Raw genomic sequence first — 57,449 nt, 5'->3', positions numbered from 1 at the left:
CACGAGGCAGGCGACGAGCGCGGCGCGTTCCGGCTGCCAGTTCAGTGCGAACAAGCCATAGATCAGGACGGCGAAGCCGAGAATGAAATGCCCGCCGCCGCGCACGATCTTGCGTTCTGGAATCTCGGACTTGTCCACGCGGGAGATGCCGAGGCGGGCGGCGTCGAGATCAGCCTGGATGAACAGGGCGGCGTAGTAGAGCAGCGAAGGAACGATCGCGGCGATGACGACCTGCGCATAGGACATCTGCAGGAATTCGGCCATCAGAAAGGCAGCGGCGCCCATGACGGGCGGCATCATCTGGCCGCCGGTGGAGGCGACCGCCTCGATCGCGCCGGCCTTATGTGCCGGATAGCCATCGCGCTTGATCATCGGAATGGTGACGATGCCGGTGGCCACCACGTTGGCGACGGCCGAGCCCGAGATCGAGCCGAAAAGCGCTGAGGCGACGACGGCAATCTTCATCGATCCGCCGCGAAAGCGGCCCATGCCGAGAAGTGCGGCGTCGGTGAAGAATTTCGAGCCGCCGGTGGCGGCGAGCAGATTGCCGAACAGGATGAAGGTGACGACCACCGTTGCCGCAATCGATAGCGGCAGGCCCAGAATGCCGTTCGAATCGAGAGCCATGTAGCCCGCGAGCCGTTCCCAGTCCTGCGGACGGCCCGCGAGGCGGCCGGGGAAGAGGTCGCCGAAAAGCCCATAGAACAGGAAGACGGCGATGATGATGACGAGCGCCCAGCCGGCGGCGCGGCGCACGGCTTCGAGCAGAAGCAGGATGATGATGACGCCCGGCACATAGGCTTGCGGCGGGCCAGCGAAGATCAGGTTGACGATCGCCGAATAGTTCCAGGTGACATAGGCGAGCGCTGCGAAGGAGAGCACGGCCGCGATGCAATCATACCAGGGCACGACCGTTCGCTCGGCATCGCGTCTCGCCGGCAGCATCAGGAATGCAATCGGCAGCGCCAGCGCGAGGATCGCGCTCATGAACTGCTGCGGGTAGAAAGCGATGCCCAGCGTGCGCGGCAGGGCGAGCGCCCAGGCAATCGCGAGCACCGTCAGACACACGGCGAGGAGACCGCTCAGCGGCCGCCACACTGCTTCGGGCAGACCGCCCTGCGAACGGCTCTCATTGGCAGAATTCATCACGCATACTCTGGTCGGTGGATCGGTCGGTCGCGCCGCAACGGCAAGGGCTTCATGCCCGGGCGCCGCCTCGCGCAGCCCCGGGCCGTTGAAGGCTATTCCTTCCAGATGCCGACTTCCTTGTAGAAGCGGATCGCACCCGGATGGAACTCGGAGACGCCGGGGTCGCTCGCCATTTCGGCCGGATCGAACGCGTTGAAGGGCGGGAAGGTCTGGGCCATACGCTCCTTGCTCTCGTAGATCGCCTTGGTCATCTGATAGACCGTCTCCTCATCGACGCCGGCATGCGTGAAGATCACCTGCGGATAGGCGAAGAAGGTCGCGGTCTCTTCGACGCCCGGCGCGTTGGGGCCGGGCTCCATCGTGGCGAAGAAGCCCACCGGCCAGTGCTCGCGGATGGTCGCGAGATTTTCCTCGGTCTCCTCGATCGGCAGCGCGCGCAGCCCGCCGACCGCCGCATCCGCCTCGCGCACCTTGCCTGCGCCGTGGGCGAAGATGAAGCCGACAGCGTCGCCGGCGATGAAGGCGTCAGCCCCGCCGACCACGCTCGGCACCTGGACCGGCTGCATGTCGGCGCGGGTCATGCCCGCCGTCGCATACATCGCGTCAAGCTGCGGCAGGATGGTGTTTTGGGCCGTGTAGCCGTCCACCATGGGCCGGCCGCGCAGATCCTCGATCGAGCGGATGTCGCTGTCGGCACGCACGAAGATCGCCTCGACCAGAGGCATGACGTGGCCGACGATGCGCAGGTCGGAATTGACCGAACCTTCGAACCACTCCTTGCCCTCGAGGGCGTAATTCACTTCCTGAAGGTTGGCGGCGCCGAACTCGATACCGCCCGAGGCGACGAAGGGAATGTACTGGTTCGGGCTCGTAGCGGGCTGGATCGTCGCGTTGATGCCGGCCTGGTTGGCGGCGTTGGCGACCGCCGTGCCGATATTATGAAAGATCGAGCCCGGGTTCGACGTGGCGATGCCGACGGCCTGCGCCGAAGCCTGGCCGCCAGTGACGAGAGCGGCCGCAATGACGGCCGAGGCGAGAACAAATTTCATCGTTTTCCTCCGGTTTGTGCCTCCGTATCGTCACCTCGAGACGATACAAAATCCCATAAAGAGAGATTTTGTGCGATTATGCACTTGCGTTTGCGCGGATGACAAGGCCATTTTTACCGTGGGGCAGGACAGAGTGCGGCAACGACGGAGCATGAGCTCGTCGTTGCCCTTCAAGTTGCAGCAGATGAAAGGGTGGAGACGATGGATGGACAGAAGCGCGCTGTCGAGGCGAAAACGGGAGCCGAAAGCCTGCTTCTTGGGCTGAAGGCGAGCGGTATCGACTACCTGTTCGCCAATGCCGGCACCGACTTTCCGCCCATCATCGAGGCGTTCGCAACGCTCGATCCCCAGTCGGTCCCAGTCCCCGTCACGGTGCCGCACGAGACCGCAAGCGTCGGCATGGCGCATGGCTACTATCTCGTCACCGGCCGGATGCAGGCGACGATGGTCCACGTCAATGTCGGCCTTGCCAATTCCGTCATGGGCGTCATCAACGCGGCGAGCGACAACATCCCGGTCATGGTCATGTCCGGCCGCACGCCGATCACCGAGCGCGGCCGAAAGGGCGCGCGCATGACGCCGATCCAGTACGGCCAGGAGATGTACGACCAGTCGTCGCTCGTCGCCGACACCGTCAAGTTTCACTACGAGATGCGCTATCCCGAACAGGGTGAAATTCTCGCCCAGCGCGCCGCGGTGCTGGCGCGGTCGGAACCCTCGGGGCCGGTCTATGTCAGCCTGCCGCGCGAACCCTTGACCGAGCGCGTTCCCGAAACGGTCGGCCGCGCGACATCCGCGCAGGCCATTTCCACCCGCGCCTTTCCCGATCCGGAAGCGATCGCAAAGGCCGCCGACTGGCTCGCCGCGGCGAAGCATCCGGTCGTCCTTTGCCAGCGCGGCGATCCGCAAGGCCGTGTCGGCATCGCGCTTGCCCGCCTCGCCGCCGATTTCGCGGTCGGCGTGTGCGAGCCGTTCTCGATCCGCAATGTCATGGCCAGCGCCGACCCCATGTACCTCGGCAACGACCCGAAGGCGGCGCTCGAGGGCGCGGATTTCGTCCTCGTCGTCGATAGCGGGGTGCCGTGGATCGAGGCCGTCCACCGACCCGATGCGAACGTGAAGATCGTCCAGATGGGCGCCGACCCGCAGTTCGAACGCATGCCGGTCCGTGGTTACCAGGCGGATCTGGCCATCACCTCCGATCCTGCCGCCGGAATCGAGGCCTTGCATGCGGCCCTTGCCGGCCGGCAGCTTGAAACCGGTGCTCGCCGCGACGCGATCGCCGCTCGCTCTTCGGATCGCCGCCGCGCCATCGCGGATGCCATCGAGGCCGGAAAGGCTTCGCCGATGGGCGCGGAATGGCTGTCGAAATGCGTCTCCGACATTCTCGGCGACGATGGCGTCATCTTTTCCGAGCTCGGCATCGTGCCCGCAGCCATCGACGCCAAGGGCCCCAACCGGGTCTTCTGCAATCCGCATTCGGGCGGCCTCGGCTGGGCGCTGCCCGCCGCGCTCGGCGCGCAGCTTGCGAACCGCGAGCGGCTGGTCGTCGCCTGCGTCGGCGATGGTTCCTACATGTTCGCCAACCCGACTGCCTGCCACCAGATCGCCGAAGCGCTCGACCTGCCGCTTTTGACCATCGTCAAGAACAACGGCATGTGGAACGCGGTGCGCCGCTCCGTCGTCAACGCCTATCCGCAAGGCGCGGCCGCAAAGGCGAACCGGATGCCGCTGACCTCACTGGAGCCTGCGCCCGACTACACCATGCTCGCCGCCGCCAACCGCGCCCATGTCGAGCGCGTCGAGCACGGCTCGGACCTGCCCGCCGCGCTTCAGCGCGCGCTGAAAGTCATCCGTGAGGAAAAGCGGCAGGCCATGATCGAGGTGCGCGTGGCGATCTCGGATCGTTACTGACGAAGCCTGGAGCACTTTGTTGCCGCCGGGAAAAGGCTAAAGCGGCATGGTTGGCATTCGCCGTGCTACCTGCCGCTCTAGCTTCGCCGGCCAAACCCGCCGATCGGCAGCTCGGTCGTGTCCTTGACTGCTTCGAGCACAAAGCTCGACCGCGTGTCCTGAACGCCGGGCAGGCGCAGGAGTACGGTCTGCGTCAGATGCGAATAGTCGTCCAGATCGCGCGCGACGATGCGCAGCAGGAAATCGTACTGTCCGGCGATGACGAAGCAGCCCGTGATCGCCGGCTCGCGCGCCACCGCTGCCTTGAAGCGCTCGACGATGGCCTCGCCCGCCACCTGCGGCACCTTGACCTCGACATAGGCCGTCAGTCCGACGCCCAGCTTGCGCTCGTCGAGAAGCGCGACGTAGCGCCGGATCAGGCCGTCCGCTTCCAGCTGCTTCACCCGGCGCAGGCAGGGGCTGGGGGACATGCCGATCCGTTCGGCCAGCGCCACGTTGGACAGGCTGCCGTCGCGCTGCAACTCGGCCAGTATCCTGCGATCGGTCAACGAAAGTTCGGTCATTTCATATGCATTTTCCGGGCAACTTCGCCTGTTCGTGACCCACAACCTGCATTCGTCGATCGAACTAAACAGAAAATGTGCGTCGGCGCGTCCTATCCTGCTGCAAACAGGAGGCGTCGGCAATGACCATCATCATCAACGGGCAGGATCTGAGCATTTCGAACATCCGCGCGGTCGCGCTGGGCGCGAAAGTGGCGCTGACCGACGATCCCGCGATCCTCGCGCGCATCGACAAGTCGCGCCAGATCATCGCCGGCGGCGTCGAACGCGGCGAGCAGATCTATGGCGTGACCACACTCTTCGGCGGAATGGCCGACCAATATGTCGGGCCGGATCTTCTCGCCGACGTCCAGCGCATCGCGGTGTGGCAACACAAGAGCACGACCGGCCCACGCCTTCCCGCCGCAGACGTGCGCGCGGCGATGCTGCTGCGCGCCAATTCCTTCGTCAAGGGCGCATCGGGCGTGCGCCGCGAGATCATCGATCGCTATCTCGCCTTCCTCAACGCCGGTGCGCACCCGCATGTCCACCAGCGCGGGTCCATCGGCGCCTCGGGCGACCTCGTGCCGCTTTCCTATATTGGCGGGGCAGTGATCGGGCTCGATCCGGCCTTCCTTGTCGACCTCGACGGCGAGACGCTCGACGCCCATGCGGCGCTTTCGCGCCTCGGCCTCCAGCCGCTCGCGCTCCAGCCCAAGGAGGGGCTGGCTCTCAACAACGGCACCGGCGCATGCACGGGCGTTGCCGCCAATGCGACGGCCCGCGCACTCGACCTCGCCTCGCTGGCGCTTGGCATCCACGCGCTCTACGCGCAGGCAATGCTTTCCACCGACCAGAGCTTCGATCCGTTCGTCCACGCGATGAAGCCGCATCCCGGCCAGATCTGGGTGGCGCAGCAAATGAGCCGCCTCGTCGCCGGTTCGGAGGTCATCCGCTCGGAGGCGGCCGGCGGGCGCAGCCATCGCATGGGCAAGCTGATCCAGGACCGCTACTCGCTGCGCTGCCTGCCGCAATATCTGGGGCCTGTCGTCGACGGCATCGCCATCGCCGCCCGCCAGATCGAGACCGAGGCGAATTGCGCCAACGACAACCCGCTGATCGACCCGGACACCGGCGAGATCTTCCACACCGGCAATTTCCTTGCGCAATATACCGGCGTCGCCATGGACGCGCTGCGCTACCATGTGGGCCTCATCGCCAAGCATATCGACGCGCAGATCGCGCTCCTGATGACGCCCGAATTCTCTTACGGCCTCAATCCCTCGCTCGTCGGCAACATGGAGGCCGGGATCAATGTCGGGCTGAAATCGCTGCAGATCGGCGGCAATTCGATGATGCCGCTGATGAGCTTTTACGGCCAGTCGATCGTCGACCGCTTCCCGACCCATGCCGAGCAGTTCAACCAGAACATCAACAGCCAGGCGATGAACTCCGCCAATCTCGCCCGCGAGACCATCGATGTCCTGGAGCACTATCTGGCGGTGGCGCTGCTGATCGGCGTGCAGGCGGTCGAGCTTCGCGCCAAGCTCGTCGCCGACAGTTACGACGCGCGCGCGATCCTCTCCGACGCCACGCAGCCGCTTTACCTGGCAGCGCGAAAGGCGGCGGGCGGTGTTCCGGATTCGGCCCGTCCGCTGCACTGGGATGACCTCGACGGCTTCATCCAGCCCAAGGTCGAGGGCCTCCTTTCGGACATCGCGGCAGGCGGCGCAATCACGCGCGCGGTCGCTGATGTTCGCTCCGCCTGGGCGGATCTGTGATGTCCGTGTCACAGGAATCACCTGCCCGACGAAGGCATGGCGCGCGCGTCCGCATTGAAAGTTGACACCATCTCTCAACAATAATAGCTGGACGAAGATCGTCCTACCCAGCAACCCGGCAAGGCACGCGGCGTAATTTTGGCTCAAGTGTTTTTTCCGGGGGACGGAATGAAGGTGCGTTTGGTGGCGGCTGCCGGTGCGGCGGCTTTGGTATTGGGGTCGGGCGCGCAAGCGCAGGATTCGACGGTTCTCGAAAGGCTCGTCGTCGAGGGCGGCGAGACACAGGAAACCGGCGGTCCGAAGGGTGAGACGATCGCGCAGGAATCGTCTTCGGCGACGAAGACGGGCACGCCGATCATCGAGACGCCGCGCTCGGTCAGCGTCGTCACCGAACAGCGCATCGCCGACCAGGGCATGCAGTCCGTGCAGGACGCGTTGATGTATACGCCCGGCGTCTTCGGCGCGACCTTTGGCTACGACACGCGCGGCGACTGGTCCTATGTGCGCGGTGTATCGCCGGTCCAGTACCGCGACGGGCTGCAGGAGATTTTCGGTTTCTACAACAATGTGCGCCCGCATCCTTACGCGCTGGAGCGTGTCGACATCGTCAAGGGTCCCTCTTCCACCCTGTACGGCCAGAGCTCCATCGGTGGCATCGTCAACCTGACGAGCAAGATGCCCGAGGCCGAGGCGAGCCGTGAGGCCTTCGTCGAATACGGTACGCACAACCGCAAGCAGATCGGCGTGGACATGACCGGCGCGCTCGATGCCAATGGCGAGTTCCTCTATCGCTTCGTTGGCGCCTTCCGCGATTCCGACACGCAGGTCGACTTCGTCGACGACAACTCCTACCTCTTCGCGCCGTCCTTCACATGGGCGCCGAGCGAGGACACCACCCTGACCGTCCTCTTCAATGCGCAGCGCAACGGATCCGGCACCTCGACGCAGTTCCTGCCCTGGCAGGGCACGATCTTCCCGGCCCCGAACGGTCAGATCGACGACAGCGTGTTCCTGTCCGAACCCGGCTTCGATCGCTACGACACGGAACAGAAAGCCGTCACCGCGATCTTCGACCACCGCTTCAACGAGGTCTGGTCGATGAGCGCCCGCGCGCGCTATTCGGACAGCAATGCCGAATATTACACGATGTACCCGTCCTACCCGCCGACCATCAATCCGGACGGGCGCACCATCAACCGTGTCGTCTACGTCTCGGAAGCCGACGTCGAGGCCTTCACCGGCGACGTGCGTTTCAACGCCAACACGTTTACCGGCGCGCTGGAGCACAAGATTGCCTTCGGCGTCGACCAGCAATACGTGAATCTCGGCAATTCCAGCTATTACGGCGCCGCTTCCCCGATCGATCTCTACGAGCCAGTCTATGGAAATCTGCCGGTCGTGCCGGGGCTGTCTCCACGCTCCGTCACCAACACGCGCCAGACCGGCTTCTATCTCAGCGACCAGATCCGCTATGATCGCCTGTTCGTCTCCGGCGGCTTGCGCTACGACATCGCGCGCAACGGCGCCGGCAACACCGACAATGTCCTGTCGAAGGATGTCGGTCTGCTCTACGCCTTCGACAATGGCATCTCGCCCTATGTCAGCTACGCTGAATCCTTCCTGCCGACTGTCGGAACCGACGCGTCCGGCAACCCGTTCCGGCCCCGGCGCGGCGACCAGATCGAGGCCGGCATCAAGTATCAGCCGGTCGGTTCGGCTTCGATCTTCACCGCATCCGTGTTCCAGATCGAGGAAAACGGCCGCCTCGTCGGCGACCCGGTCAATCCCGGCTTCCAGGCCCAGCTCGGCGACGTGACGATCAAGGGCTTCGAGCTCGAAGCGCAGACGAAGATCAACGAGGAGTTCGAGCTTCTCGCCGGCTATTCCTATCTCGACACGAAGACGTCGGCCGGCTTCCGCCTCGCCAGCACGCCGACCCATCTGGCGAGCGCGTGGGGCACCTGGCGCCCCGGCGGCGACTGGGAAGGCTTCAAGGCCGGCGCCGGCGTGCGCTATGTCGGTTCGAGCTTCGACGGCGCCGACAATATCAAGACGCCGTCCTATGTGCTGGCCGACGCCATGATCGGGTTCGAGGCGGAGAACTGGGACGTCACACTCAACGCCCGCAACCTCTTCGACAAGAAGCACATCACAACCTGCCTTGCGCGCGGCGACTGCTTCTATGGCGAGCGGCGCACCGTCGCCCTCAAGCTCACCTCGAAGTTCTAGAGGCGGGCATGGGCGTCGCGCTCGACAGGGCTCAAGCCGAGACCGCGTTCGTCGACGCGGTCCGGACAGCCCTGCCGGGCATCGACGCCGCGTTCTCCGCTACGCCTGCAGACTGGCTCGGCGCCGAGGACGACCGTGCCGTCGTTGCCCGCCTGCATGGCGAGATCGCGTCCGCCTACGCGCTCGCCGGCCGCGCCTATCACGCGGTCCGAAGCTGGTCGATGCTGGTCTGGCAACCTGCCATGGCCGGCGTCATGGCCGTTCATGGCCAGAATCTTGCCCTGCCCGTCGACCGGATGGGCCAGTGCGTCGCCAATGGCGGCGTCTACGGCTTTCGCTTGCCGGCCGGCCAGAGCCTGTGCGGCGACCTTGCCGACATGATCGACCTGACGGCGACCCGCATCCGCGCGATCGCCGATCATCTCTTCGCCGAACTTTGCGCCATCGCGCCGGTCAAGGAGAAGATCGCCTACCGGCTTTTGGCCGATCGCATCCTGGGAACGCTCGTTCACATCCACGCACACAAGCCCCACCTCGAAGTATGCGCCCACGCGGATCGCTGGCTCGCGGCTGCGGGTCTTTCCGGCATGAGCGCGCTTGCCGACGTGCGGCTTGCCAGCGGCGCGCTTCATCCCGTCCTCGACCGCAAGCAGTGCTGCCTCCACTATCTGTGCGAGCCCGGCACGCTTTGCCAATCCTGCCCGAAACAGCCCCGCGCTCTCCGCATGGAGCGCATGCAGGCCTATTGGAGCGCCCATGCTTGACCTGACCGACATCGAGATGCGCCATGGCGCGCGCACGGTTCTCTCCGTGCCCGAACTTTCCATCTCCGGCAGCGCGTTCACCGCCATCATCGGCCAGAACGGTTCGGGCAAATCGACGCTGATGAGCCTGATGGCGCGTCAGCAGACGCCCACCACCGGCCGCATTTTCCTCGACGGCTGCGATCACGGCCTCTCGCAACGCGACCTCGCCCGCCGCCTCGCATTCCTGCCGCAGCAGTTCGCCGACGTGCCCGGCCTTGACGTGCGCGAACTCGTCGGCCTCGGGCGCTATGCCTGGCGCGGAGCGCTGGGCATCTGGAAGGACGAGGACCGCCAGGCCGTCGAGGAGGCGCTTGCCGCCACCGACCTCACCGGCTTCGCCACCCGCATGGTCGATCACCTGTCCGGCGGCGAGCGCCAGCGGGCATGGATCGCAATGCTGATCGCGCAGCAATCGCCGCTCCTCCTTCTCGACGAGCCGACCTCGGCACTCGATCTCGTCCACCAGTACAGCGTCATGTCGCTCCTGCGCGCGCTCAACCGCTCCGCCGGCCGCGGCGTTGTCGTCGTCCTTCATGACGTCAACCTCGCTGCCCGCTTTTCCGACCGCGTCATCGCGCTCAAGGATGGCCGCATTGCCTTCGACGGCACGCCGGCCCAACTCATGTCGGGCCGTCTCCTGACCGAACTCTACGGCATCGACATCCGGCTTCTCGCCCATCCCGACGATGCCCACCCGATCGCGATCGTGGCCTGAGATGAATCCGATATCCCGCCGCGCCGTACTCGCGGCCCTTCTTGCCATGGCAACGCCCGCCCTTGGGCAGACGACGATCACTGACAGCCGGGGCACCCAGACATTCGACGAGATTCCGCAGCGCGTGATCGCACTGTCCTGGGCAGTCGTCGAACAGCTCGTCGAGCTCGACGTTCCGCTCCTCGCCGTCGCCGACCCGGAAGGCTACCGCCTCTGGGTCGTTCAGCCTTCTCTCGGGCCGGACGTGAAAAATGTCGGCCAGCGTAACGAGCCGAATGTCGAGCGCATCGCCGAACTGAAGCCGGACCTCATCGTCATATCCGACGATCAAGCCGAACTGGCGCCCGTGCTGGAGCGCATCGCGCCGGTCGTCCATTTCAAGCTGTTCAGCCTCGACCACGACAATGCCGAGGCCACACGCACGAGCTATCTGGAACTTGCCCGCCTCTTCGACCGCGAGCAGCTTGCCCGCGAGCGCCTCGCCGGGCTCGACGCGCATCTCGCCGAGCTTCGGGGAAAGGCCGAGCGTCATTTTGGCGGCGACCTGCCGAAGGTCACGGCGATCAGCCTGCTCGACCAGGCGCGAGTCAGGGTCCATGGCGGCAATTCGACGTCGCAGGCCGCCCTCTTGGCGCTCGGGCTGGAGCCCGCCTTCCCGCAGCCTGCAACGACGTGGGGCTTTGTGCAAAAGCGCGTCGAGCAGCTCGGCGCGGTGGAAGACGGCATCATCCTCAACATCGAGCCCTTCCCCGGTGCGGACGCGCTCTTCCCCTCGCCGCTCTGGAAGGCGATGCCCTTCGTGCGGGCCGGCCGCTTCGCCCGCGTCAAGCCGAGCTGGACCTTCGGAGGCGCATTCTCCGTCGGCTATCTCGCCGAAGCCTTCACCGAAGCGCTTTTGACCATCGACCCATGACGATGCGCATCGTCCTTTGCCTGGCCGCGCTTGTCGCCGCCACACTCATTCATCTCGGCATCTCGAGCCCGCTGCCGCTGGCGACGAAATGGGTGCTGGCGACGAGCGTAGCGCCGGACCTGTTCGAGGAAGTTCGCTTCTACCACTCGGTGCTGCCGCGTCTTGCCATGGCGCTTCTCGCCGGCGCCGCGCTCGGTCTGTCCGGCGCGATCATGCAGGAGGCAACGCAAAACCGCCTCGCATCGCCCATGACCCTCGGCGTTTCGGCGGGCGCGCGCGTCGGGCTCTATGCCGCGACTGTCTTCCTGCCAGGTCTCGCCGCCGCCTATGGCGAATGGTTCGCGCTCGCCGGCGCATCGGCCACCATGCTGCTCGTGCTCGCCATCGCGGGTCGGCAGGGCATCGGCGGGCTGCCGATCGTGCTCGCTGGCATGGCGCTCAACCTTCTGCTGTCGGCCGTGGCAGTCGTGCTCATCATCATGAACGAGTTCTACGTCCGCCACCTCTTCGTCTGGGGCGCGGGCGACCTGACGCAGATCGACTGGCAGGGCGTGTCGTGGCTGTGGCCGCGCCTCCTCCTCGCCCTGCCTTTCGCGCTGCTCCTCGCGCGGCCGCTCACTCTCCTGCGGCTCGGCGAGCAGGGTGCGTCAGCGAGGGGCGTGCCGATTATGCAGGTGCTCGCCCTGGCGCTGCTTGTCGCGCTGTGGCTGACCGCAACGGTCGTCGCCATCGTAGGCGTCATCGGCTTCATCGGGCTCATCGCGCCGAACATCGCGCGGATGGCCGGGGCGCGCTCCACGCTCGACCGGCTCGTCACCAGCATCGCGCTGGGCGCAGCCCTCATGGTCGGCACCGACGCCGTCGCGCTTTACGGTTCAAACTTCACCTCCGACATGATCCCGAGCGGTGCCACCGCCGCGCTCGTCGGTGCGCCCGCGCTGGTCTGGCTCGCCGCCTCGCAAATGAAGGCGCGCGATCACTTGCGCTTCTTCCTGCCGAAGGGGCGCGATCGCATGTCCGTGCCCGCGCTCGGCCTCCTCGCGCTCGTCACGGCCGGTATCCTCGCCGCCTCCTTCGCCGTCGCCGTCACTGGTGAAGGCTGGCGCGTCGAATGGCCGAGCGAACTCGTCTTCGCGCTGCGCTGGCCGCGCATCGCCGCCTCCGCGGCTGCCGGCGTCGCCATGGCGATCGCGGGCGTCGTCCTTCAGCGGCTGATCCGCAACCCTCTCGCCAGCCCCGACATCATGGGCATGACCTCCGGCGCCACGCTCGCGCTGGTCGCCAGCGCCATCCTTGCCGGCGGTTCGATCCACGACGCCGGCACCGGCGTCGCCGTCCTCGGCAGCGCCACGGTGCTCGGCCTGCTCATCCTCTTTGGCCGGCGCGCCGACTATGCGCCGGGCATCATGGCGCTCGCCGGCATCTCGCTCGCCGCGCTTCTCGACGCCATCGTGCAGTTCGTCATCGCGCGCGGCGGCGAGGAGGCCTTCGCCATCGTCGGCTGGCTGTCCGGTTCGACCTACCGCGTCCAGGCCGACGAAGCGATCTTCCTCGCGATATGCGCCGCCGCATTCCTGGCGCTCGGCCTTCTTGCGCGCCGGCCGCTCACACTCATCATCGCCGGCGACACGCTCGCCGGCTCGCGCGGCCTGTCCGTCCCCGCCGCCCGGCTTGGCATGCTGGTCTTTTCCGCCACCGTCACGGCAGCGGTCACCTCCGTCATGGGCCCGATCGCCTTCGTCGGCCTGATCTCGCCGCATCTCGCCTCGCTTCTGGGCGCACGCCGCGCGGGCCACCAGCTGGTTGCCGCCGCGCTGATCGGCATGTCGCTTCTCACCGTTTCAGACTGGCTCGGGCGTTCGGTGCTCTATCCGGCGCAGCTTCCCGCCGGCACGATCGCTGCGATCATCGGCGGCAGCTACTTCATTCTGCTTCTGGCCCGCCGTCCCCGCTGAGCCGCGCGCAATCGCCGCAATAAAACAAGTGTGATCCTGCGCGGGGCAACATGCGCTGCTCCGCTTCGTTGAGTGGCAACCATGAAACCAAAGGGAGCACGCTCATGTCCATCCTAACGACCCGCCTTCTTGCCTCGACCGTTCTGGCCGTCGGCCTGATCACCGGCCCCGCCCTTGCGCAAGATGCCACCAATGCAAACACCGAAACAGGCCCGGTCGAAACCGCCGCACCAAATGCGCCGGATCAGGAACCTGCCTTCCCCGAGCAGACGCGTGCCGACCAGCCGGCTGACATGCCCGAGCTCGATGTCCAGACTGTCGCCGAGGACCTGCCTCACCTTTGGGCGATGGAATTCATGCCGGACGGGCGCATGCTCGTCACCGCCAAGGAAGGCGCGCTGCACATCGTAACGCCGGAAGGCGAGGTCGGGCCCGAAATCTCCGGCGTGCCCGAAGTCGCTGCGGCCGGCCAGGGCGGCCTGCTCGACGTGATCCTCGCGCCTGACTTTGACGAATCCAACCGCATCTTCTTCTCCTTCGCCGAACCGCGTGAAGACGGCAACGGTACGTCCGTCGCCTCCGCCACGCTCGTCACCGACGAGGAAAACGGCGGCGCGCTCGAGGATGTCGAGGTCATTTTCCAGCAGATGCCAAGCTATGACGGCGACAAGCATTTCGGCTCGCGCCTCGAAATCAGCGAGGACAATGCGCTCTATATCACCGTCGGCGAGCGCTCCGACGAGCCGATCCGCGATCAGGCACAAGAGCTGGAAAGCGGGCTTGGCAAGATTTTCCGCGTCACGCTCGACGGCGAGCCTTTCGAAGGCAATCCCTTCATCGACGAAGAAGGCGCCCAGCCCGAAATCTACAGCTACGGGCACCGCAACCTCCAGTCCGCCACGCTCGACGCCGAAGGACGCCTTTGGACGGTCGAACACGGGCCGAAGGGCGGCGACGAACTGAACATGCCGGAAGCCGGCCTCAATTACGGCTGGCCGATCATCACCTACGGCGTCGCATATAGCGGCCAGCCGGTCGGCGAAGGCATCACCCAGATGGATGGCATGGAACAGCCCGTCTACTATTGGGACCCCGTCATCGGCCCCTCGGGCATGGATGTCTACGAGGGCGAGGAATTCCCCGAATGGGAAGGCGCGATCCTCATCGGCGGTCTCGTCACCGAAGGTCTCGTCGTCCTCGAAATGGAAGGCGACCAGGTTGCGACCGAAGCGCGCATCCCGCTCGAAGCCCGCATCCGCGATGTCCGCGTCGGCCCCGACGGCGCCGTCTATGCGGTGACGGAGAACCGCAACACTGGCGCGTCGACCATCCTGCGCATTGCCCGCGCGGCGAACTGACATCCTCAGGCATGAGACTGGAAAGGCGGCTCCCTTGAGGCCGCCTTTTTCATGACTTGGAACAGGCAGCACTTCACTCGCGTTTTCTTGCGTAAAGGAGCCGAGCCATGTTTGAGTCCTTCGAATGGTCCTTCACGACCGTCCTCGCCCCGATCGTCCTGGCCGCGGCAATCGCCTATGCGCTCTTGACGCGCCGACGCCTTTCGCGCAGGGAGCGCGAGGAGCAAATCCGCGGCACGCACGAGCAGTACCGCGACGAGACCGACACGCGTCCTTAGAACGATTCCAACTTGATCAATTCAGTCAGGTTTGGATTGACAAGCAGTTCCTGAATGCTTTTGTAAGGGAAAGCGGCCCCGGTCGAGGGGGTCGCTAGGCGAAGTCCGGGCCTTGAACCCGGGTGGAGCGCTGCGATGTCCCGGAGAATCATCGGGCCGTCATGCCTCACCCGATCCGGACGAGCCAGTCATGGTCAGGGTCGCGCTCGCAATGCTTGTCTGTAGCTGCAACATCATCACGCTCAAGGAAATCGAGGCGGCGATCGTCTCGCTCCTGGATTCCGATCCGTGGCAGCTCATCGTGCCGGCCAAGGTCTATCATTCGCTCCAGCAGCGCGGTCGCTGCTGCGGCTGCTTCCCGAACGTCGTCGAGACGATCATCCGTGTCACCGAGGAATATCATCGGCGATCGGTAGACAGCGGCGACGAGGTCGTTACATATCTGGATCGCGTGCGCAGTCTGCGCGATCAATTCGGGAGCATGAGCCATGAAGGGCGAACCAAGGATCATCGAGCGGCTTAACGAAGCCCTATTTCTGGAACTCGGCGCGGTAAACCAGTACTGGCTGCACTATCGGCTCTTGGATGATTGGGGATATGGCAAGCTCGCCAAGAAAGAGCGTGCCGAATCGATCGAGGAGATGCATCACGCCGACAGGATCATCGAGCGTATCATCTTCCTCGAAGGTCATCCGAACTTGCAAAAGGTCGGCGCCCTGCGCATCGGGCAAAACGTCAAGGAAGTGCTCGAGGCTGACCTTGCCGGTGAATACGATGCCCGCACCTCCTATAAGAAGTCGCGCGAGATCTGCCAAGAGATGGGCGACTACGTGACGATGAAGCTGTTCGAGGAACTGCTGGCCGACGAGGAAGGTCATATCGACTTCCTCGAGACACAGCTCGAACTGCTCGAAAAGCTCGGTGACGAGAAGTACGGCCAGCTCAATGCCGAGCCGGCCAACGACGCCGAGTAATTCTCGACCAAATCTGTACAAAGGGCGGTCCTCGCGGCCGCCCTTTATCATTGTTTATAGAGCGCCTAGCCTCCATCGGCTAACTCCCCCGGGCACCTAAGACAGTCACGTCGCCATCCGGGCGGAGAATATTTATTGATCGACCTTTGCGACGCCGCTTTAACTTATCTTGCAAACCTGAACATCTTTCAGTGGCTTGGCCTCGCCGCCGCCGTGGCCGCCGTCGTCTGGTCGGTTTGGTGGGCTCGCCAGCCAGACAACTGACTCCCATCCGCCTCACGCCAAGGTGAGAAATCCCGCCGGCTTCGTGCGTTGACGCGCGACGCGGCCCCATGCTCAATCGGGAACGTCTCAACCCGGCCGATGATGGGAGTGCCCGGTGATCCATCGCCTTCTTGCTGCTGCGGCCTTGGTCGCGGTCGTTGTCGTTGCGCCGGCAGGTGCCGAACCCAACCTTGACGATTGGGATGAAGTGGTCGAGGCTGCGCGCGGCCAGACCGTCTACTTCAACGCCTGGGGCGGATCGCCGAACATCAATTCCTATATCGAGTGGACGGCCGGAGAACTGGAAAAGCGCTACGGCATCGAACTCGTCCACGTGAAGCTCGACGACACCGCCAATGCCGTCGCAACGGTTGTCGCCGAAAAGGCCGCCGGGCGGGACGAGGGCGGCACGATCGATCTCATCTGGATCAATGGCGAGAATTTCGCCTCGATGAAGGAGCAGTCGCTCCTGTTCGCGCCGGGCTGGGCCGAAGATCTGCCCAACTGGCGCTTCGTGGATTTCGAGAACCAGTCCACCATCCGAACCGATTTCACGGTGCCGGTTGAGGGGCTTGAAAGCCCTTGGGGCATGGCGAAACTCGTCTTCTTCCACGATACCGCCAAAACACCCTCCGATACCTTGCCGCAGTCCGCCGACGAGCTTCTAGAATGGGCGCGCGAGAACCCCGGCCGATTCTCCTATCCGCAACCGCCAGATTTCATCGGCTCTTCCTTCATCAAGCAGGTCCTTTCGGAAAAGGTCGAAGACCGGTCCGTCCTGCTGGAGCCGGTCGACGAAGTCAGCTTCGATGCCGTCACGGCGCCGGTGTTCGAATATCTCGACCAGCTTCATCCGCTGATGTGGCGGCAAGGACGCGCCTATCCGCAAAACTACCCGGCCATGAAGCAGCTTCTGGCCGACAATGAGGTCGACATCATCTTCGCGTTCAATCCGGCGGAAGCGTCTTCCGCCATTGCCAATGGCGAACTGCCGGACACAGTGCGGTCGTTCACCTTCCCCGGCGGCACGCTCGCGAACACGCATTTCGTGTCGATTCCGTATAATTCGTCGGCAAAGGAGGCAGCGCTCGTCACTGCCGATTTCCTGCTGTCGCCGGAAGCCCAGGCCCGGAAACAAGACCCGGCGGTCTGGGGCGACCCGACCGTTCTGGCAATGGACAAGCTTGAAGACGCCGACCGCGCACGGTTCGAAGCGCTCGACCTCGGCATCGCGACGCTGTCGCCCGACGAGCTTGGCCCGGCTATCGATGAGCCACATCCAAGCTGGATGGACCGGCTCGAGGACGAATGGCGCCGGCGCTACGGCGTCGCCAATTGATCCAGCCGCAGGACGGCGTCGCGCGCGTCGCGCGGCTCGGTCCCCCGCTCACGCTCGCGATCCTCGCCGGGCCCATCCTCGCGGGCCTTGCAGGCACCCTCTTGCCGGCCTTCGGCTATCTGCCGGCGCTGGGTGGCGCGCGCCTGACGACTGATGCCTTTGCGGCCCTCTTCGCCGCACCCGGCATCACCCGCTCGGCAACGCTCAGCCTTTCGACGGGTCTCGTTTCGGCGGGCCTGTCCCTTCTCATCGTCATGGTCTTCGTCGCTGGCTGGGCCGGGACGCGCTCTTTCGCCCGCGTCCAGGCGATGATCTCGCCGCTCCTGTCGGTGCCCCACGCGGCGGCCGCCTTTGGCTTCGCCTTCCTCATCGCGCCCTCCGGCCTTCTTGCACGGCTCATCTCGCCCGGCCTCACCGGCTGGACGCGCCCGCCCGACCTCCTCGTCCTCAACGATCCGGCCGGACTGGCCCTGATCGCCGGCCTCGTCGTCAAGGAAGTGCCATTTCTTCTCCTGGTAACGCTCGCGGCCCTGCCGCAGGTCCGGCTGAGAGAGACGCGCGCGCTGTCGGCCGCGCTCGGCTACGGGCGCATCGCCGGTTTTCTTTATCTCGCCTGGCCCGCGATCTACCGGCAGATCCGGCTCGCGGTGTTCGCCGTCATCGCCTTCGCCGCCTCTGTCGTCGATGTCGCCATCATCCTTGGCCCCGGAACGCCGGCGACGCTCGCCGTGCGGCTCGTGGGGTGGATGAACGATGCGGACCTGTCGATGCGCTTCGTCGCCGCTGCCGGTGCGCTGTTGCAACTGGCCGTGGTGCTGGCTGCACTCCTCATCTGGATCGTCATCGAGATTGCTTTTGCCCGACTGCGCGAAGTTCTCGCAGCGCGCGGGACGCGCCTGCGCCATGATGCCGGCCTTCGCCACGCCGCGCTCGGCCTGATGACGCTGTCGGGCGGCATCGTGCTGGCCGGCCTTGTCGCGCTCGGCCTTTGGTCCGTCGCGGGTCTTTGGCCATTTCCGCAGCCCCTGCCCTCGACCTTCATGCTCAAGCCATGGATGGAGGCGCTGCCGCGCGTCGCCGGGCCGCTGGCGACCACCCTTGCCGCCGCAGCGCTATCGACCCTGATCGCCATCCTGCTCACATTGCTCTGCCTCATGCGTGAGGGGGACACCGGCCGCTCGGGCGGACGCAAGGCTCTCGCTTTCATCTATTTGCCGCTGATCGTCCCGCAGGTCGCATTTCTGTTCGGGCTGCAATTCCTGTTCTTGTCGGTCGGCTTCGTCGCCAGCTTTTCGGCGCTGGTGCTGGCGCATCTCATCTTCGTCCTGCCTTACGTCTTCCTGTCGCTCTCCGATCCGTGGCGCGCTTTCGACCGGCGCTACGAAGCGGTCGCCGCAGGCCTCGGCAAGCGTCGCCTGCGCACGCTGCTCGCCATACGCCTGCCGATGCTGGCGCGCCCGATCCTGACCGCCGCCGCCGTCGGCTTCGCCGTGTCGGTGGGGCAATACCTGCCGACGCTCCTGATCGGCGCCGGGCGCCTGCCCACCATCACCACCGAAGCCGTCGCGCTCGCCTCGGGCGGTGCGCGACGCACGATCGGCATCTACGCTTTTCTGCAGATGCTCCTGCCCGCCATCGGCTTCGCCATTGCGATTTGCGTGCCGGCCCTGCTATTTCGCCATCGCCGCGCCATGCAGAGCTGAGAGACGCAAAATGAACAGGCTGATGCTCGACGCTATTACGATCGCGCTCGGCCAGCGTGCCCTGCTGGCGATCTCCGCGCGCGTCGAACCCGGCGAGACGCTGACCGTCATGGGTCCTTCCGGCTCCGGAAAATCAACCCTGCTTGCCTATATCGGCGGCTTTCTCGCGCCCGAGTTCGCCGCCTCCGGTCGCGTCTTCTCCGGTGATGTCGAGCTCACAAAGCTCCCCGCCGAGGACCGTCACGCCGGCCTCCTCTTCCAGGACCCGCTTCTCTTCCCGCACATGTCGGTGGCCGGCAACGTCGCTTTCGCCTTGCCGGCACGGATCAAGGGCCACGCCGTGCGCCTCGAACATGCCGAAGCGGCGCTCGCCGATGTCGGCCTCGCCAGCTATGGCGACCGCGATCCGGCGACCCTTTCGGGTGGACAGAAGGCGCGCGTCGCGCTCGCCCGCACCCTTGTGTCCGAGCCGCGCATGATGCTGCTCGACGAGCCCTTCTCCAAACTCGACGCCGACCTGCGCGCGCAGATCCGCGATCTCGTCTTCGCCAAGGCGCGCGCGGCGATGCTGCCGGTCATCCTCGTCACCCACGATGAGGCCGACGCGAACGCAGCGGGCGGCCAGGTCGTTACCGTCGGTGAGGAAGCATGAGCCTGCCCCACCTGCCCGTCAGCGAGGTTCTGGACGAATTGTCCGCCGCGCTGTCGACCGCCGGCAAGGCCGTGCTCGTCGCGCCGCCCGGCGCGGGCAAGACGACGCTCGTGCCGCTACATCTTCTGCAATCGGGCCTTGCCGGCAGCGGGCGCATCCTCCTCCTGGAGCCACGCCGCCTCGCCGCCCGCGCCGCCGCCCGCCGGATGGCGAGCCTCCTCGGTGAAGAAGTCGGCGGCACGGTGGGCTATGCGATGCGCATGGATTCGAAATCCGGTCCGAACACGCGCGTCCTCGTCGTTACCGAGGGCATCCTTGCCCGCATGATTCTCGATGACCCCGAGCTTGCGGGCATCTCGGCCATCCTCTTCGACGAATTCCACGAGCGCTCGCTCGACGGCGATTTCGGGCTCGCCCTGGCACTGGACGTCGCAGGCGCATTGCGCCCGGATCTCAAGCTCCTCGTCATGTCCGCCACGATCGACGGCGCGCGCGTCGCCTCGCTCCTCGGCGAGGCGCCCGTCATCACCAGCGAAGGCCGCAGCTTTCCCGTCGAGATCCGCCATCGCGACCGGCCTTCCTCGGTCAAGATCGAAGACGCCATGGCAGACGCGATCCGCTCGGTGCTCGCGGATGAAACCGGCAGCATCCTCGCCTTCCTCCCCGGCCAGCGCGAGATCGAACGCACCTGCGAGCGGCTGGAGGGCCGCATTGCGGCCGATTGCGACATCATCCCGCTTTTTGGCGGCCTCGTCGGCAAGGCGCAGGACGAGGCGATCCGCCCGCCCGCGCCCGGGCGGCGCAAGATCGTGCTCGCCACCTCCATCGCCGAGACCTCCATCACCATCGACGGCGTCCGGATCGTCATCGATTCCGGCCTTGCCCGCGTGCCGAAATTCGAACCGGCCACCGGGCTGACGCGGCTTGAAACCGTGCGCGCCTCTCGCGCCTCGGCCGACCAGCGCGCCGGCCGCGCCGGCCGCACCGAGCCCGGCATCGCGATCCGCCTTTGGCGTGCCGAGCAGACCGCGTCGCTCTGCGCCTTCTCCACGCCGGAAATCCTCGAAGCCGATCTTTCCGGCCTCCTGCTTGACGCCGCCGCCTTCGGCGTGACCGACCCGGCAACTCTCGCCTTCCTCGACCCGCCGCCGACGCCTGCCCTTGCCGAAGCACGCGCCCTTCTCGACAGTCTCGGCGCGCTCGATGCGCAGGGCAGGCTGACCGATGCAGGCGAACGCATGCGCCGGCTGGCACTTCCGGTGCGCCTCGCCCATATGGTCGCCGAAGCCCCCGACCCGCGCCTTGCCGCCCGCCTCGCCGTCCTCCTGACCGAGCGCGGCCTCGGCGGCACCGGCGTCGACCTCGACACGCGCCTGCGCCGCTTTGCCCACGAAAAAGGCCAGCGTGCCGACGCTGCGCGCGATCTCGCCAAACGGTTGGGGTCTTCCTCGACGAGACCCCCACCCCGCACCCCTTCCCGCAAGGGGGAGGGGGACACGAGCGCTTCGGCCTCTCCCGACAATGGGCCATCTGGGCCCAGCCCAACGCCGGGCACCATGCTGTCCAATCAAGAACCCACGCCGACGTCTCCCTCCCCCTTATGGGGAGGGGTGCGGGGTGGGGGGCTAACGGAGAAACCTTCCACCTCCCCCGGCGCCACCCTTCTCCTCGCCTATCCCGACCGCGTCGCAAGAGCCCGTGGAGCCCACGGCCACTTCGTCCTCGCCAACGGACGCGGCGGCACCATCGACGCGGCTGACTCTCTTGCAGCCGCGCCTTTCGTCGTCGTCGCAGACCTCCAGGGCCGCGCCCAGAACGCCCGCATCGCCTCGGCCGTCGCGATCTGCGAAAACGACATCCGCGAAGCCCTCGCCGACCGCATCGAAACCACCCGCGAGACCCAGTTCGACGCAGTCAAAGGTTCGGTTCGCGTTCGCGAGGTTGAGCGCCTGGGCGCCATCGTCCTCGCGGAACGCCAATTGCCCGCGCCGAAAGGGCCGGAGGCGGACCGCGCTATTCTCGATGCGGTCCGCCAGCACGGCATCGCCATCCTGCCTTGGGACAAGTCGAGCGAGACGCTGCGCGCGCGGCTCGGCTGGCTCCATCGTGGCCTTGGCGATCCGTGGCCGGACGTCAGCGACGATGCGCTTGCCGCCCGCCTCGACGACTGGCTCGCGCCCTTCCTCACCGGCGAAGCGAACCTTGCGCGCCTTCCCGGCTCCGCCTTGCACAACGGACTGATGTCGCTCGTTCCCTACGAGCTTCATCGCAAGCTCGAAACCCTCGCGCCCACCCACTACGACGCGCCGTCCGGCAGCCGCCTGCCGATCCGCTACGATGCCGACTGGCCGGTGCTGGCGATCCGCGTTCAGGAACTCTTCGGCCTCGACGCCCACCCGTCCATCGCGAACGGCACAGTGCCGATGACGCTGGAACTCTTGTCTCCTGCGCACCGGCCGATCCAGACAACCCGCGACCTGCCCGGCTTCTGGCGCGGCTCCTGGGCCGACGTGCGCGTCGAGATGCGCGGCCGCTATCCGAAGCATGTCTGGCCGGCAAATCCGCTCGAAGCGAAGCCGACCGCTCGCGCCAAACCGCGCGGCACGTAGACCTCGCGTCACTATGCCCCTTGGCGGCGAAGCCGCCGCGCCGCATAACACCCCAATGGTCGAAGAACTGCGCGCGCCGGACCCCCGGCACCTCCATCACATCCGCCTCAACACGCTGATCAGGCTGCGCTGGCTCGCCGTCGTCGGCCAGAGCGCGGCCGTTCTGGTCGTCGCCTTCTGGCTGCAATTCCCCGTCCAGGTCTCGCTCTGCTTCGCGCTGATCGGCTGTTCGGCCTGGCTCAACCTGCTGCTCGCCTTCCGCTATCCCGCCACCCACCGCCTGCCCCCGCTCGCCGCGCTGGCGATCCTCACCTTCGATGCGCTGCAGCTTGGCGGGCTTCTCTACATGACCGGCGGTCTGACCAACCCTTTCGCGCTTCTGATGACCGCGCCGGTTATCATCTCGGCGACCTCGCTGCCGCTGCGCTGGACGGCGATGCTGGGCCTCCTCGTCATCGCCATGGCGACGGCTCTCGTCTTCTTCCACCACCCGCTGCCCTGGTTTCCGGGCACCGAGCTTACCATGCCGATCACCTATGTGACCGGCATCTGGATGGCGATCGTCTCCTGCCTCGCCTTCACCGCCTTCTATGCCTATCGCGTGGCGGAGGAAGCGCGCCTTCTGGCTACCGCGCTCGCCGCGACCGAGCTTGTGCTTCAGCGCGAGCAGCATCTTTCCGCGCTGGACGGTCTCGCCGCCGCCGCCGCACACGAACTCGGCACGCCACTGGCCACCATCGCACTCGTCTCGAAAGAGATGGAACGCGCGCTCGGCGACGACCCGCGCTACGGCGAGGACGTGACGCTGCTGCGCTCGCAGAGCGAACGCTGCCGCGCGATCCTCAAGCAGCTCACCAGCCTTTCCTCGCAGGGCGAGGCGCACATGGCCCGGCTGCCCTTCACCTCGCTCATCGAGGAGGTAATTGCGCCGCATCGCGATTTTGGCATCGCCATCCAGCTCAAACCGCAGGACTGCAAGGGTCCCGAGCCGATCGGCCGGCGCAATCCCGGCGTCATCTACGGTCTTGGCAATCTCGTCGAGAACGCCGTCGACTTCGCCCGCGAAACCGTCTTGATCACCTGGAGCTGGGACATGCACGACGTATGGCTCGAAATCCTCGACGATGGAGAGGGTTACCCGGTCGAAGTGCTCGACCGCATCGGCGAGCCCTACATGTCGAAACGCTCCTCTGCGGTTTCGGCCGGCGGCGGGCTGGGCCTTGGCCTTTTCATCGCCAAGACACTTCTCGAACGCTCCGGGGGCACCGTGCGCTTCGGCAATGCGGCGACGCCCGGACAAGGCGCGATCGTCCGCGTCAACTGGCCGCGCGCGATCCTGGACACTAATGCGGCGAAAACAGCGTTTGACGAGCCGGAAACGTTGGAAAAGGCGGCACTTCTGCCTAAATAGACGCCGACAACGGGACAATTGGAAAAATGATCGAAGACGACGCCACCATCGACCATGACGATCTGGGTGCAGACCCGACTCTGCTCCTCGTCGACGACGACAAGCCCTTCCTGACGCGTCTGGCCCGCGCGATGGAAACCCGCGGCTTCACGGTCGATACGGCCGAAAGCGTCGAAGAGGCGGTTGCCAAGGTCCGCGCCGCGCCGCCCGCCTATGCGGTGGTCGACATGCGGCTTGGCGATGGCAACGGGCTCGATGTCGTCTCGGCGATCCGCGACAGGCGCGACGATTGCCGCACCATCATCCTCACCGGCTATGGCAACATCGCCACCGCGGTCAATGCGGTGAAGCTCGGCGCTGTCGACTATCTCTCGAAGCCCGCCGACGCCGACGACGTCTATGCCGCGCTCACCCGGCAGACGGGCGAGAAGGCCGCGCCGCCGGAAAATCCGATGTCCGCCGACCGCGTCCGCTGGGAACACATCCAGCGCGTCTATGAGATGTGCGACCGCAACGTTTCAGAAACCGCCCGCCGCCTCAACATGCACCGCCGCACGCTGCAGCGCATCCTGGCCAAGCGCGCGCCGCGCTGATCTCAGCACTCGTCCTTCGGATCGAGCAGCGGCACCGGCACGCCGGCGATCTCCGCCGCCGTGATCCGCGCGGCCGCCGCACGGGCGATTCTCAGCGTCAGCGATTTGCGCAGCGGCGCCGACAGCCGATGCTGGGGCGCTTCGCGCATGATCTCGGCTCCATAGCCGTCAGACAGGATGAAGCCGCACTCGTCGGGGAAAATCTGTGCGGGAACGCCTGGATGCGTCGCGAAGAAGAGGCGGTCCGAATGCAGTCGGTATTCAGGCCACTTGCGGTCCACCCGGAAATCCTCGACCGATGTCTTGATCTCCACGATCCAGATCTCGCCTTTCGCTGTCAGCGCGACGAGATCGGCCCGTCGGCCCGTCGGCAGGCAAAGTTCGGGCAGGACGGCTGCGCCCATCTGCGCAAAAAGGCGCTGGACGCCGCGCCGCACGAGCAGCGCCCGATCGGACTGGCGACCGTCGGCAAGCGGGTTGATTGGAACGGGCGAGACGATTGGCATGGGTCGATTTTCGCAGGATTCGACCGTTTCGCAAAGAGTTTCCCCGGCAAGGCGGCTTCGATTGTTGCGCTTTTGCCGCAGAGCGGCAGGGCAATTCAATCGGGCCCGAAGGTTGGACCATTTTGATCTTGGCAGATCGTGTCCGCCAAGAATAAATCGTGACCGAAGAAGGGCCGAACCGCGGCCTTGGGATCGGCACATCGATGAACTCGCTGAAATTTGCTGTCGCTCTGACCATTCTCGCCAGCCTCGGCCTTGCCGGCTGCTCCACCGATCTTGGCGGACGCGTCCTCGCCAACAATTATGCTTCGGTGCGCGACGCCGGCTACCAGCTTCCGGCCGTGCCGCTGTCGAAGCTGCCGCGGCAGTACCAGCGCCAGATCGTCAAGTACCAGACCGACGAGAAGCCGGGCACGATCATCGTCGACACCAACGCCAAGCATCTCCACCTCGTTCTCGAGGATGGCAAGGCAATGCGCTACGGCATCGGCGTCGGCCGCGAGGGCTTCGAGTGGAAGGGCACCGCGCGAATCGCGATGAAGCGCGAATGGCCGACCTGGACGCCGCCCGCCGCCATGATCAAGCGCCAGCCGGAACTCGCCAAATGGCGCGGCGGGCAGCCCGGCGGCCTCGGCAATCCGCTGGGCGCGCGCGCGCTGTACCTCTTCAATTCGGGTGGCGACACCGGCTACCGGCTGCACGGCACGCCCGAATGGGCATCGATCGGGCAAGCCATGTCGTCCGGCTGCATCCGCTTGATCAACCAGGACATTATCGATCTCTACGACCGCGCCGAAAACGGCGCCAAGGTCATCGTTCTTTAGGCGAACCGTCCAGGCAACAGGACACCGCCAGCAAAAAAGCCGGGCTTCGCAGCCCGGCTTTTTTCGTTTCCGTTCAGGACTGGCTTTACGTGACCTGTTCGACCTGCTGCACTTCCGGCACGAAGTGGCGCAGCAGATTCTGGATGCCGTGCTTCAGGGTGGCCGTCGAGGACGGGCAGCCTGCGCAGGCCCCCTTCATGTGCAGAAATACGGTGCCGTTCTCATAGCCGCGGAAGGTGATGTCGCCACCATCTTGCGCGACGGCCGGCCGCACGCGGGTGTCGAGCAGTTCCTTGATCGTGCCTACGATCTCTTCATCGGCCACGTCGTAGAATTCCTCACCCTCGGCCACCTCATCGGCGCGGGCCTGCGATCCCGTCGCCATGACCGGCTGGCCGGACATGAAGTGTTCCATGATCGTCCCGAGGATGGCGGGCTTCAGATGCTGCCAGTCCGCGCCGTCCTTGGAGACGGTGATGAAGTCATAGCCGAAGAAGATGCCGGTGACGCCCGGCACGTCGAACAGCCGACCGGCAAGCGGCGAGGCCTCGGCGGCGCTCGCCGCATCGCGGAAATCGGCGGTACCCTCTTCGAGCACGACCTTGCCCGGCAGGAATTTCAGGGTCGCCGGATTGGGGGTGGCTTCCGTCTGGATGAACATGACCGGGTCTCCGTGCTCGGCGTGAATTTGGAATTGTTCTAAAAATAGAGGCTTGCGCACTCTAATGCAAGGCACAAGAGGCGCGCAGCCAACGGGCCTCGAAGGCGCCAAGAACGCCCGCTTCGAGAACCGGCGCGGAGCGTACATCAACTGCGCGAGCACCGGAAGCGCAGAAAGCCGGCGTTTTGAGGCCGCTCCACCCGCGATGCCGGCCTGCCTCAGGCGATGGCCTCGATGTCTTCGTCGGACAGGCTGCTCGGAACGACCGTAACCGGGATCGGGAAGGCGGCGCCCTTGCCCGCGATCGAGGCGACCAGCGGGCCCGGCCCCTCCTTCGCGTTGGAAGCTGCCAGGACGAGGATCGCGATATCCTGGTCTTCCTCGATCAAGGCGTGGATTTCGTCGGCGGCCTTGCCCTCGCGGATGACGAGTTCGGGCTCGAGCCCGAGTTCGTGGCGCACCTTGTTGGCCTGCGTGTCGAGGGCCGAGCTCGCGGTCGCCTGCGCTTCCTCGCGCATGATCTGCTCGACGCCGAGCCAGTGCTGCACTTCGCCCGGCTCGATGACGAAGAGCAGAAGCAGCGCGCCACCGGTCGTCTGCGCGCGCCGCGCGGCATAGGCGATCGCCCGCTCGCATTCGGGCGTGTCGTCGACGATCGCCAGGAACTTGCGGCGGTGGCCGGCTTCGCGGCTGAGGCGTCTGGATACCATGTCGGCTCCCGATTGTGAGTCGCGCGCAATCTGCCAGCCGGTTGCGGAACCGGCAAGCGAGCAGATCAGTCGGCCAGGAAACCGATGATCCGGCGAACATCCTTCATCGTCGCCTCGGCGAGCGCGCCGGCCCGTTCGCCGCCATCGCGCAGGACGCCGTCGACATAGGTGCGATCGTCCGAAATGCGGCGCATCTCGGCCGATATCGGCGCCAGTTTTTCAACGGCCAGATCGGCCAGGGCCGGCTTGAAGGCCGAGAATTGCTGTCCGCCGAAATCCGCGATGACCTTCTCGCGCGTCGTGCCGGCGAGCGCCGCATAGATTCCGACGAGGTTCTCGGCTTCCGGCCTGCCTTTCAGCCCCTCCACTTCGCCCGGCAAGGCGTCCGGGTCGGTCTTGGCCTTGCGGATCTTCTTCGAGATCGTATCGGCATCGTCGGTCAGGTTGATGCGCGAGAGGTCCGAGGGGTCGGATTTCGACATTTTCTTGGCGCCGTCGCGCAGGCTCATGACGCGCGTCGCGGGCCCCTCGATCAGCGGCTCGGTCAACGGGAAAAAGCCGTTGACCGTCTCGTCGCCCATCTTCATCGGAATGCCGACGCCCAGATCGGCAATCCGGGCGGAAAAATCGTTGTTGAACTTGGTGGCAATGTCCCGCGTCAGTTCCAGATGCTGCTTCTGATCGTCGCCGACCGGCACATGGGTTGCGCGATAGACGAGAATGTCGGCCGCCATCAGGCTTGGATAGGCGAGGAGGCCCAGCGAGGCGTTCTCGCGGTCCTTGCCAGCCTTGTCCTTGAACTGCGTCATCCGGTTCATCCAGCCGATGCGCGCCACACAGTTGAACACCCAGGCGAGCTCGGCATGCTGCATCACCCGGCTCTGGTTGAAGACGATGTGCTTCTTGGGATCGATGCCCGAGGCGAGGAACGCGGCGGTGATGGAGCGGGTCTGTTCGGCAAGGTCGGCGTGGACGAGCTGCGCCGTGATCGAGTGCATGTCGACGACGCAATAGATACAGTCATGGCTCTCCTGCAGCGCGACGAACTTCGTCAGCGCGCCGAGATAGTTGCCTAGGTGGAGATTGCCGGTCGGCTGGACGCCGGAAAAGACGAGAGGCTTGAAGTCGGTCATGGATTTTCCAAGGCTGGTGGAGGGCCGATCTGGCAGGAAAGAACTCAGGCGCGCTGATAGCCCGGCCTCATTGCGGGTTCAAGGTGTCGGGCGTCTTCGGCCCGCGCCGCACCGCACGCTTCACCGTCGCGATGTCGGCGCCGCCGGTGGCAAACGCAAGCGCGAAATAGAGCGCCGCGCCGCTGGCGCACATGGCGACCAGCGCCAGCACCTGTTCGGCAAGCGCAGACGAGGGCTGCAGCCAGGGTGCCAGCCAGTCGGCGGCGAACCAGAGCGCGACGCCCATGAGAAACGCCGCCACCACCAGACGCGGCAGGCGCTTCAACAGCGTCCGGTCGGTGCCCCAATGGCCGCGCTTGACGAGCGTCCCGAAAAGCAGGGCCGCGTTGATCCAGGCCGACACGGCGGAGGCGACCGCGATCCCCGGCGCGCCCATGCGCGGCAGAAGATAAAGCGCCAGCGAGATGTTGGTCACCACCGAGATCGCGGCGAAGATCATCGGCGTGCGTGTGTCCTCGCGGGCAAAGAAGCCCGGCCGGAATGCCTGGATCAGCACATAGGCCGGCAGGCCGAGACCGAAGATGGCCAGGATCGCGGCAACCACCGGCGTCGCGTTCATCTCGGCGAACTGGCCGCGCTCGTAGAGGACGCGGATGATCGGCTCGGCAATGACGAAGAGCGCGACCGCCGCCGGCAGCGTCAGGAACAATGTGAACTCGACCGACCGGTTCTGCAGGTTCGCCGCCTCTCGGTCGTTGCCTGCCTTCAGCGCGCGGGCGAGTTCGGGCAGGAGCACGATCGCGACCGCGATGCCGACGACGCCCAGCGGCAACTGATAGACGCGGTCCGCCATGGCGAGCGAGGCGACGGCCGAGGCTTGCGTCGAGGCGATCGCCGTGCCGACCAGCGTGTTGATCTGCGTGATCCCGCCGGTGATCGCGGCCGGGAAGGCGAGCCAAAGCAGGCGCTTGACGTTTGGCGTCATGCGCGGCCGCTTGAAGCCGATCCGCACGCCCGCCGACCGCACCGCCGCCCAGACGATGGCAAGCTGAACGAGGCCCGACGCAAGCACGCCCCAGGCAAGTCCGTATCCAACCTCGCGCCCGTCATGCCCCTGCCACCACGCATAGGCGAGGACACCGATCAGGATGATATTGAGAAAGACCGGCGCGATTGCCGCAGCGAAATAGCGGCGCAGCGAATTCAGCATCCCCGCCATCATCGCGCCGAGCGACATGCACATCAGGTAGGGGAACATGACCCAGGCCAACTTCACCGTCAGGTCGAACTTTTCCGGATCGTCAGCGAAGCCCGGCGCGATGATCGTCGAAACCAGAAGCGGCATCGAAAGCTGCATCAGGATCGTCAGCACGATCAGCGCAGAAAAGAGGACACCGAAGACCTCCTCGGCAAAGCGCCGCGCGCCGTCCATCCCGTTCGCCTCGATCTCCTTGGCAAAGAGCGGCACGAAAGCGGCGTTGAACGCGCCTTCGGCGAAGAGCCGGCGGAACGTGTTCGGGAACTGGAAGGCTGCATAGAAGGCGTCCGCGATCGGCCCGGTGCCGAGCGCCGCCGCCATCAGCATCTCACGCGTGAAACCGAGCACCCGGCTCGCCATCGTACCGGACGCGACGGTCGCGAATTTGCGCACCAGGCTCATGCGGCTCTCACTATTCCGCCGCCTGCTTCGCGCTCTCGGCCTTCTCGCCGCCGAGCGTCTGGATCAGCCGCTTGCGGATCGTGGCGAGCCGTGTCGGATTCTCGATCTTCGCGCCGGTCAGGTCGGTGACGTAGAAAGTGTCGATCACCTTCTCGCCAAAGGTGGTGATGTGCGCCGAGGCGATGTCGAGGGACAGGTCCGAGATCGCACCGGTGATCTCCGACAGAAGGCCCGGCCGGTCGAGGCACTTCACCTCGACGACCGAAAAGCGGTTGGAGAGCGTGTTGCGCACATCGGCGCGCGGCTCCAGCCGGAAGGTCTTCGACCCGCGCTTGGGCTTGGCGCGCTTCTCGATGATTTCCGGCAGCCAGCTCTTGCCCGACAACACGTCCTCGATCAGCGCGCCGACACGTCGTGCGCGGCGCAGTTCGTCCTCGTCGCGGTCGAACTCGCGTGAGATCAAGATGGTATCGAGCGCGCGTCCGTCGGTCGTCGTGAATATCTGCGCATCGACGATGTTGGCCCCCGCCGCCGCGCAGGCGCCCGCGATCACCGAAAGCAGGCGCGGATGGTCGGGCGACAGAATGGTGATCTCCGTCACCGCCTCGAACTCGTGCGTCTTCACCGCCGTCGCCAGCTTGCGCCCGGCAATGTCGGTCTCGCGCAGGAAGGCGGCGTGGCGGAGCTGGTCCTTCAGATCGACGGTCAGGAGATAGTTGTCGTAGTGGAGCGCGACATAGCGGCGCCCTTCCTCCGGCGACCAGTCGGTGAGAGCATCGGCCAGTTGCCCACGCGCGATCTCGGCCCGCTTTGCGCGCGATACTTCCGAAAATCCGCCGGTCAGGAGCAGTTCGGTCTCATAGTAGAGCGTGCGCAGGAGCTGGCCCTTCCAGCCGTTCCACACACCCGGCCCGACGCCGCGGATGTCGCAGACGGTCAGGATCAACAGCAGCTTCAGCCGCTCGACCGACTGCACCACGTCACCGAAATCCTGGATCGTCTTGCGGTCGTTCAGGTCGCGCGTCTGCGCCGTCATCGACATGACGAGATGGTTCTCGACCAGCCAGGCTATGGTCTCTGTGTCGGCAGCGTTGAAGCCCATATGCGGGCAGAGCCGACGCGCGATGCGCGCGCCCGCCGTCGAGTGGTCCTCCGGCCGCCCCTTGGCGATGTCGTGCAACAGGACCGCGGCATAGAGCACTTTGCGCCGGCGCTTCAGTTCCGGCATCAGCGTGTGCGATAGGGGATGGATTTCCGCCCCGTCGCCGCACTCGATTTCCGACAGAACGCCGATGCAGCGGATCAGATGCTCGTCCACCGTGTAGTGGTGGTACATGTTGAACTGCATCATCGCCACGATCTTGCGGAATTCGGGGATGAGCTTGCCGAGGACGCCTGCCTCGTTCATCCGGCGCAGGTTCAGCTCCGGATTGCGGTTCGAGGTCAGGATGTCCATGAAGAGGCGGTTCGCCTCCTCGTCGCGGCGCAGGTTCCGGTCGATCAATTTCAAGGAGCGCGTGACGAGCTTCAACGCTTCGGGGTGATATTCGAGCCCGTGCCGGTCGCCCAACCAGAAAATCCGTATCAGATTGACCGGATCGCGCTTGAAGACGTCCTGATCGATGACGTTGATGCGGTGATTGTCGGTGACGAAATCGCTCGTCCCGGCAAGCTTGCGCCGCCGGCGCGAGAAGTTGAGGAAGATGCGGTTGAAGCCAGGAACGTGCTTGGCCTGCTCTTCCTCCAGCGCTGCGCAGAAGATGCGCGTCAGGTCGCCCACGGTCTTCGCCATCAGGAAATAGTGCTTCATGAAGCGCTCGACGGCCGAAAGGCCAGGATGGCTGGTGTAGCCGAGCCGTTCGGCGATCTCGCGCTGGATGTCGAAATGCAGCCGTTCCTCGGCCCGCCCGGTCAGGAAGTGCATGTGGCAGCGCACCGCCCACAGGAAATCTTCCGCCTTGCGGAACTCGAGATACTCGCGCCGGGTAAAGACGCCCTTGCCGACCAGTTCTTCTGCGGTGGGGACGCGGTAGAAATACTTGCCGATCCAGAACAGCGTGTGCAGGTCGCGCAAGCCGCCCTTGCCTTCCTTGACGTTGGGCTCGACAAGATAGCGCGTATCGCCACCCTTTGCGTGGCGCTGGTCGCGCTCGGCGAGCTTTGCCTGCACGTATTCGGCGCCCGTATCCTTGACGACTTCCTCGTCGAAGCGCTCGACCAGCCCGTCGAAAAGCGCCTCGTCGCCCCACACAAATCGCGCCTCGAGGATCGAGGTCCGGATCGTCACGTCGGTGCGCGACAGGCGCATGCATTCGTCGCTGTTGCGCGTTGCGTGGCCGACCTTAAGCCCCAGATCCCACAGCATGTAGAGAATGTATTCGGCCACCTTCTCGGCCCAGGCGGTGTGCTTTTCCGGCAGCAGGAAGAGAAGATCGATGTCCGATCCCGGCGCCAGCGTGCCGCGCCCATAGCCGCCGACGGCGATCACCGCCATGCGCTCGGCCGGGGTCTTGGGCCGGTGAACATGGGCGACCGCGAATTCGTAGAGCGCGCGGATGACTTCGTCCATCAGATGCGAAAGACGCTCGGCGCAGGCCGTGCCGCCGCCGTCCTCCATCAGCATCGTCTCAGCCTTTGCACGGCCTTCGGCCATGCGGTTCTTGAGCAGCTGGAGCGCGCCCCTGCGCACGTCGTCGCGCCCGCCCTCGCCGGCATGCGGCGCGGTCAGTTCGGACAGGTCCCGGCGCAGTTTCGCGCCGTCGACGATCTCGTCCAGTCTCAGGGGAATCTTGGCCATCGGGCAGGCTCGTTCATTTTGGGCCGCACTTCTACCCCGTTTCGAGCGAGCCCGCTACCGCCGCTTCGACGCTCTTTCCTTCAGCCGGTACAGCGCTTCCAGCGCCTCGCGCGGTGTCATGTCGTCGGGCCTAATCGCGGCAAGTTCCTCGGCCAGCCCGTCGCTGGCCGCCGGCTTCGGCTCGGCGCGCCGCGCCGCGACGGAAAAGAGCGGCAAGTCGTCGACGAGCTTGGCCGCCTTGCCGCTCGTCTCGCCCTCTTCAAGCTGTCCGAGCACCTGACGCGCGCGCGCCACGACCGAATCGGGCAGGCCAGCGAGCTTGGCCACCTGCACGCCATAGGAACGATCGGCCGCGCCCTTGCCGACCTCGTGCAGGAAGACGACGTCGCCTTCCCACTCCTTCACTTTCAAGGTGACGTTGGCGAGGCGCGCCAGCTTCTCCGACAGCGCCGTCATCTCGTGAAAATGGGTGGCGAAGATCGCACGGCAGCCATTCTTCTCGTGCAGATACTCGACCGCCGCCCAGGCGATCGACAGGCCGTCGAAGGTCGAGGTGCCGCGCCCGATCTCGTCCAGGATGACAAGCGCGCGCTCGCCAGCCTGGTTGAGGATCGCCGCCGTCTCGACCATCTCGACCATGAAGGTCGAGCGCCCACGCGCCAGATCGTCGGAAGCGCCGACGCGGGAGAACAGCCGGTCGACGACGCCGATATGGGCTTGTCGCGCCGGCACGAAGGAGCCCATCTGGGCGAGGATCGCAATCAGCGCATTCTGGCGCAGGAAAGTCGACTTGCCGCCCATGTTGGGGCCTGTCAGGAGCCAGATCGCACCGCGCTTGTCGCCGTCCGCAGGCGAAAGATCGCAGTCGTTCGCCACGAACGGATCGGCGAGCTGGCGGCGCAGCGCCTGCTCGACGACCGGATGCCGCCCGCCCTCGATCGCGAAGGCGAGGCCGTCATCGACCTGCGGGCGCGCGTAGTTCTCCTGCTCGGCCAGCACCGCGAGCGAAGTCGCGACGTCGATCGCCGCCAGCGCCGCCGCGCCCTTGCGCAGCGCGGCCGCATGGCCGACGATCTCGGCGAGCAGTCTGTCGAAGACGCCGAACTCGATCTGCAGCGCGCGGTCGGCGGCGTTCGCGATCTTTGTTTCGAGTTCCGCGAGTTCGGTCGTCGTGAAGCGCATCGCATTCGCCATGGTCTGGCGGTGGATGAAGCGCGCCTTGGCCGCGTCGCCCTCCGTCAGCGCACCGCTGTTCTGCGCCGTCACCTCGATATAGTAGCCGAGCACGTTGTTGTGCCGGATCTTGAGGGACCGAACGCCGGTCTCCTCGCAAAGGTCGCGCTCCATGCCGGCGATGACGCGGCGCGTGTCGTCGCGCAGCGCGCGCATCTGGTCGAGCTCGCCGTCATATCCCTTGGCGACGAAGCCCCCGTCCCGCTTCAAGAGCGGCAGTTCGTCCGAAAGAGCCGCGCCAAGATGCGAAGTCAGTGCCGTCGGCAGCGCCGAGAGCGCCTCGCAGGCCTCGACCAGTTCGGCTGGCAGCATGGCCGAGCGCAGCAGGTCGCTGGCCTGCCGCGCGGCGTCAAGCCCGGCGCGCAGCGCGCCCATGTCGCGCGGCCCTCCGCGATTGAGCGCGAGACGTGAAAGCGCACGCGGCATGTCCGGCGCGCCCTTCAAGATGGCGCGCAGGCTTTCGCACAGGCGCGGTTCGGAGATCAGGAAGGAGATCCCGTCGAGCCGCGCATTGATCGCGACCGGATCGGTCAGCGGCGACATCAGCCGGTCGGCCAGAAGCCGCGCGCCGCCGCCGGTTACCGTGCGGTCGATCGCCTTCAGGAGCGAGCCTTCGCGGCTGCCCGACAGCGTCTTCAGAAGTTCCAGGTTGGCCCGCGTCGCCGCGTCGATGAAGAGGCTCGTCCCCTCCTCCTCGCGCTCTGGAAAGCCCAGCGGCGGGCGTTCGGAAACCTGCGTCTTTTCCACATAGGCGATGGAGCCGGCGATGGCCGAGAGCTCGGCGCGGGAAAACTCGCCGAAACTGTCCGGCGTCGCCACGTCATAGAAGCGCGCGATGCGGCCCCTCGCCGCGGACGAATCGAACAGGATCGCCGGCTGCGGATTGGCGAGCCGTCCGATCACGTCGAATGTCGACCGCAATTCCGGCTCGTGGAACACCGCGTCCGCGAGGATCACCTCGCGCGGATCGACGCGCAGGATATCTGTCAGGAGCCGTCCGGCACTGGTTCGGCAGACACGGAAGGCGCCGGTCGAGATGTCGATCCAGGCCAGGGCAAGATTGCCGTCATTGCCTGCCGCGCCGTCACCCTCCCCGCCTCGTGCGTCGCCCTTCGTGCGACCCAGCGCCATCAGATAGTTGGCTTCGGACGGCGCAAGCAGCTTTTCCTCGGTGATCGTGCCCGGCGTGACGAGGCGCACCACGTCGCGCTTCACGACCGATTTCGAACCGCGCTTCTTCGCCTCGGCCGGATCCTCGACCTGCTCGCACACCGCAACGCGGTAGCCCTGCCCGATCAGCTTTTGCAGGTAGTCGTCGGCGGCGTGGACCGGCACGCCGCACATTGGAATGTCCTCGCCCTGATGCTTGCCGCGCTTGGTGAGCGTGATGCCGAGCGCGCGCGCAGCCACTTCCGCGTCGTGGAAAAACAGTTCGTAGAAGTCGCCCATCCGATAAAACAGGAGCGCGTCCGGGTTCGCCGCCTTGATCTCGATGAACTGCTCGATCATCGGCGTGCCACCGCCGGCCTGCGGGATCGGGACGCCGGCGAAGCCTTGCTGACCGGCCAAATGCTGGTTCATGTCGTCCCCGGATCGTGGCTGCAAAAAACTTGGCCTCCCTGCTTGGCGATTTACAGACCGGAAGTGTAGCCTTATTCGCGAGAGCTCGACAAAACTCCACAAAAACAATGCCGAGCCGGGAGGACAGCAGAACCCATGGCACCACGTGACAAATCCGAGCCCTCCACGCCCTCCGTCAGCCCGCAGGAGGCGCTCGACTTCCACGCGCAAGGCCGGCCCGGCAAGCTGGAGATAACTCCCACAAAGCCGATGGCGACGCAGCGCGACCTGTCTCTCGCGTACTCGCCGGGCGTGGCCGTTCCGGTCAAGGCCATCGCCGAGGACCCGAGCCGCGCCTTCGACTACACGGCGCGCGGGAACATGGTCGCGGTGATCTCCAACGGCACCGCCATCCTCGGCCTGGGCAATCTGGGCGCGCTTGCCTCAAAGCCCGTCATGGAAGGCAAGGCCGTTCTGTTCAAGCGCTTCGCCGATGTCGATTCCATCGACCTCGAGGTCGACACCGAGGACGCCGACGCCTTCATCAACTGCGTCAAGCTCCTCGGCCCGTCCTTCGGCGGAATCAATCTCGAAGACATCAAGGCGCCGGAATGCTTCATCATCGAGCAGCGCCTGCGCGAATTGATGGATATCCCCGTCTTTCACGACGACCAGCACGGCACCGCCATCATCGCGGTCGCCGGCCTCATCAACGCGCTGCACCTGACCGGGCGCGACATGGCCAACACCAAGCTCGTGTGCAACGGCGCGGGCGCGGCGGGCATCGCGTGTATCGAACTCGTCAAGTCGCTCGGCTTCGCACCGCAGAATGTCATCTTGTGCGACACCAAGGGCGTCGTCTACCAGGGCCGCGAAGAAGGCATGAACCAGTGGAAGTCGGCGCATGCCGTGCCGACCAAGGCGCGCACGCTCGCCGACGCGCTGGACGGCGCGGACGTCTTCTTCGGCCTGTCGGCCAAGGGCGCGCTGACGCCCGCCATGGTCCAGTCGATGGCGAAGAACCCGATCATCTTCGCCATGGCCAATCCCGACCCGGAGATCACGCCCGAAGAGGTCGCCGAAATCCGCACCGACGCCATCATGGCGACCGGGCGCTCGGACTATCCGAACCAGGTCAACAACGTCCTCGGCTTCCCCTACATCTTCCGAGGCGCCCTCGACGTGCGCGCAACCACGATCAATGACGACATGAAGGTCGCGGCCGCGCAGGCGCTGGCCGACCTCGCCCGGCAGGACGTTCCCGACGACGTCGCAGCCGCCTATCAGGGTATGCGCCCGAAATTCGGCCCCAACTACATCATCCCGGTGCCGTTCGACCCGCGCCTGATCTCGGCCATTCCGCTCGCCGTCGCCCGCGCGGCGATGGATTCGGGCGTCGCCCGCAAGCCGATCCTCGACCTCGAGAAGTACCAGCAGGAACTTTCGGCGCGGCGTGACCCGATCGCCTCAACGCTGCAGCGCATCTACGACCGCGTCCGCCGCCAGCCCAAGCGCATCGTCTTCGCCGAGGGCGAGGAAGAACAGGTCATGCGCGCCGCCGTCTCCTACGCCAGCCAGAAGCTCGGCACGGCGATCCTGCTGGGACGCGACGACGTCATCAAGGAGAACGCCCGCAATTCCGGCGTCGATCTCGACCGCCCCGGCATCGAGATCATCAATGCGCGCTTGTCGCGCCGCAACGGCATCTATGCGGACTATCTCTACGAGCGCCTGCAGCGCAAGGGTTACCTCTTCCGCGACGCGCAGCGCCTCATCAACAACGACCGCAACCATTTCGCCGCCGCCATGGTCGCGCTCGGCGATGCCGACGGCATGGTGACGGGCGTTACGCGCAACTATTCGACCGTGCTGGACGACGTGCGCAAGACAATTGAGGCACGTCCCGGCCACTGCGTCATCGGCGCGTCGATCGCGCTTTGCCGCGGCCGCACGGTCATCGTCGCAGACACCGCCGTTCACGACATGCCGAACGCCGTCGAGCTTGCGGACATCGCCGAGGAAGCAGCGGGCTTCGCGCGGCGCATGGGGTACGAACCGCGCGTCGCCATGCTCGCCTACTCCACCTTCGGCCACCCGCCTGGCGAGCGCTCGGAGCGTGTGCAGGAAGCGGTCAAGATCCTCGACAAACGCCGCGTCGACTTCGAGTATGACGGCGAGATGGCGGCCGACGTCGCGCTCAATCCAAAGCTCATGGCGCAGTATCCGTTCTGCCGCCTGTCGGGACCTGCAAACGTCCTCGTCATGCCGGCCTTCCACTCCGCCTCCATCTCAACCAAGATGCTGCAGGAGTTGGGCGGGTGCACCGTCATCGGGCCGTTGCTGGTCGGCCTCAACAAGCCAGTCCAGATCGTTTCGCTGAACGCCAAGGATTCCGACATCGTCAACATGGCGGCCATAGCCGCCTTCAGCGCAGGTAGCTGATCAAGGCGGGAACATGGCAGGCGGGAATGCATTGTCTTTTGCTCATTCCCGCCGCTGCTCCGGAGACGTGCCGTGTTCCTGATCTTTGCCGCCCTGGCGTCGTTTCTCGTCGTGGCGAGCGTCCTGCCCTTCCTTCCCTTCGCCCACGGCATCGTCAGGGTCGGTGACTTCCCGCGCCAGCAATTCCTGGCGCTCGCGGCAGCGTTGCTCGTCGCGTCGGTCTTCCTCGACGGCGAGGAGACCGGCTGGCGCGTCGTCCAGATGGCGCTTGCTGCCGTCATCGCCATCCAGACACCCCATATCCTTCGCTTCACTCCGGTCTGGCGCAAGCAGACGGCCGATGCACAGCCCGGGGAGGAGGGCGAGCGCATTCGGCTCGTCTCGTCGAACGTCAAGATGTCGAACACGCGCTATCGGGAACTCGCCGAAGAGATCGCCGCATGCGATCCCGACATCGTCGTCCTCATGGAGGTCGACGACCAATGGCGCGACGGCGTGGCCGATCTTCTCGCCCGCTACGAGCATGTCGCCAACGCGACGCGCGACAATTCCTACGGCATGATCGTCGCCTCGCGCTTCCCGTTCGAGACGTTCGAGATCGACGAGCTCCTGACCGAAGGCGTGCCCTCCGTCATCGCCACGATCCGCACGCCGAAGGGCAAGGCCTTCCGCGCCTATTTCATCCACCCCGAGCCGCCCGTCCTTCATCGCGGCACGGAAGGCCGCGACGGCGAGACGGCGCTGGTCGCGCTCAAGGTCAAGGATGAGAAACTGCCGGTCATGGTCACGGGCGACCTGAACGACGTCGCCTGGTCAGTGACGACCGAGCGCTTTCGCAAGATAAGTGGCCTGCTCGACCCGCGTATCGGGCGGCGCATCTTCTCCACTTTCGACGCGCGTTTCCCGTTTCTGCGCTGGCCGCTCGACCATCTTTTCCACTCGCCGGAATTCCGGCTCATCCGAATGAAGCGGCTCAGGCCCTGTGGCTCGGACCATTTCCCCGTCTTTTTCGAACTGCTGTTCTGCCGAACGGAAAAGTCGGAGTCGGAGCCTCAGTCGGCCGATCAGGACGACATCGCCGAAGCCCGCGAAGTGGTCGAAGAGGCCCGCGAGCGCGACGAGGAAGCGATCGGCACGGATTGGGAGAAGAAGTAAGGGCAGACCGGCTCGACACCGGGCAGATCGCGATCAAGACGCTTCAGGCGCTCGATCGCCGAAACGCCCGTGTCAGGCGGCAAACCTTTGCGCATCCGCGCCGTAATAGTTGATGTAGCGGGCCGAAATCTTCGCCACCGGCAGCACGACGAACACGTCGGTCGTGCCGAATTCGTGGTCGATGACGCAACCTTCGCCGATCATCGCGCCGAGCCGCAGATAGCCCTTGATGAGCGGCGGCATGGCGGCCAGCGCCTCGCGCGTGCGGATACCCTCCACCGGCATCAGGTCCATCGACGCGAAGCGCTCGTCCACCGCGCGCACGGCCCAGTCGCCGCTCGCGCGGCAATTGTGGTGCAGGAAGGAAAGCGCCTCGGCATGGCGCGCCGGCACGGTTCCCTCGAAGGAAGCGCAGCCCGCCATCACGTCGATGCCGTGGCGGCGCGTGTAGGCCCAGATGCCCTGCCACAACAGCTCGACCGTGCGCCGCGAGCGATAGGCCGGCAGCACACAGGAGCGGCCGAGTTCGAGGAGGTTGAGGCCAGGGTGGCGCGCCGTCAGGGCGTCGATGCCGAACTCCGCGCTCGAATAGAAGCCGCCCGTTGCAACAGCCTTTTCCTGCGGCAGGAGCCGGTAGGTGCCGACGATCCGCTCGCGATTGGGAACGGCCAGCGACGTGTCCACCACCAGGAGATGATCGCAGATATCGTCGAAACGGTCCGCATCGCGCGAGAGGTCGCACGGCGCGCCGGCGCCGCGCTCCTGATAGAAAACCTTGTAGCGCAGCCTTTGCGCGGCCTCCACTTCGCACGCGCTCGTCGCCAGATGCACCTCCAGCGCGCCGATGCGGCCAAGGCACGTGTCGGTGCCGGTCTGCAGCATGGGCGGGTGGGATACATCGGTCATGACAAGGCCGGTCGTCTCGTCGCGCGGAAGAGGGTTCGGGTGCATCGGCCAGTCTCCACATCACCGGATGCGCGATCCATAGCCACCTCGAGCAACATTATCATGACAGGCGCGAAAGTCACGCCAGTGCGCGTTCACCGCGACGCCGCGTCGTCCAGAACCGCGATCAGCCGCGCCGGATCGACAGGCTTGGCAATGAAGCCCGAGGCTCCGTGCGCAAGTATCGTTTGCCGGCTTTCTGCCCGGTCGTCGGCGCTCAGGACCAGGATCGGAACCCCCGGCAGCCCGTTCTGCGACTCATGCGAACGGATGGCGGCAATGGCTTCCATGCCGTCCATGACGGGCATCTGCAAGTCCATCAGGATGACGTCGAAACGCTGGCCCGGCCGCATGGTCGCCGCTTCCAGCGCCAGCCGGCCGTTGGCGACCGTCTCCACCCGGTGGCCGGCCCGCATGAGGGCAGATCGCGCGAGCAGCGCATTGATCTCGTTGTCTTCGGCGACGAGCACGTTGAGCGCCGTCTGGGCCTGCGCCATCGTCAACCGCTTTGCCGGCTTGGATTCCTCGATCCGCTCGAGCAAGACCTTCAGCAGCGTGTCGCGCCGCAAAGGCCGCGGCAGGAAGTGGGAGTAGCCGTGCGCGCGGAAGTGTCCGACGCGACCGCGCGATTTCGGATCGACGAAGGTAATGGCCGGCACATCGTGCCCGCACACCTGCCGCAGACGCCGCAACAGCGCCCCGTCATCGTTTTCGAGCGCAGCATCGACCACCAGAAGCGTGAACTCGCCGCCTTTGGCGATCCCTGCGGCCTCCTCCACCGTGCGTGCGATTGCGGCCATGCCGCCATGGTCGCGCACGCAAAGCGCCATTGCCTCGGCCTCCATGCGGTTTCGCGAGACGATCAGCACCCGTTTGCCGGCAAGCGGCGCGCCCGTGATCGCCTCTTCCAACACGCCGACGGGGATCTGAGCGGCGAAAATGCTGCCGCGCGCCGGCTTGCTCGCCGCCGTCAGACGGCCGCCCATCGCCTCGGCAATGCGCTGCGAGATCGCAAGGCCGAGGCCGGCGCCCGCCTGCCTCAGCGCCGCGTCGGAGCCCGCCTGCTCATACTCCATGAAGATGCGCGCCAGATCGGCGGGCGCCAGACCCGGTCCGGTGTCGCGAACGCTCACGCGCAGCATTTGGGCGCCATCCACCTGGCGGCGCAGCACCTTGACCAGCACACCGCCGCGATCGGTGAACTTGATCGCGTTGCCGACGAGGTTCAGCAGGATCTGGCGCAGCTTTCCGCCGTCCAGCAGGACGCGCTCCGGCACGTCGGCTGCGACATAAAGGCCAAGCCCGATGCCCTTGGCATGCGCCCGCGCCGCGAGAAGCTCGACGACATTCTCGCCCAACTCACGCACGTTCGTCGCACGCTGGTCGAGTTCGAGCCGGCCGCTCTCGATCTTGGAGTAGTCGAGCAGATCCTCGATCAGCGCCAGAAGCGCGCTCGACGACGTCGAGATCGCACCGACATAGGTCGATTGCTCCGGCGTCAGCACGGTCTGGCCCAGAAGCTGCGCCATGCCCATGATGCCGTTCATCGGCGTTCGGATTTCATGGCTCACCGTCGCCAGGAAGCGCGATTTCGCCCGGCTCGCCTCCACCGCCTGCCGGCGCGCGACCTCGCGGGCGGTTTCGGCCATCCTGCGCTCGGTGATGTCGCGCGCCACCGCATGATGGCGCACCGTCCCGTCCTCGCGCCGCTCCGACAGTTCGAGCCAGGACAGCCAGCGCTCCGTCGGCTGGCCGGGCAGTGCGATATCGATCGCGCTGATCGCGGGCTTTTTGGCGAAGGCCGCCTCCGGCGCGGTCGCCAGGTCGATGCCGAAGTCCTTCAGCGTCGCGCCGCGCAGCCTGTCTGGCGTCTGGCCGAGCATTCTCGCCATCTCGTCGCTGACGACGAGGATGCGTCCTTCGCCGTCCCGCGTCATCCGTGCAAGCCCAAGCGCCTCGATCAGGTCCGGCGTCGACCACGGATCGAGCGGCGGCGCCTTCCATGTCGGCAGGCGCAGTTGCACCGCGCGCACCGCACCGCGCTGGCCGCGCTGCGGAACGAAGAGCGAAAGTCCGGCGAGCGTCAGCGCGCCGGCAACGAGCGGAACGGAAACGACATAGGCGGCATCGGTCAGGAAAGCGACGACCGCGATCGCCATCAGGAAGCCGGCGACCGGCAGCCCGGCCGAATAGAGCCGTGCCGCCGGCTCTTCCGGCAAGTCCATCGCCATTGGCGGCGCAACCACCGGCCGGCGCAACGGGGAGACGTGCGCGCGCGGTGCGGCGTTCGGCTCCTCGTCAGGCGGGCGGATATGGAGGCCGGGCTTCATGGCAAGACCATGCCACGGCCCCGTTAGGGAAGGATCGGCGCAATCGTTATAATTTTAGCGATCGCGCCGAAAGCCCCTCAAACCGTTACATTTCGACGACCACGCGGCCCCTGATCTTGCCTTCGACAATGTCGCGCGCGGCCTGTTCGATGCCGTCGAATCCGATCGTCGTCGAGATGGAGGAGAGCTTGCCCGTATCGAGATCGGAGCCGATGCGCTTCCAGGCTTCTTCGCGAATTTCGCGCGGCGCCATCACCGAGTCGATGCCAAGCAGAGAGACACCGCGCAAGATGAAGGGCGCGACGCTCGTCGCCAGGTCCATGCCCCCGGCGAGGCCGCAGGCGGCGACCGCGCCGCCATACGACGTCATCGACAGGACGTTGGCCAGCGTGTGGCTGCCGACCGCGTCGATGCCGCCCGCCCAGCGCTCCTTGCCGAGCGCCTTGGCCGGCTGGGCCAGTTCCTCGCGGTCGATGATGTCGGCCGCGCCGAGCGATTTCAGGTATTCCGTTTCCGAAACGCGGCCCGTGGAGGCGATCACCCGATAGCCGAGCTTGGCGAGAATGGCGATGGCGACCGAGCCGACACCGCCGGCAGCGCCAGTCACGACGACCGGCCCGCGCGCGGGCACGATGCCGTGCCGCTCCAGCGCCATGACGCACAGCATCGCCGTGTAGCCGGCCGTGCCGACCGCCATCGCATCCTTCGCGCTCATGCCGTCGGGCAGGCGCACCAGCCAGTCGCCCTTGACGCGCGCGCGGCCCGCATAGGCGCCGTGATGGGTCTCGCCGACGCCCCAGCCATTCAGGACGACCTTGTCGCCGGCCTTCCAGTCCGGGTGGCTCGATTGCGTCACCGTGCCGGCGAAGTCGATGCCCGGGATCAGCGGCCACCGGCGCACGACCGGCGCCTTGCCGGTGATCGCGAGCCCGTCCTTGTAGTTGACCGTGGTGGCCTCGACAGCGACCGTCACGTCGCCTTCCATCAGGTCGGCTTCGGTCATGTCGACCAGGCCAACCGATTGCACCTTATTCTCGTCGCGCGAGACGAGAAGGGCTCTGAAACTGTCCGACATCGAGGCTCCCTGAAGTTGCTGTTTTAAGTTGCAGCGAATTTGGAGCGTCCAGGATGAGGCGTCAACTTTGCGCGCGCGACTTTCGCCATGCGATGAACTCTTCGAGAATAACGAGCATCGCGCCGACCGTGATGAAGGCGTCGGCGAGGTTGAAGACGGCAAACGACCAGTTGGGCAGATAGAACAGGAAGTAGTCGACGACGTAGCCCAGCCAGACGCGGTCGATCAGATTGCCGATCGCTCCGCCGATGATCAGGGCGAAGCCAAGTCGCGCCCAGCGTTGATGCGGCTCGGACTTGGAAGCGAGATAGAGCACGAAGAGCGTGACCGCCGCCGTCAGGAATACGAGGCCGACGGACCCGAAATCCGACAACATCGAAAAGGCGATGCCCGTATTGTGCGTGCGGTAGAGCGCGAAGGTGGGAAAGAGGTCGATGCGAACATGCATCGCCATATGCGTCTCGACCCAGAACTTGATCCACTGGTCGAGGCCGATCGCGGCGACGACCACCAGCACGTAAGCGGCCAGAACCTTCCAGTTGCGGGGGTGTGTCTCGCTCACGCCAGTCTGTCTCCGATGTCGAGTGCGGCGCGGCGCACCTCGTAAAGCATCACGCCCGTCGCGACGGAAAGATTGAGCGAATCCGCCTTTCCGACCTGCGGGATCCGCACGAGTTCGTCGCAGGCCCTTGCCAGTTCGTCCGGCAGGCCCTGCTGCTCGTTGCCCATCAGGATCACCAGGGGGCGGCCCTTGTAGTTCGGCGTGCGATAGTCAACCGAGCCTTTCAGATGCGTGCCGACGAGCATCGCTCCCGCCTTTGCCTTCCAGGCCAGGAACGCCTCGGGCGTCGCGCGCGCGACCGGCACGGAAAAGACCGAGCCCATCGTCGCCCGTACCGTTTCCAGAGAGAATGGGTCGGTCGTCTCGCCGACGAGGATCACGCCCCGGGCGCCCACTGCGTCGACCGTGCGAATGATTGTTCCCAGATTGCCCGGATCGCGGACCCTGTCGAGCGCCACCCAGACGTCGCCGGCTTCCAGTCTGATGTCGGCCAGCTTCGCCAGCTTCTGTTCGAAGACGCCGACCACCATCTGCGGGTTGTCGCGCCTCGTGATCGCGCCGAGAACCTTTTCGGAGACTTCGAGCACGAGCCCGCCCAGCGCCACCGTGCGCGAGGCGATTTTCTCGACCGACGCGTTTGCGCGCCCGGCCTTTGAATAGATCAGCGTGCGGATCGTCCAGCCCCCTTCGAGCGCGTCGATGACGAGCTTCAGCCCTTCGGCCATGAAGGCGTGCTGCTCGTCACGGAATTTCTTCAGCGCCAGCGCCTTGATGTCCTTGACGATCGGGTTGGCGAGGCTGGTGATTTCCTTCACCTGGCCGACGCGCGGCGTCCTCGTCTCGCTCATGCCGACACCCATCGCGAAAAGAGCGAGGTCGAGAGCGCCCGGCCGACCGATTGCTCGCGGATGATGAGTTCGCCCGATTCCACCCGTCCACCCATGCCGGCGAAGATGTCGCGCATCAGCGCATGGATCGCGAAGAAGGACGAGCGGATCGAATAGGCCGTCAGCACCACGCCGATCGGCCTGTCGGTCAGGATCGAGCGGCAGATGTCGGCCATCGCCGGCAGGTCGTCGAAGAGTTGCCAGACCTCGCCTTTCGGTCCGCGCCCATAGGCGGGCGGGTCGAAGAGGATGATGTCGTAGCGGCTCTCGCGGCGTTCCTCGCGCTCGACGAACTTCATCGCGTCCTCGCAGATCCAGCGGATCGGCTTGTCGCCGAGCCCTGCCATCTCCTGATTCTCGCGCGCCCAGCCGATCGCCTTCTTCGAGGCGTCGACATGGGTGACTTCGGCACCGGCGCGCGCGGCGACGAGCGAGGCGACGCCGGTATAACCGAAAAGGTTCAGCACCTTCACCGGTCGCTTCGCCGTTCTGATCCATTCCTCCATCTGCGACCAGTGCGAGGCCTGCTCGGGAAAGACACCGACATGGCGGAACGAGGTGAAGCGGCCGAGATAGTCGATGCCGTCGTGCTTCATCGGCCAGGTCTCGCGGAGCGGGCTTTTTGGAAAGCGCCAGCGGCCCATGCCTTCCTCGTCCGTGTCGCCGGTGAAGATCGCGTCGACATTCTCCCAGTCCCGGGCCCCGAGCGCTGGCTGCCAGATCGCCTGCCCCTCCGGCCGCACGATGCGATAGGGACCGTATTGCTCGAGCTTGCGGCTGGCGCCGGAATCGATCAGCGCATAGTCGTTGTTCGGCGCGACTTCGAGGATGAGCGGCAGCTTCTCGTCCGGCAGTGCGCCCTTGCGGCGCGTCAGGTCGCGCACGGCCTTGATGGCCGGCGCCAACTGGGGCGCACGGTCGGACTTGTCGGGCCGGTCGCGGCGCCTGTTGCGCTCCTTGGACTTCAAGCTCTTGATCTCGTTCGGGACAGACGGCCGCGCTTCTGCCATAGAGGCGCGGCATTCGCAAGGAAAGGCAGATGACACGCGCACTCACCACCATCGGCTTCGACGCCGACGACACGCTGTGGCAGAACGAGCAGTTCTTCCGCATGACCGAGGCGCATTTCGTCGAACTCCTCGCCGATCATGCGCACAAGGAGGTTCTGACCCAGCGCCTGCTCGATGCCGAGAAGCGCAATCTTGGGCATTACGGCTTTGGCATCAAGGGCTTCACCCTGTCGATGATCGAGACCGCGATCGAGGTAACCGAAGGCAAGGTGGACGCGCAGACCATCGCGAAGCTCCTCGCAGCCGGGCGTGAGATGCTGCGCCATCCGGTCGAGACGTTGCCGCATGCCACCGAAGCGCTGGAGGCGCTCGCCGGCCGCTACCGCCTCGTTCTCATAACCAAGGGCGACCTTTTCGACCAGGAGCGCAAACTGGCCGCTTCCGGGCTGGGCGAGCATTTCGACGCGGTCGAGATCGTCTCGGACAAGAGCGAGGCGACCTATGCGCGCATCTTCTCCGCTGGCGGACACGATCCGTCGGCCGCGATGATGATCGGCAGTTCGCTGAAATCGGACGTGCTGCCAGCTCTTGGCGCCGGAAGCTGGGGCGTCTACGTCCCGCACGAACTGACCTGGAGCTTCGAGCACGCCGACAAGCCGCAGGCCCATCCGCGCTTTCGCGAGATGCCCGATCTTTCGGGCCTCACCGCGCTGATCAACGAAATCTCAGGGTAACCGGCGCGCCCCAGGCTTGGGCGCTTGAGCAGCGGAAGCGCGAAAGCGCGAAAGCGTCCATTTGCAGGCTGCTCAGGCCTGCACATCAGCGCAGCTCAGGCGCGCGGGCGTGCCACGACCTTTCCGGTGGCGTCGGTGGATTCGGGCTGTTGGGCGCGGTGCTGGCGCGCCATCTTGCGATAGGGGGCCTGGCGCAGCCAGGTCGCGATCGACCCCAGGAACATGCCCACCACCAGCGTCAGGAACAAAAGCACGAAGAGCGGCGCTTCGAAGGTCAGCGCCGGATGGTCGGCGTTGAACGGGTCGAGCGAGAACGGCACCCAGCCGCGGTTCGCCACTGCAAGCGCGATCAGAATGATCGCAATCGGAAGATAGATGGCGAGACCGAGGAATTTGCGCATGCGTGCTCCGTTTGGCGGCTTGAGGCTCAGGCGTCGGTATTCAGGCGCTCGCGCAGTTCCTTGCCGGTCTTGAAGAAGGGGACCCATTTTTCCTCGACTTCAACGGCCTCGCCCGTGCGCGGGTTCCGCCCCACGCGGGCCGGCCGGTTCTTGACCGAAAATGCGCCGAATCCACGCAGTTCCACGCGGTTGCCCTGTGCCAAGGCCTCGGTGATCTCGTCGAAGATCGCGTTGACGATATTTTCCACGTCGCGCAGGAAAAGATGCGGATTGCGGTTGGCAATCGTCTGCACCAGTTCGGATTTGATCATTGTCCATCCCTCTCCAGGACCCGCCGCATTGGGATCGCCGGCCTCCTCGTCGAGGTTCGAGACGATCCGCATCACCGACCCGCCACCGGGCCGATCCGCAAAACCGGTTACCACTCTCTGGCCCGATCCTCTAGCCGAATGATTTCATTAAATTTTTAGTCGGCCGTCGATGAGGAGCGAGGTTGCCAGACCGATACAAGCCCGTCAAGAAACAAGGGTTCCAGTCCGGCGCGGACCAAAAGCTGATCGGCAAGGCGGTCGAGCCCGAAGAGCGAGACGATCGTCGCCTGCGACCCCACGCCCCACCAGCCGCCCTGGTTGCGCGGCTTCCACTCGACGACGTCGAGTTCGCCATCGACGCCGCGTGTCCCGAGCCAGCGCACCGCTTCCTCCTCGCCGCCAAGGCTGTCGACCAACCTGCTTTCGAGCGCCTGCCGGCCGGTGAAGATCGACCCGTCGGCCAGCGCCAGTACCTCGGCGCGGTCGAGCGGGCGGCGATCCTGAACGAGGCCGACGAACCAGTCGTAGCTGTCCATGACGAGGGCGCGGATCATCGCACGCTCCTCTTCGGTCGTCGGCGTGAAGGGCGAGGGCTCGGCCTTCAGCGGCGAGGATTTCACGCCATCGACCTTGATCCCGATATTGTCCATCAGCTCCGTGACGTCGGGATACTGGAACAAGACCCCGATCGAGCCGACGATCGAGGACTGGCGCGCGACGATGTGGTCTGCGGCGCTGGCGATCATGTATCCTGCAGAGGCGGCAAGCGTCCCGACCTGAGCGACGACGGGCTTTTCGACCGCCAGCCTGCGCACGGCCTCGAACACGGCCTCGCCGCCGGCGGTCGTGCCGCCGGGTGAGTTGATGTGCAAGATGACGCCCTTGACCGTGGCGGATTCCTGCACGCGCTCGAGACGCTCCAGCAGTTCCTCGTCCTCGGTGATCGTGCCTTCGATCTTGATGCGGGCGATGTGGTCCATGCCCGCCCCCGCGCCGTCACGCCAGAAATAGCTTGTGGTCGCGATCACGATCGCGGCGACGAGCAGGATCGCGGCGACGCGCCAGAATGAAAGCTTGCGCCGCAGGCGTCTGCGGTCGATCAGGTCGTCGGCTCGTGCGGCCATGCCACCTTGTCCTTCTTGCTTGCAAGCCCTTTCTACCCCAAGGCGGAGGGCGATAGAAGGGAGCACTGCTGGCGGTGCGACCCGATGCCCTTCACCTTGCGTGACGGGCACCCCTGTTCAATAGCCGGAAAATCACCATATTGGGTGCTTATTCAGGCTGCTGGAAGATTTCGTTCACCAATGCTTCAGTCAAATGGCGTCATGGGAACGAAGAATTCAGCCATCACCGGATGCCACAGGCATCGGGGATAGATATCGGGGTCGGATCGATTGCCCCGGCAGAGGTTTCGACATGAGTGACGTTTCAAGGCCGGACGACCTTTTCGCGCGCGCCCAGCGCCATTCCAGCCGGGTTCGGTTCCTCAAGATCGCACTGCCGGTTGGCGCCGCTGCGCTCGGCGTCGTCTTCGTTGCCGCTGCCTGGCTTTCGTCGCCGGGTTCCATCGGCTTCCAACTCGGCTCGACCTCGGTGGAGGACGGCCGCCTCGTCATGCAGAATCCAAAGCTCGACGGCTTCACTTCCGACAACCGCCCCTATTCGATGAGCGCGGCGCGAGCCTCGCAGGTGATCGGCCAGGGCGACCGGATCGACCTTGAGGAAATCAACGCACGGCTGCCGCTCGAAGGCGACGACTGGGTCACGGTCATCACCGAAACCGGTACGTTCGACCGCGCCGCCAACCGCCTCGACGTTACCAGCCCGATGACGGTCCGGACCGAGAAGGGCATCAACGCACAGTTCCAGTCGGCCATCGTCGACATCTCGACCGGAGCGCTGCAAACCAGCGATCCGGTCGAAATTGATCTTGACGGGACGCACGTTACCGCCGACTCCATGCAAATCGCCGATGACGGCGCGGTCCTGATTTTCGAGAACCGGGTGCGCATGCGCATCAATGGCGAAAAACTGCAATCCGCGTCCAACACCAAAGGGGTGACGCAATAATGAGGACGGGGATGAGGGGGATTTGCGGCCAGGCGCTTGCTGGATTTGCCGTCGTCGCGTTCGCGCTCGCCATGGCGCAGCCGGCATTTTCGCAGCAGGAGAGCCGGATGTCGGGCCTCCAGCTCGACGGCGACCAGCCAATCGAGATCGAGAGCGACCGGCTTGAGGTGCGCGACAATGACGGTACCGCGGTCTTCACCGGCAACGTCCAGGTCGTGCAGGGCGAGACGACGCTGCGCGCAGGCCGCATGGTCGTCCACTACGTCAGCGACGGCTCTACCGGCGCATCCACCCCGACGACCGGAGCCTCCGACATTGAGCGCATCGAGGTCGAGGACACCGTCTACATCCAGACCGCAAGCCAGGTCGCGACCGGCGACCGGGGCACGTTCGACATGGGCACAGAGCTCCTGACCCTTTCGGGCCGCGAGGTCGTGCTGACGGAGGGCGAGAATGTCATCGTCGGCTGCCAGCTCACCGTGCAGATGAACACCGGCGTTGCGAATCTCGATGGCTGCGGCAACGAGGGCGGCGGGCGCGTGCGCATGCTGCTGCAACCCGGCTCGCAAAGACAGTAAGCGAGAACCATGCTCAACCGTCCGGAAGCCGCGGCCACGACAGCCAGCACGATCGATCCGCGCCGCTTCAAGGGCACGCTGATCGCGCGCGGGCTGACGAAGAGCTACAAGGGCCGTCAGGTTGTCTCGGGCGTTTCCATCGGCGTTCGCGCCGGTGAGGCCGTCGGGTTGCTTGGACCAAACGGCGCCGGCAAGACCACCTGCTTCTACATGGTGACAGGCCTCGTCCCGGTCGATCAGGGGACGATCGAGATCGACGGAAACGACGTCACCTCGTTGCCGATGTACCGTCGCGCGCGGCTCGGCATCGGCTATCTGCCGCAGGAGGCCTCGATCTTCCGTGGGCTGACCGTCGAGCAGAACATTCGCGGCATCCTCGAGGTTACCGAGAAGAACCGCAAGGTGCGCGAGGAGCGGCTCGACGAACTGCTCGAGGAGTTCCACATCTCGCACCTGCGCAAGTCCGCCTCGATCGCGCTGTCGGGCGGGGAGCGGCGGCGCCTCGAGATCGCACGCGCGCTGGCCTCCAAGCCCAATTTCATGCTGCTAGACGAGCCCTTCGCCGGCGTGGACCCGATCGCCGTCTCCGACATCCAGCATCTCGTGCGTCAGTTGACCTCGCGCGGCATCGGCGTGCTCGTCACCGACCATAACGTGCGCGAGACCCTCGGCCTCATCGACCGCGCCTACATCATCCACGCCGGCCAGGTCCTCACCCATGGCCGCCCGGCCGAAATCGTCGCCAATCCCGACGTGCGCCGCCTTTATCTGGGTGAAGGCTTTACCCTTTAGCCGGATTTCGACTTCACCAAAGCCCAATCGGCTTGACAAGCAAGTCCCGGGCCAGTTTGTTATCGCTCAGACGAGAGGCCGAAAACGGCCCTTACGGGATCGGGGCGAGATGGGGCTTGGAGCCAGACTTCAGCTAAGGCAGTCGCAATCGCTGGTGATGACGCCGCAATTGCTGCAGTCGATCCGCCTTCTGCAATTCACCCAGCTCGAACTCGAAAAGTTCATCGATGAGGAAATCGAGCGCAATCCGCTGCTCGAACGGGCAGAAGCCGAGGACGCGCCCGATGAGGAGGCGCCGCACCACGAGCCCTCCTCCGAGGACGGCGTCGACGAATGGTTCGAGGCGAGCGACGGATCGAGTTCCCAGCGCATGGCCGATCAGCTCGACACATCGATCGAGAACGTCTTCCCCGACGAGCCCGGCCTTGCAGCCCTTTCGTCCTCCGCCAGTTCATCTTCGCCCGGCGCGGCCGACAGCGGGTTCGACAGCTTCGATTTCGCGCCCGGCAGGCCCGATCTTCGCCAGCATGTGCGCGAGCAGATCGCGCTCTCGATCCGCTCGCCGCAGGACCGCGTCATCGCCGCAGAACTCTGCGACGCGCTCGACGAGGACGGCTACATGCGCGCCGACCTCGACGACATCGCCGAACGGCTCGGTGTGCCGCACGCCGATGCCAGCCGCGTTCTGGGCCTTTGCCAGCGCTTCGATCCGGCAGGTCTCTTTGCCCGTGACCTTGCCGAGTGCCTTGCCCTGCAGCTTGCCGCGCGCGACCGGCTCGATCCCGCCATGGCGGCGATGGTCGCCCATCTCGAACTCGTCGCCCGGCGCGATTTCGCGACGCTGAAGAAGCTGTGCGGCGTCGACGAGGCAGACCTTCTGGACATGCTGGCCGAGCTGCGCGGCCTCGATCCCAAGCCCGGTCTCGCCTTTGTCGTGGACACGGCCGAAATCATCAAGCCAGACGTCGTCGTGCGGGCCGCACCCGACGGAAGCTGGGCCATCGATCTCAATCCCGACGCCCTGCCGCGCGTCCTCGTCAACCAATCCTATGCCGCGACGGTCACGCGCGGGGCGCGCCAGCGCGAGGACCGCGACTTCGTCTCCGAATGCCTGCAGAGCGCCAACTGGCTGGTCCGCTCGCTCGACCAGCGCGCGCGCACCATCTTGAAGGTCGCGACGGAGATCGTGCGCCAGCAGGACGCGTTCCTCGCCCACGGCGTACGCCGTCTTCGCCCCTTGAACCTCAAGACCGTCGCCGACGCGATCGGCATGCACGAATCCACCGTCAGCCGCGTGACGTCGAACAAGTTCATGATGACGCCGCGCGGCGTCTTCGAGTTCCGCTATTTCTTCACCGTCGCGATTGCGGCGTCCGGCGGTGGCGACGCGCATTCGTCGGAGGCGGTGCGCGACCGCATCCGCGCCCTGATCGAAGCCGAAAGCCCCGAGAATGTCCTGTCCGACGACGCGATCATGGACATTCTCAAGCAGGACGGAATCGACATCGCGCGGCGCACAGTGGCGAAATACCGCGAAGGCATGAACCTTGCCTCCTCCGTTCAGCGCCGGCGCGAGAAGCGCGCGAGAGCGGCACTTTCGGCCTGAATTCCCGGCCTTCATTGACAAGGTTTCGTTAAGGGACTAGAAGCCGCGCCGCAATGGACCGGGGCTGAAAATGCCGCCGGTCTTCGGCGCATGTTCGCCTCCGGCCCGGCCCCGACGTCGTGGGGAGACGGTGCCGGAAAACCTTGTGCAGGCTGGCGACGGGTATACACTCGCCTATGTACCCTAGTGGGTCACCAACGGCCCGGTCAGCATGAACAGAAGGTCAGATAGGTCATGAGTCTGCGCATTTCGGGAAAGCACATGGAGATCGGCGATGCGTTCCGCACGCGGATCGAAAGCCGTATCGGCGACGCGGTCGACAAGTATTTCGACGGCGGATTCTCGGGGCGGGTGACCGTCGAGAAGGCCGGCTCGCGCTTTACCGCGGACTGCTCGATCCATATCGACACCGGAATGGTGCTGCAGGCGACCGGTCAGGCGCAGGACCCGCAGCTCGCCTTCGACGGCGCGGCCGAGCGTATCGAAAAGCGCCTGCGCCGCTACAAGCGCCGGCTGAAGTCGCACAATACCGGCACCAACGGCGCGAACGCCATCGACATGGCCTATCGCATCATGTCGCCGGTCGCCGACGAGGATGACGAGGTGCCGGACGACTATGCACCGGCCGTCGTCGCCGAATCCACCGTGGCGCTGCAGACCATGTCGGTCGCGACAGCGGTCATCGAACTCGACACCAAGGACACGCCGGTCGTCGTCTTCCTCAATGCGGGAACCGATTCGGTCAACATCGTCTATCGACGCCCGGACGGGAATATAGGCTGGATCGACCCGTCTTCGGCTTTGGGCGCGAACACGAACTAGGCACCGGCGCCAAGCGTTCCGCCGGATGCGCGATCAAGAGGATTTCCAATGGATCTGAGCGATCTGATCGAGGCTTCGGCAGTGATGCCGGCCTTGAAGGCCAATTCGAAGAAGCAACTTTTGCAGCTTCTGGCCGAAAAGGCGGCATCGATCACCGGACTGCCCGAGCGGGAAATCTTCGACACGATCCTGCAGCGCGAACGCCTGGGCTCGACCGGCGTCGGCAACGGCATCGCGATCCCGCACGGCAAGTTACCGGGGATTAGCCGGATTACCGGCGTCTTCGCCCGGCTCGACCATCCGGTCGAGTTCGAGGCGCTGGACGATCAGCCGGTCGATCTGGTCTTCCTGCTGCTGGCGCCCGAAAGCGCCGGCGCCGATCACCTGAAGGCCCTGTCGCGAACGGCCCGCGTGCTGCGCGACAGCGAGACGGTCGCAAAGCTCAGGGGCACGACGGACGCTTCCGCGATCCACGCTTTGCTCTCTGAAAGCACCACCACGAACGCCGCCTGAACGCTTTCTTGCGGCACAAAAAAGGCGGCTCGAAGCCGCCTTTTTCGTTTCATGGGTTCAGCGCCGTTCGCAAAACTCAGCGGAGCGCATCTCGGCAACTTAGCCGCGGCAAGCGCAGAACGCATCGATTGCAGGCTGCTCGGCCGAACGTGATCAGTGGATGCTGACGGGAACGAGATCGTTCTGCATCGCGCCGGCGATCGCCGTCTCACGCTGGTCTGTCAGCAGGATCGGCCGGCCGTCTGCGGCGAACACGGCCCACAGGCGCAGCCCGGAGGCAATCTCCGGCATGCCGGGGAACTTGCCGCGCAGATCGTCCGAATCCATCTCGCGCAGGTAGGCCACAGTGCCTTCGCCCAGATGCGCGAGCTCGTCGTTCGTCAAAGGATTGTCGTGGTGTAGATTCTCAGTCATCGTCAGCCTCCTTGGCCTGCCGGGACGTCTCAAAGGACCAACCCGCAGCCGAGCCTTTCGGTTCCGATTGATCCCGTGATCAATCTTTCACTAAAATATTGATTTTCTTTACCAGCCGTTCCGGCTCGGGACGGTCGAGGTCGATCGCCAGAAGTCCGTTCGTTAGGGCGGCGCCAGTCACGCGCATGCCGTCCGCAAGAACGAAAATGCGCTGGAACTGCCGAGCCGCGATGCCGCGATGGAGAAAATCACGTTCACCGTCGTCGACCTGCTTGCCGCGAACGACGAGCTGGTTTTCTTCGATCGACACGTCGAGATCGCTTTCGGCAAAGCCTGCCACGGCAAGGGTGATGCGCAGGCGATGCCCGCCGTTCTCGCCCGATGCCAGTCGCTCGATGTTGTAGGGGGGGTAGCTGTCGCCGGATTTGGCGACCCGCTCGAGTGTCTTTTCCATCGTGTCGAATCCGAGCAGAAGCGGATTCGAGAAAGGTGTCATTCGCGTCATGTCGTGTCCTCGAAGAGCGACGTTCCTGGCAGGACCCCGAAGGCGTCCTGGCCGTTGACCCTGATATGGATTGTCGCCATACGCAGTTCAAGTCGAACGCGAGGGACCAAATCACATGTCGCAGGCCGCCAAGATCATCATCGACACCGATCCGGGACAGGACGATGCTGTCGCCATCCTTCTCGCGCTGGCGAGCCCGGAGCTGGCGGTGATCGGCATCACGGCGGTGGCCGGCAACGTGCCGCTCGCGCTCACCGAGAAGAACGCGCGCAAGATTTGCGAGCTTGCCGGCCGCCCGGACATCAAGGTCTATTCCGGCGCGATCCGCCCGCTTATGCGCCAGCTCGTCACCGCCGAGGAAGTCCACGGCAAGTCGGGTCTCGACGGCCCCGACCTGCCCGAGCCGACCATGCAGCTCCAGTCGCAACATGCCGTCGATTACCTGGTCGAGACGCTGATGGCCGAGCCGGAAGGCACGGTCACGCTGTGCCCGCTCGGGCCGTTGACCAACATCGCGCTTGCCCTTGTCAAGGAGCCGAAGATCGCCAGGCGCATCAGGCAGATCGTGCTGATGGGCGGCGGCTATTTCGAGCAGGGCAACGTCACCCCTTCCGCCGAGTTCAACATCTATGTCGATCCGCACGCGGCCGACATCGTGCTGAAATCGGGCGTGCCGATCGTCATGATGCCGCTCGACGTCACCCACAAGGCGCTCACGACCCGCGCCCGCGTGGAGGCGATCCGCGCGATAGGAACCCCGGTCGGCGAAGCCACCGCTGCGCTCCTCGATTTCTTCGAGCGTTATGACGAACAGAAATACGGCACCGATGGCGGCCCGCTGCACGACCCCTGTGTCATCGCCTGGCTCCTGAAGCCCGATCTCTTCTCCGGCCGCGAGTGCAACGTCGTCGTCGAGACCATGTCCGAACTCACCATGGGCGCCACGGTCGTCGACTGGTGGGGCACGACGGGCCGGCCGAAGAACGCCAAGGTCATGCGCGACATCGACGCCGACGGCTTTTTCGCGCTGCTGACGGAGCGGCTCGCGAGGATCTGAGCCTCGCTTCGAACCAGATTTTTTCTGGAGTTGACCCCCACCTTCTGTCCTCCCCACAAGGGGGAGGGCGTCTCCGATACGCTTGATCCTGCCGCTTGGCGCCAGGTGGAAAGCGAGCTTCGGCGCTCACGTCTCCCTCCCCCTTGTGGGGAGGATAGAGGGTGGGGGTCTCCTCTAGAAAAAACCTGCTGTCCCACCCACCAATCGGCTCCAACACAGTGGCAAGGCCGGGATCCCTTTTCGCTAGAACTACCCCCTGTCCCGCACCGAAACTGCCTTGTGCAGATGGACCATCAGCGCCGCAGCGAACAACGGCGTCGCCAGGTTGAGCACGGGGATCGCCAGCAACCCGGCGATCACGAACCCGGCCATCAGCACCGTTCCCGAATGGCGGCGGCGAAGCGCCTTCGCCTCGTCCTCCGACCGGAACCGCATGGCGGCGAACTCGAAGAATTCGCGGCCGAGCAGGTAGCCGTTGACGACGAAGAAGGCGACGAGGTTCACGCCCGGCACCAGAAGCAGCACCAGCGCCAGCAAGTTGCCGAGGATGACGATGCCGAAGAATTTCAGCGACAGCACCGCGGCCCGCACCAGCGGCACGGCGGTACCCGGTGGATCCTGCGGATAGTCCCGCGTTTCGACTATCTCGGCGACATCGTCGAGAAACATGCCGGCGATGATCGCCGTGACCGGCGCAATCAGCAGCGCCAGACCCGCCGCAAGCGCAATGCCGGCCGCGATTCCGGCAAAGACACCGAACCACGACGCCCATGCATCGGCCCAGCCAGGCAGGTCCGGGGCCATCATCACCATCCACGGCCAGAGCAGCCATTCGAACAGGTAGCGCAGCCCGAACCACAGCCCGACCAGGAAAAGGACCGTCAAGCCGATAGACTTCCAGAAGGCGGAGCGAAATTCCGGCTCGGTCAAATTGGCGGCGGCGCGCCGCACGGCGGTAAGGATCATGATGGCGTCGCCCCCGGTGTTGTTCACGGGCAAGTAGGTGCCGCGCGGGCACGGGGCAAGGCGGCAAGGCGTTTGCACTTTGCCGGCGATGCCGCTAAACGGAGCCCGTTCCCCCGACATGACGAGCGACCGGAGACCTCGATGACGCAGTATGACGTGCTTTGCATCGGCAATGCCATCGTTGACATCATTGCCCGCTGCGACGACGCCTTCCTGCGGGACAACCAGATCATCAAGGGCGCTATGAACCTGATCGACGCCGAGCGCGCCGAGCATCTTTATGCGCATATGGGCCCGGCCATCGAGGCCTCGGGCGGCAGCGCCGGCAACACGGCGGCGGGCATTGCCAGCTTCGGCGGCAGCGCGGCCTTTTTCGGCAAGGTCTCGTCAGACCATCTGGGTCTGATCTACACGCACGACATTCGCGCGCAGGGCGTCGCATTCGATACCCGGCCGCTCGCCGACAAGCCGCCCACAGCGCGCTCGATGATCTTCGTCACGCCGGACGGCGAGCGCTCGATGAACACCTATCTGGGCGCCTGCGTCGAACTCGGCCCCGAGGACGTCGAGGCCGAAAAGGCCACCGGCGCCAAGGTCACCTATTTCGAAGGCTATCTGTGGGACCCGCCGCGCGCCAAGGAAGCGATCCGGCTGACCGCCGCTCATGCGCACCGGGCGGGCCGCGAGGTCGCCATGACGCTTTCGGATTCGTTCTGCGTCGACCGCTACCGCGACGAATTCCTCGACCTGATGCGTTCCGGCACGGTCGACATCGTCTTTTCCAACGAAAGTGAGCTGAAGGCGCTCTATCAGACGTCCTCCTTCGAAGCCGGGCTTGAAGCGATCCGCAAGGACTGCCGCCTCGCCATCGTCACACGCTCGGAAAAGGGTTCGGTCGTCCTCAGCCGCGGCGAAACCGAGATCGTGGACGCGATCGAGATCGCCGAACTCGTCGA

The 57,449-nt window shown here is 65.4% G+C and carries 51 protein-coding genes (2 of these 51 only partly in view); 29 read left to right on the top strand and 22 right to left on the bottom strand.

The genetic code is table 11. From position 1 onward, the window contains the following. On the bottom strand, nt 1–1,146 hold the 5' portion of the coding sequence (locus tag GTK01_RS10185; RefSeq protein WP_252925767.1) for a TRAP transporter fused permease subunit. It extends 795 nt beyond the left edge of the window; the window shows 1,146 of its 1,941 coding nt (coding positions 1–1,146); it begins with the start codon at nt 1,144–1,146; its stop codon lies off the left edge, out of view. Between the two features lie 95 nt (nt 1,147–1,241). Beyond that, nucleotides 1,242–2,198, bottom strand: a complete 957-nt coding sequence (locus GTK01_RS10180; RefSeq protein ID WP_252925766.1) for a TAXI family TRAP transporter solute-binding subunit — start codon at nt 2,196–2,198, stop codon at nt 1,242–1,244. Between the two features lie 201 nt (nt 2,199–2,399). Here GTK01_RS10180 and GTK01_RS10175 point away from each other — a divergent pair, with 201 nt between their 5' ends. After that, on the top strand, nt 2,400–4,112 hold the full coding sequence (locus GTK01_RS10175; RefSeq protein ID WP_252925765.1) for a thiamine pyrophosphate-requiring protein: 1,713 nt from the start codon (nt 2,400–2,402) through the stop codon (nt 4,110–4,112). Nucleotides 4,113–4,189: 77 nt separating this feature from the next. Here GTK01_RS10175 and GTK01_RS10170 read toward each other — a convergent pair whose 3' ends face one another. Next, nucleotides 4,190–4,675, bottom strand: coding sequence for an Lrp/AsnC family transcriptional regulator (locus GTK01_RS10170; protein ID WP_252925764.1), 486 nt, complete (start codon nt 4,673–4,675; stop codon nt 4,190–4,192). A gap of 122 nt (nt 4,676–4,797) precedes the next feature. Here GTK01_RS10170 and hutH point away from each other — a divergent pair, with 122 nt between their 5' ends. From hutH to GTK01_RS10090, 16 genes are all read left to right on the top strand, one after another. Further along, complete coding sequence (hutH, locus tag GTK01_RS10165; RefSeq protein ID WP_252925763.1) at nt 4,798–6,435, top strand: histidine ammonia-lyase; 1,638 nt, start codon at nt 4,798–4,800, stop codon at nt 6,433–6,435. A gap of 168 nt (nt 6,436–6,603) precedes the next feature. Beyond that, complete coding sequence (locus GTK01_RS10160) at nt 6,604–8,664, top strand: TonB-dependent siderophore receptor (RefSeq protein ID WP_252925762.1); 2,061 nt, start codon at nt 6,604–6,606, stop codon at nt 8,662–8,664. A gap of 8 nt (nt 8,665–8,672) precedes the next feature. Next, complete coding sequence (locus GTK01_RS10155; protein WP_252925761.1) at nt 8,673–9,428, top strand: siderophore ferric iron reductase; 756 nt, start codon at nt 8,673–8,675, stop codon at nt 9,426–9,428. Then, the gene (locus GTK01_RS10150) at nt 9,421–10,185 is read left to right on the top strand and encodes an ABC transporter ATP-binding protein (RefSeq protein ID WP_252925760.1); all 765 of its coding nucleotides are present in this window, start codon (nt 9,421–9,423) and stop codon (nt 10,183–10,185) included. The genes GTK01_RS10155 and GTK01_RS10150 overlap by 8 nt, the downstream gene beginning before the upstream one ends. A gap of 1 nt (nt 10,186) precedes the next feature. Beyond that, nucleotides 10,187–11,098 (top strand): iron-siderophore ABC transporter substrate-binding protein, encoded by a 912-nt coding sequence (locus GTK01_RS10145; RefSeq protein ID WP_252925759.1) that lies wholly within the window; start codon nt 10,187–10,189, stop codon nt 11,096–11,098. Next, complete coding sequence (gene fhuB / locus GTK01_RS10140; RefSeq protein ID WP_252925758.1) at nt 11,095–13,053, top strand: Fe(3+)-hydroxamate ABC transporter permease FhuB; 1,959 nt, start codon at nt 11,095–11,097, stop codon at nt 13,051–13,053. The genes GTK01_RS10145 and fhuB overlap by 4 nt, the downstream gene beginning before the upstream one ends. A gap of 104 nt (nt 13,054–13,157) precedes the next feature. Further along, the gene (locus GTK01_RS10135; RefSeq protein WP_252925757.1) at nt 13,158–14,411 is read left to right on the top strand and encodes a PQQ-dependent sugar dehydrogenase; all 1,254 of its coding nucleotides are present in this window, start codon (nt 13,158–13,160) and stop codon (nt 14,409–14,411) included. Between the two features lie 107 nt (nt 14,412–14,518). After that, nucleotides 14,519–14,689 carry a hypothetical protein gene (locus GTK01_RS10130; RefSeq protein ID WP_252925756.1) on the top strand — a complete coding sequence of 57 codons (171 nt, stop codon included), beginning with the start codon at nt 14,519–14,521 and terminating at the stop codon, nt 14,687–14,689. 211 nt (nt 14,690–14,900) lie between these two features. Beyond that, complete coding sequence (locus tag GTK01_RS10125) at nt 14,901–15,212, top strand: bacterioferritin-associated ferredoxin (protein WP_252925824.1); 312 nt, start codon at nt 14,901–14,903, stop codon at nt 15,210–15,212. Continuing rightward, nucleotides 15,178–15,663, top strand: a complete 486-nt coding sequence (bfr, locus tag GTK01_RS10120) for a bacterioferritin (RefSeq protein ID WP_252925755.1) — start codon at nt 15,178–15,180, stop codon at nt 15,661–15,663. The genes GTK01_RS10125 and bfr overlap by 35 nt, the downstream gene beginning before the upstream one ends. Before the next feature lie 379 nt (nt 15,664–16,042). Further along, nucleotides 16,043–17,266, top strand: coding sequence for an ABC transporter substrate-binding protein (locus tag GTK01_RS10115; protein ID WP_371924312.1), 1,224 nt, complete (start codon nt 16,043–16,045; stop codon nt 17,264–17,266). Beyond that, complete coding sequence (locus GTK01_RS10110) at nt 17,236–18,969, top strand: ABC transporter permease (protein WP_252925754.1); 1,734 nt, start codon at nt 17,236–17,238, stop codon at nt 18,967–18,969. The genes GTK01_RS10115 and GTK01_RS10110 overlap by 31 nt, the downstream gene beginning before the upstream one ends. 10 nt (nt 18,970–18,979) lie before the next feature. Further along, entirely contained in the window at nt 18,980–19,621 is a 642-nt protein-coding gene (locus tag GTK01_RS10105; protein ID WP_252925753.1) for an ATP-binding cassette domain-containing protein, read from the top strand. Further along, the gene (hrpB, locus tag GTK01_RS10100; protein ID WP_252925752.1) at nt 19,618–22,230 is read left to right on the top strand and encodes an ATP-dependent helicase HrpB; all 2,613 of its coding nucleotides are present in this window, start codon (nt 19,618–19,620) and stop codon (nt 22,228–22,230) included. The genes GTK01_RS10105 and hrpB overlap by 4 nt, the downstream gene beginning before the upstream one ends. A gap of 55 nt (nt 22,231–22,285) precedes the next feature. Continuing rightward, a complete protein-coding gene (locus GTK01_RS10095; RefSeq protein WP_252925751.1) occupies nt 22,286–23,641 on the top strand; it encodes an ActS/PrrB/RegB family redox-sensitive histidine kinase in 1,356 nt (451 codons plus the stop codon). A 26-nt stretch (nt 23,642–23,667) separates the two neighbouring features. Continuing rightward, nucleotides 23,668–24,234, top strand: coding sequence for an ActR/PrrA/RegA family redox response regulator transcription factor (locus GTK01_RS10090; RefSeq protein WP_252925750.1), 567 nt, complete (start codon nt 23,668–23,670; stop codon nt 24,232–24,234). Nucleotides 24,235–24,236: 2 nt separating this feature from the next. Here the strand turns inward: GTK01_RS10090 and GTK01_RS10085 are convergent, their stop codons facing one another. Further along, nucleotides 24,237–24,740: an MmcB family DNA repair protein gene (locus GTK01_RS10085; RefSeq protein ID WP_252925749.1), complete on the bottom strand. Its 504-nt coding sequence runs from the start codon at nt 24,738–24,740 to the stop codon at nt 24,237–24,239. A 203-nt stretch (nt 24,741–24,943) separates the two neighbouring features. On the opposite strand from GTK01_RS10085, the gene GTK01_RS10080 reads away from it, so the two are divergent. Further along, entirely contained in the window at nt 24,944–25,564 is a 621-nt protein-coding gene (locus GTK01_RS10080) for a L,D-transpeptidase (RefSeq protein WP_252925822.1), read from the top strand. A gap of 85 nt (nt 25,565–25,649) precedes the next feature. On the opposite strand, the gene GTK01_RS10075 is transcribed toward GTK01_RS10080, so the two are convergent. The 6 genes from GTK01_RS10075 to mutS form a co-directional block, all read right to left on the bottom strand. Further along, a complete protein-coding gene (locus GTK01_RS10075; protein ID WP_252925748.1) occupies nt 25,650–26,225 on the bottom strand; it encodes a NifU family protein in 576 nt (191 codons plus the stop codon). Nucleotides 26,226–26,443: 218 nt separating this feature from the next. Then, the gene (locus tag GTK01_RS10070; protein ID WP_252925747.1) at nt 26,444–26,935 is read right to left on the bottom strand and encodes a universal stress protein; all 492 of its coding nucleotides are present in this window, start codon (nt 26,933–26,935) and stop codon (nt 26,444–26,446) included. A 65-nt stretch (nt 26,936–27,000) separates the two neighbouring features. Then, on the bottom strand, nt 27,001–28,068 hold the full coding sequence (gene trpS / locus GTK01_RS10065; protein ID WP_252925746.1) for a tryptophan--tRNA ligase: 1,068 nt from the start codon (nt 28,066–28,068) through the stop codon (nt 27,001–27,003). A gap of 67 nt (nt 28,069–28,135) precedes the next feature. Continuing rightward, complete coding sequence (gene murJ, locus GTK01_RS10060; protein WP_252925745.1) at nt 28,136–29,728, bottom strand: murein biosynthesis integral membrane protein MurJ; 1,593 nt, start codon at nt 29,726–29,728, stop codon at nt 28,136–28,138. Nucleotides 29,729–29,738: 10 nt separating this feature from the next. Next, on the bottom strand, nt 29,739–32,525 hold the full coding sequence (locus GTK01_RS10055) for a [protein-PII] uridylyltransferase (protein ID WP_252925744.1): 2,787 nt from the start codon (nt 32,523–32,525) through the stop codon (nt 29,739–29,741). Nucleotides 32,526–32,579: 54 nt separating this feature from the next. Continuing rightward, a complete protein-coding gene (mutS, locus tag GTK01_RS10050) occupies nt 32,580–35,339 on the bottom strand; it encodes a DNA mismatch repair protein MutS (RefSeq protein ID WP_371924311.1) in 2,760 nt (919 codons plus the stop codon). 135 nt (nt 35,340–35,474) lie between these two features. On the opposite strand from mutS, the gene GTK01_RS10045 reads away from it, so the two are divergent. After that, a complete protein-coding gene (locus GTK01_RS10045) occupies nt 35,475–37,760 on the top strand; it encodes an NADP-dependent malic enzyme (protein WP_252925743.1) in 2,286 nt (761 codons plus the stop codon). Nucleotides 37,761–37,832: 72 nt separating this feature from the next. Further along, complete coding sequence (locus GTK01_RS10040; RefSeq protein ID WP_252925742.1) at nt 37,833–38,915, top strand: endonuclease/exonuclease/phosphatase family protein; 1,083 nt, start codon at nt 37,833–37,835, stop codon at nt 38,913–38,915. 72 nt (nt 38,916–38,987) lie between these two features. On the opposite strand, the gene GTK01_RS10035 is transcribed toward GTK01_RS10040, so the two are convergent. The 6 genes from GTK01_RS10035 to GTK01_RS10010 form a co-directional block, all read right to left on the bottom strand. Continuing rightward, complete coding sequence (locus GTK01_RS10035) at nt 38,988–39,821, bottom strand: GNAT family N-acetyltransferase (RefSeq protein ID WP_252925820.1); 834 nt, start codon at nt 39,819–39,821, stop codon at nt 38,988–38,990. Nucleotides 39,822–39,955: 134 nt separating this feature from the next. Continuing rightward, nucleotides 39,956–42,190 (bottom strand): response regulator, encoded by a 2,235-nt coding sequence (locus GTK01_RS10030; RefSeq protein ID WP_252925741.1) that lies wholly within the window; start codon nt 42,188–42,190, stop codon nt 39,956–39,958. An 85-nt stretch (nt 42,191–42,275) separates the two neighbouring features. Continuing rightward, on the bottom strand, nt 42,276–43,265 hold the full coding sequence (locus GTK01_RS10025; RefSeq protein ID WP_252925740.1) for an MDR family oxidoreductase: 990 nt from the start codon (nt 43,263–43,265) through the stop codon (nt 42,276–42,278). Between the two features lie 61 nt (nt 43,266–43,326). Next, nucleotides 43,327–43,827, bottom strand: coding sequence for a signal peptidase II (gene lspA, locus GTK01_RS10020; RefSeq protein WP_252925739.1), 501 nt, complete (start codon nt 43,825–43,827; stop codon nt 43,327–43,329). Beyond that, nucleotides 43,824–44,675 (bottom strand): RNA methyltransferase, encoded by an 852-nt coding sequence (locus GTK01_RS10015; RefSeq protein ID WP_252925738.1) that lies wholly within the window; start codon nt 44,673–44,675, stop codon nt 43,824–43,826. The genes lspA and GTK01_RS10015 overlap by 4 nt, the downstream gene beginning before the upstream one ends. After that, the gene (locus GTK01_RS10010) at nt 44,672–45,691 is read right to left on the bottom strand and encodes a class I SAM-dependent methyltransferase (RefSeq protein ID WP_252925819.1); all 1,020 of its coding nucleotides are present in this window, start codon (nt 45,689–45,691) and stop codon (nt 44,672–44,674) included. Before GTK01_RS10010 ends, GTK01_RS10015 begins: the two co-directional genes overlap by 4 nt. 62 nt (nt 45,692–45,753) lie before the next feature. On the opposite strand from GTK01_RS10010, the gene GTK01_RS10005 reads away from it, so the two are divergent. Next, complete coding sequence (locus GTK01_RS10005) at nt 45,754–46,458, top strand: HAD family hydrolase (protein WP_252925737.1); 705 nt, start codon at nt 45,754–45,756, stop codon at nt 46,456–46,458. 95 nt (nt 46,459–46,553) lie between these two features. On the opposite strand, the gene GTK01_RS10000 is transcribed toward GTK01_RS10005, so the two are convergent. From GTK01_RS10000 to sppA, 3 genes are all read right to left on the bottom strand, one after another. After that, nucleotides 46,554–46,859, bottom strand: a complete 306-nt coding sequence (locus GTK01_RS10000) for a DUF1049 domain-containing protein (protein ID WP_252925736.1) — start codon at nt 46,857–46,859, stop codon at nt 46,554–46,556. Between the two features lie 26 nt (nt 46,860–46,885). Continuing rightward, nucleotides 46,886–47,170, bottom strand: coding sequence for an integration host factor subunit beta (locus GTK01_RS09995; protein ID WP_252925818.1), 285 nt, complete (start codon nt 47,168–47,170; stop codon nt 46,886–46,888). A gap of 155 nt (nt 47,171–47,325) precedes the next feature. Beyond that, nucleotides 47,326–48,294, bottom strand: coding sequence for a signal peptide peptidase SppA (sppA, locus tag GTK01_RS09990; RefSeq protein ID WP_252925735.1), 969 nt, complete (start codon nt 48,292–48,294; stop codon nt 47,326–47,328). Between the two features lie 292 nt (nt 48,295–48,586). Here sppA and lptC point away from each other — a divergent pair, with 292 nt between their 5' ends. The 6 genes from lptC to ptsN all read left to right on the top strand — a co-directional run bounded on the left by lptC (nt 48,587) and on the right by ptsN (nt 53,551). After that, complete coding sequence (gene lptC, locus GTK01_RS09985; RefSeq protein ID WP_252925734.1) at nt 48,587–49,240, top strand: LPS export ABC transporter periplasmic protein LptC; 654 nt, start codon at nt 48,587–48,589, stop codon at nt 49,238–49,240. A gap of 11 nt (nt 49,241–49,251) precedes the next feature. Continuing rightward, a complete protein-coding gene (locus GTK01_RS09980) occupies nt 49,252–49,818 on the top strand; it encodes an LptA/OstA family protein (protein ID WP_252925733.1) in 567 nt (188 codons plus the stop codon). A 9-nt stretch (nt 49,819–49,827) separates the two neighbouring features. Then, nucleotides 49,828–50,610, top strand: coding sequence for an LPS export ABC transporter ATP-binding protein (gene lptB, locus GTK01_RS09975; RefSeq protein WP_252925732.1), 783 nt, complete (start codon nt 49,828–49,830; stop codon nt 50,608–50,610). A gap of 109 nt (nt 50,611–50,719) precedes the next feature. Next, complete coding sequence (rpoN, locus tag GTK01_RS09970) at nt 50,720–52,216, top strand: RNA polymerase factor sigma-54 (protein ID WP_252925731.1); 1,497 nt, start codon at nt 50,720–50,722, stop codon at nt 52,214–52,216. Nucleotides 52,217–52,450: 234 nt separating this feature from the next. Next, nucleotides 52,451–53,038, top strand: a complete 588-nt coding sequence (gene hpf / locus GTK01_RS09965) for a ribosome hibernation-promoting factor, HPF/YfiA family (RefSeq protein ID WP_252925730.1) — start codon at nt 52,451–52,453, stop codon at nt 53,036–53,038. A 48-nt stretch (nt 53,039–53,086) separates the two neighbouring features. Continuing rightward, the gene (gene ptsN, locus GTK01_RS09960; protein WP_252925729.1) at nt 53,087–53,551 is read left to right on the top strand and encodes a PTS IIA-like nitrogen regulatory protein PtsN; all 465 of its coding nucleotides are present in this window, start codon (nt 53,087–53,089) and stop codon (nt 53,549–53,551) included. Between the two features lie 153 nt (nt 53,552–53,704). Here ptsN and GTK01_RS09955 read toward each other — a convergent pair whose 3' ends face one another. Together GTK01_RS09955 and GTK01_RS09950 are read right to left on the bottom strand one after the other, a co-directional pair. After that, on the bottom strand, nt 53,705–53,965 hold the full coding sequence (locus GTK01_RS09955; RefSeq protein ID WP_252925728.1) for a DUF1150 family protein: 261 nt from the start codon (nt 53,963–53,965) through the stop codon (nt 53,705–53,707). A 79-nt stretch (nt 53,966–54,044) separates the two neighbouring features. Further along, nucleotides 54,045–54,470 (bottom strand): Hsp20 family protein, encoded by a 426-nt coding sequence (locus GTK01_RS09950; protein WP_252925727.1) that lies wholly within the window; start codon nt 54,468–54,470, stop codon nt 54,045–54,047. Nucleotides 54,471–54,585: 115 nt separating this feature from the next. Here GTK01_RS09950 and GTK01_RS09945 point away from each other — a divergent pair, with 115 nt between their 5' ends. Continuing rightward, nucleotides 54,586–55,527, top strand: coding sequence for a nucleoside hydrolase (locus tag GTK01_RS09945; RefSeq protein ID WP_252925726.1), 942 nt, complete (start codon nt 54,586–54,588; stop codon nt 55,525–55,527). 249 nt (nt 55,528–55,776) lie between these two features. On the opposite strand, the gene GTK01_RS09940 is transcribed toward GTK01_RS09945, so the two are convergent. Beyond that, on the bottom strand, nt 55,777–56,493 hold the full coding sequence (locus GTK01_RS09940) for a sulfate transporter family protein (RefSeq protein ID WP_252925725.1): 717 nt from the start codon (nt 56,491–56,493) through the stop codon (nt 55,777–55,779). A gap of 141 nt (nt 56,494–56,634) precedes the next feature. Here GTK01_RS09940 and GTK01_RS09935 point away from each other — a divergent pair, with 141 nt between their 5' ends. Next, nucleotides 56,635–57,449: the 5' portion of an adenosine kinase gene (locus tag GTK01_RS09935; RefSeq protein ID WP_252925724.1), read on the top strand. 178 nt of this gene lie beyond the right edge of the window; 815 of the gene's 993 nt are visible here — the first part of the coding sequence; its start codon is at nt 56,635–56,637; its stop codon lies off the right edge, out of view.

Origin of the sequence: Aliihoeflea sp. 40Bstr573, assembly GCF_024105655.1 — a bacterium.
Lineage (GTDB): Bacteria > Pseudomonadota > Alphaproteobacteria > Rhizobiales > Rhizobiaceae > Aliihoeflea.
This window is presented reverse-complemented; position numbering and strand designations above follow the sequence as displayed.

Coding starts and splice junctions, on each gene's coding strand:
- GTK01_RS10035 (WP_252925820.1), bottom strand. CDS start 39,821: ATGACCGATGTATCCCACCCGCCCATGCTGCAGACCGGCACCGACACG.
- GTK01_RS09995 (WP_252925818.1), bottom strand. CDS start 47,170: ATGATCAAATCCGAACTGGTGCAGACGATTGCCAACCGCAATCCGCAT.
- GTK01_RS10175 (WP_252925765.1), top strand. CDS start 2,400: ATGGATGGACAGAAGCGCGCTGTCGAGGCGAAAACGGGAGCCGAAAGC.
- murJ (WP_252925745.1), bottom strand. CDS start 29,728: ATGAGCCTGGTGCGCAAATTCGCGACCGTCGCGTCCGGTACGATGGCG.
- GTK01_RS10125 (WP_252925824.1), top strand. CDS start 14,901: ATGCTTGTCTGTAGCTGCAACATCATCACGCTCAAGGAAATCGAGGCG.
- GTK01_RS10080 (WP_252925822.1), top strand. CDS start 24,944: ATGAACTCGCTGAAATTTGCTGTCGCTCTGACCATTCTCGCCAGCCTC.
- GTK01_RS10030 (WP_252925741.1), bottom strand. CDS start 42,190: ATGAAGCCCGGCCTCCATATCCGCCCGCCTGACGAGGAGCCGAACGCC.
- GTK01_RS10005 (WP_252925737.1), top strand. CDS start 45,754: ATGACACGCGCACTCACCACCATCGGCTTCGACGCCGACGACACGCTG.
- hrpB (WP_252925752.1), top strand. CDS start 19,618: ATGAGCCTGCCCCACCTGCCCGTCAGCGAGGTTCTGGACGAATTGTCC.
- GTK01_RS10015 (WP_252925738.1), bottom strand. CDS start 44,675: ATGAGCGAGACGAGGACGCCGCGCGTCGGCCAGGTGAAGGAAATCACC.
- GTK01_RS10155 (WP_252925761.1), top strand. CDS start 8,673: ATGGGCGTCGCGCTCGACAGGGCTCAAGCCGAGACCGCGTTCGTCGAC.
- hpf (WP_252925730.1), top strand. CDS start 52,451: ATGAGTCTGCGCATTTCGGGAAAGCACATGGAGATCGGCGATGCGTTC.
- GTK01_RS10150 (WP_252925760.1), top strand. CDS start 9,421: ATGCTTGACCTGACCGACATCGAGATGCGCCATGGCGCGCGCACGGTT.
- GTK01_RS10075 (WP_252925748.1), bottom strand. CDS start 26,225: ATGTTCATCCAGACGGAAGCCACCCCCAATCCGGCGACCCTGAAATTC.
- trpS (WP_252925746.1), bottom strand. CDS start 28,068: ATGACCGACTTCAAGCCTCTCGTCTTTTCCGGCGTCCAGCCGACCGGC.
- GTK01_RS10090 (WP_252925750.1), top strand. CDS start 23,668: ATGATCGAAGACGACGCCACCATCGACCATGACGATCTGGGTGCAGAC.
- GTK01_RS10105 (WP_252925753.1), top strand. CDS start 18,980: ATGAACAGGCTGATGCTCGACGCTATTACGATCGCGCTCGGCCAGCGT.
- GTK01_RS10135 (WP_252925757.1), top strand. CDS start 13,158: ATGTCCATCCTAACGACCCGCCTTCTTGCCTCGACCGTTCTGGCCGTC.
- GTK01_RS10085 (WP_252925749.1), bottom strand. CDS start 24,740: ATGCCAATCGTCTCGCCCGTTCCAATCAACCCGCTTGCCGACGGTCGC.
- GTK01_RS09940 (WP_252925725.1), bottom strand. CDS start 56,493: ATGATCCTTACCGCCGTGCGGCGCGCCGCCGCCAATTTGACCGAGCCG.
- GTK01_RS10130 (WP_252925756.1), top strand. CDS start 14,519: ATGTTTGAGTCCTTCGAATGGTCCTTCACGACCGTCCTCGCCCCGATC.
- GTK01_RS10025 (WP_252925740.1), bottom strand. CDS start 43,265: ATGTCGGACAGTTTCAGAGCCCTTCTCGTCTCGCGCGACGAGAATAAG.
- GTK01_RS10000 (WP_252925736.1), bottom strand. CDS start 46,859: ATGCGCAAATTCCTCGGTCTCGCCATCTATCTTCCGATTGCGATCATT.
- GTK01_RS10070 (WP_252925747.1), bottom strand. CDS start 26,935: ATGGTATCCAGACGCCTCAGCCGCGAAGCCGGCCACCGCCGCAAGTTC.
- fhuB (WP_252925758.1), top strand. CDS start 11,095: ATGACGATGCGCATCGTCCTTTGCCTGGCCGCGCTTGTCGCCGCCACA.
- GTK01_RS10045 (WP_252925743.1), top strand. CDS start 35,475: ATGGCACCACGTGACAAATCCGAGCCCTCCACGCCCTCCGTCAGCCCG.
- GTK01_RS09950 (WP_252925727.1), bottom strand. CDS start 54,470: ATGACGCGAATGACACCTTTCTCGAATCCGCTTCTGCTCGGATTCGAC.
- GTK01_RS10170 (WP_252925764.1), bottom strand. CDS start 4,675: ATGACCGAACTTTCGTTGACCGATCGCAGGATACTGGCCGAGTTGCAG.
- mutS (WP_371924311.1), bottom strand. CDS start 35,339: ATGAACCAGCATTTGGCCGGTCAGCAAGGCTTCGCCGGCGTCCCGATC.
- hutH (WP_252925763.1), top strand. CDS start 4,798: ATGACCATCATCATCAACGGGCAGGATCTGAGCATTTCGAACATCCGC.
- sppA (WP_252925735.1), bottom strand. CDS start 48,294: ATGGCCGCACGAGCCGACGACCTGATCGACCGCAGACGCCTGCGGCGC.
- bfr (WP_252925755.1), top strand. CDS start 15,178: ATGAAGGGCGAACCAAGGATCATCGAGCGGCTTAACGAAGCCCTATTT.
- lptB (WP_252925732.1), top strand. CDS start 49,828: ATGCTCAACCGTCCGGAAGCCGCGGCCACGACAGCCAGCACGATCGAT.
- GTK01_RS09945 (WP_252925726.1), top strand. CDS start 54,586: ATGTCGCAGGCCGCCAAGATCATCATCGACACCGATCCGGGACAGGAC.
- GTK01_RS10180 (WP_252925766.1), bottom strand. CDS start 2,198: ATGAAATTTGTTCTCGCCTCGGCCGTCATTGCGGCCGCTCTCGTCACT.
- GTK01_RS09955 (WP_252925728.1), bottom strand. CDS start 53,965: ATGACTGAGAATCTACACCACGACAATCCTTTGACGAACGACGAGCTC.
- GTK01_RS10145 (WP_252925759.1), top strand. CDS start 10,187: ATGAATCCGATATCCCGCCGCGCCGTACTCGCGGCCCTTCTTGCCATG.
- GTK01_RS10160 (WP_252925762.1), top strand. CDS start 6,604: ATGAAGGTGCGTTTGGTGGCGGCTGCCGGTGCGGCGGCTTTGGTATTG.
- GTK01_RS10055 (WP_252925744.1), bottom strand. CDS start 32,525: ATGGCCAAGATTCCCCTGAGACTGGACGAGATCGTCGACGGCGCGAAA.
- rpoN (WP_252925731.1), top strand. CDS start 50,720: ATGGGGCTTGGAGCCAGACTTCAGCTAAGGCAGTCGCAATCGCTGGTG.
- lptC (WP_252925734.1), top strand. CDS start 48,587: ATGAGTGACGTTTCAAGGCCGGACGACCTTTTCGCGCGCGCCCAGCGC.
- GTK01_RS10095 (WP_252925751.1), top strand. CDS start 22,286: ATGGTCGAAGAACTGCGCGCGCCGGACCCCCGGCACCTCCATCACATC.
- GTK01_RS09980 (WP_252925733.1), top strand. CDS start 49,252: ATGAGGGGGATTTGCGGCCAGGCGCTTGCTGGATTTGCCGTCGTCGCG.
- GTK01_RS10110 (WP_252925754.1), top strand. CDS start 17,236: ATGGCGCCGGCGCTACGGCGTCGCCAATTGATCCAGCCGCAGGACGGC.
- ptsN (WP_252925729.1), top strand. CDS start 53,087: ATGGATCTGAGCGATCTGATCGAGGCTTCGGCAGTGATGCCGGCCTTG.